General features: G+C 61.3%; 54 protein-coding genes, 1 tRNA gene and 1 riboswitch (1 of these 56 cut by a window edge). Of the genes, 25 read left to right on the forward strand and 30 right to left on the reverse strand.

All coding sequences use genetic code 11. The features are described 5' to 3' along the window. Nucleotides 1-404: 404 nt before the first annotated feature. The 4 genes from mgtE (at nt 405) to truA (ending at nt 5,651) form a co-directional block, all read left to right on the forward strand. On the forward strand, nt 405-1,769 hold the full coding sequence (mgtE, locus tag Q355_RS0110070) for a magnesium transporter (protein ID WP_027877687.1): 1,365 nt from the start codon (nt 405-407) through the stop codon (nt 1,767-1,769). Nucleotides 1,770-2,050: 281 nt separating this feature from the next. Continuing rightward, complete coding sequence (locus Q355_RS0110075) at nt 2,051-3,619, forward strand: ABC transporter permease (protein ID WP_027877688.1); 1,569 nt, start codon at nt 2,051-2,053, stop codon at nt 3,617-3,619. After that, entirely contained in the window at nt 3,616-4,707 is a 1,092-nt protein-coding gene (locus Q355_RS0110080) for an ABC transporter ATP-binding protein (protein ID WP_084496104.1), read from the forward strand. Before Q355_RS0110075 ends, Q355_RS0110080 begins: the two co-directional genes overlap by 4 nt. Nucleotides 4,708-4,892: 185 nt before the next feature. Beyond that, nucleotides 4,893-5,651 carry a tRNA pseudouridine(38-40) synthase TruA gene (gene truA / locus Q355_RS0110085; protein ID WP_027877690.1) on the forward strand — a complete coding sequence of 253 codons (759 nt, stop codon included), beginning with the start codon at nt 4,893-4,895 and terminating at the stop codon, nt 5,649-5,651. Here the strand turns inward: truA and Q355_RS0110090 are convergent. The 6 genes from Q355_RS0110090 to erpA all read right to left on the reverse strand — a co-directional run bounded on the left by Q355_RS0110090 (nt 5,639) and on the right by erpA (nt 14,147). Then, nucleotides 5,639-6,427: a hypothetical protein gene (locus tag Q355_RS0110090; protein ID WP_245597551.1), complete on the reverse strand. Its 789-nt coding sequence runs from the start codon at nt 6,425-6,427 to the stop codon at nt 5,639-5,641. The two genes, truA and Q355_RS0110090, sit on opposite strands and share 13 nt — an antisense overlap. Nucleotides 6,428-6,936: 509 nt before the next feature. Beyond that, nucleotides 6,937-8,154 (reverse strand): ABC transporter permease, encoded by a 1,218-nt coding sequence (locus tag Q355_RS0110100; RefSeq protein ID WP_027877692.1) that lies wholly within the window; start codon nt 8,152-8,154, stop codon nt 6,937-6,939. A gap of 8 nt (nt 8,155-8,162) precedes the next feature. Next, nucleotides 8,163-9,173 carry an ABC transporter permease gene (locus tag Q355_RS0110105; protein WP_027877693.1) on the reverse strand — a complete coding sequence of 337 codons (1,011 nt, stop codon included), beginning with the start codon at nt 9,171-9,173 and terminating at the stop codon, nt 8,163-8,165. A gap of 221 nt (nt 9,174-9,394) precedes the next feature. Next, entirely contained in the window at nt 9,395-11,242 is a 1,848-nt protein-coding gene (locus tag Q355_RS0110110) for a peptide ABC transporter substrate-binding protein (RefSeq protein WP_027877694.1), read from the reverse strand. 285 nt (nt 11,243-11,527) lie between these two features. After that, the gene (locus Q355_RS0110120; protein ID WP_027877695.1) at nt 11,528-13,402 is read right to left on the reverse strand and encodes a peptide ABC transporter substrate-binding protein; all 1,875 of its coding nucleotides are present in this window, start codon (nt 13,400-13,402) and stop codon (nt 11,528-11,530) included. A gap of 352 nt (nt 13,403-13,754) precedes the next feature. Further along, the gene (erpA, locus tag Q355_RS0110125; protein ID WP_036259237.1) at nt 13,755-14,147 is read right to left on the reverse strand and encodes an iron-sulfur cluster insertion protein ErpA; all 393 of its coding nucleotides are present in this window, start codon (nt 14,145-14,147) and stop codon (nt 13,755-13,757) included. Between the two features lie 158 nt (nt 14,148-14,305). Between erpA and Q355_RS0110130 the strand changes: the two genes are divergently transcribed. Next, complete coding sequence (locus Q355_RS0110130) at nt 14,306-15,448, forward strand: M24 family metallopeptidase (protein WP_027877697.1); 1,143 nt, start codon at nt 14,306-14,308, stop codon at nt 15,446-15,448. Nucleotides 15,449-15,633: 185 nt separating this feature from the next. After that, nucleotides 15,634-16,575 carry a ribose-phosphate diphosphokinase gene (locus Q355_RS0110135; RefSeq protein ID WP_027877698.1) on the forward strand — a complete coding sequence of 314 codons (942 nt, stop codon included), beginning with the start codon at nt 15,634-15,636 and terminating at the stop codon, nt 16,573-16,575. Nucleotides 16,576-16,651: 76 nt separating this feature from the next. Here Q355_RS0110135 and Q355_RS0110140 read toward each other — a convergent pair whose 3' ends face one another. From Q355_RS0110140 to polA, 4 genes are all read right to left on the reverse strand, one after another. Then, nucleotides 16,652-17,818 (reverse strand): LCP family protein, encoded by a 1,167-nt coding sequence (locus tag Q355_RS0110140; protein ID WP_027877699.1) that lies wholly within the window; start codon nt 17,816-17,818, stop codon nt 16,652-16,654. 72 nt (nt 17,819-17,890) lie between these two features. After that, nucleotides 17,891-18,760, reverse strand: coding sequence for a phosphohydrolase (locus tag Q355_RS0110145; RefSeq protein WP_027877700.1), 870 nt, complete (start codon nt 18,758-18,760; stop codon nt 17,891-17,893). A gap of 108 nt (nt 18,761-18,868) precedes the next feature. Further along, on the reverse strand, nt 18,869-19,672 hold the full coding sequence (locus Q355_RS0110150; protein WP_027877701.1) for an enoyl-CoA hydratase/isomerase family protein: 804 nt from the start codon (nt 19,670-19,672) through the stop codon (nt 18,869-18,871). A 226-nt stretch (nt 19,673-19,898) separates the two neighbouring features. Next, a complete protein-coding gene (gene polA / locus Q355_RS0110160; protein WP_027877702.1) occupies nt 19,899-22,409 on the reverse strand; it encodes a DNA polymerase I in 2,511 nt (836 codons plus the stop codon). Nucleotides 22,410-22,537: 128 nt separating this feature from the next. Between polA and Q355_RS0110170 the strand changes: the two genes are divergently transcribed. Further along, a complete protein-coding gene (locus tag Q355_RS0110170; RefSeq protein ID WP_027877703.1) occupies nt 22,538-22,795 on the forward strand; it encodes a hypothetical protein in 258 nt (85 codons plus the stop codon). Nucleotides 22,796-22,807: 12 nt separating this feature from the next. On the opposite strand, the gene aspS is transcribed toward Q355_RS0110170, so the two are convergent. The 7 genes from aspS to Q355_RS0110205 form a co-directional block, all read right to left on the reverse strand. Continuing rightward, a complete protein-coding gene (aspS, locus tag Q355_RS0110175) occupies nt 22,808-24,079 on the reverse strand; it encodes an aspartate--tRNA(Asn) ligase (protein WP_027877704.1) in 1,272 nt (423 codons plus the stop codon). Between the two features lie 127 nt (nt 24,080-24,206). Beyond that, nucleotides 24,207-24,632, reverse strand: a complete 426-nt coding sequence (locus Q355_RS0110180; protein WP_027877705.1) for an HRDC domain-containing protein — start codon at nt 24,630-24,632, stop codon at nt 24,207-24,209. 27 nt (nt 24,633-24,659) lie between these two features. Beyond that, nucleotides 24,660-25,736 carry a fatty acid desaturase family protein gene (locus Q355_RS0110185; protein WP_027877706.1) on the reverse strand — a complete coding sequence of 359 codons (1,077 nt, stop codon included), beginning with the start codon at nt 25,734-25,736 and terminating at the stop codon, nt 24,660-24,662. 129 nt (nt 25,737-25,865) lie between these two features. Further along, nucleotides 25,866-26,072, reverse strand: coding sequence for a cold-shock protein (locus Q355_RS0110190; protein WP_027877707.1), 207 nt, complete (start codon nt 26,070-26,072; stop codon nt 25,866-25,868). Between the two features lie 168 nt (nt 26,073-26,240). Beyond that, entirely contained in the window at nt 26,241-26,708 is a 468-nt protein-coding gene (locus Q355_RS0110195) for an 8-oxo-dGTP diphosphatase (protein WP_051529383.1), read from the reverse strand. Beyond that, nucleotides 26,708-27,064, reverse strand: coding sequence for a carboxymuconolactone decarboxylase family protein (locus tag Q355_RS0110200; RefSeq protein WP_027877709.1), 357 nt, complete (start codon nt 27,062-27,064; stop codon nt 26,708-26,710). Before Q355_RS0110200 ends, Q355_RS0110195 begins: the two co-directional genes overlap by 1 nt. Nucleotides 27,065-27,110: 46 nt before the next feature. Next, nucleotides 27,111-27,797 (reverse strand): HAD family hydrolase, encoded by a 687-nt coding sequence (locus Q355_RS0110205; protein WP_027877710.1) that lies wholly within the window; start codon nt 27,795-27,797, stop codon nt 27,111-27,113. 192 nt (nt 27,798-27,989) lie between these two features. Here Q355_RS0110205 and purB point away from each other — a divergent pair, with 192 nt between their 5' ends. From purB to purF, 7 genes are all read left to right on the forward strand, one after another. Further along, nucleotides 27,990-29,300: an adenylosuccinate lyase gene (gene purB, locus Q355_RS0110210; RefSeq protein ID WP_027877711.1), complete on the forward strand. Its 1,311-nt coding sequence runs from the start codon at nt 27,990-27,992 to the stop codon at nt 29,298-29,300. Nucleotides 29,301-29,338: 38 nt separating this feature from the next. Further along, nucleotides 29,339-30,064, forward strand: a complete 726-nt coding sequence (gene purC / locus Q355_RS0110215; protein ID WP_027877712.1) for a phosphoribosylaminoimidazolesuccinocarboxamide synthase — start codon at nt 29,339-29,341, stop codon at nt 30,062-30,064. Between the two features lie 96 nt (nt 30,065-30,160). Then, nucleotides 30,161-30,412 carry a phosphoribosylformylglycinamidine synthase subunit PurS gene (purS, locus tag Q355_RS0110220; protein ID WP_027877713.1) on the forward strand — a complete coding sequence of 84 codons (252 nt, stop codon included), beginning with the start codon at nt 30,161-30,163 and terminating at the stop codon, nt 30,410-30,412. Next, entirely contained in the window at nt 30,409-31,113 is a 705-nt protein-coding gene (gene purQ, locus Q355_RS0110225) for a phosphoribosylformylglycinamidine synthase subunit PurQ (protein WP_027877714.1), read from the forward strand. The genes purS and purQ overlap by 4 nt, the downstream gene beginning before the upstream one ends. Nucleotides 31,114-31,140: 27 nt before the next feature. Then, complete coding sequence (locus Q355_RS0110230) at nt 31,141-31,890, forward strand: HAD family hydrolase (RefSeq protein ID WP_027877715.1); 750 nt, start codon at nt 31,141-31,143, stop codon at nt 31,888-31,890. Then, nucleotides 31,890-34,091 (forward strand): phosphoribosylformylglycinamidine synthase subunit PurL, encoded by a 2,202-nt coding sequence (purL, locus tag Q355_RS0110235; RefSeq protein ID WP_027877716.1) that lies wholly within the window; start codon nt 31,890-31,892, stop codon nt 34,089-34,091. Before Q355_RS0110230 ends, purL begins: the two co-directional genes overlap by 1 nt. Next, entirely contained in the window at nt 34,091-35,488 is a 1,398-nt protein-coding gene (gene purF, locus Q355_RS0110240; protein WP_027877717.1) for an amidophosphoribosyltransferase, read from the forward strand. The genes purL and purF overlap by 1 nt, the downstream gene beginning before the upstream one ends. Before the next feature lie 446 nt (nt 35,489-35,934). Here purF and ribH read toward each other — a convergent pair whose 3' ends face one another. Next, nucleotides 35,935-36,429 (reverse strand): 6,7-dimethyl-8-ribityllumazine synthase, encoded by a 495-nt coding sequence (ribH, locus tag Q355_RS0110250; protein ID WP_027877718.1) that lies wholly within the window; start codon nt 36,427-36,429, stop codon nt 35,935-35,937. Between the two features lie 85 nt (nt 36,430-36,514). Next, nucleotides 36,515-36,636: riboswitch (FMN riboswitch) on the forward strand. Here ribH and ribD point away from each other — a divergent pair. From ribD to Q355_RS0110265, 3 genes are all read left to right on the forward strand, one after another. After that, nucleotides 36,621-37,811: a bifunctional diaminohydroxyphosphoribosylaminopyrimidine deaminase/5-amino-6-(5-phosphoribosylamino)uracil reductase RibD gene (gene ribD / locus Q355_RS0110255; RefSeq protein ID WP_051529384.1), complete on the forward strand. Its 1,191-nt coding sequence runs from the start codon at nt 36,621-36,623 to the stop codon at nt 37,809-37,811. (Overlaps the previous riboswitch by 16 nt.) 2 nt (nt 37,812-37,813) lie before the next feature. Further along, nucleotides 37,814-38,416: a riboflavin synthase gene (locus Q355_RS0110260; protein ID WP_027877720.1), complete on the forward strand. Its 603-nt coding sequence runs from the start codon at nt 37,814-37,816 to the stop codon at nt 38,414-38,416. After that, nucleotides 38,409-39,608, forward strand: a complete 1,200-nt coding sequence (locus tag Q355_RS0110265) for a bifunctional 3,4-dihydroxy-2-butanone-4-phosphate synthase/GTP cyclohydrolase II (protein WP_027877721.1) — start codon at nt 38,409-38,411, stop codon at nt 39,606-39,608. Before Q355_RS0110260 ends, Q355_RS0110265 begins: the two co-directional genes overlap by 8 nt. An 87-nt stretch (nt 39,609-39,695) precedes the next feature. Here the strand turns inward: Q355_RS0110265 and Q355_RS0110270 are convergent, their stop codons facing one another. From Q355_RS0110270 to Q355_RS0110290, 5 genes are all read right to left on the reverse strand, one after another. Continuing rightward, nucleotides 39,696-40,589 carry a ferritin-like domain-containing protein gene (locus tag Q355_RS0110270; RefSeq protein WP_027877722.1) on the reverse strand — a complete coding sequence of 298 codons (894 nt, stop codon included), beginning with the start codon at nt 40,587-40,589 and terminating at the stop codon, nt 39,696-39,698. A gap of 97 nt (nt 40,590-40,686) precedes the next feature. Beyond that, a complete protein-coding gene (locus Q355_RS0110275; RefSeq protein WP_027877723.1) occupies nt 40,687-41,196 on the reverse strand; it encodes a CHRD domain-containing protein in 510 nt (169 codons plus the stop codon). A 12-nt stretch (nt 41,197-41,208) separates the two neighbouring features. Further along, entirely contained in the window at nt 41,209-41,841 is a 633-nt protein-coding gene (locus Q355_RS0110280; protein ID WP_027877724.1) for a ferritin-like domain-containing protein, read from the reverse strand. Nucleotides 41,842-42,198: 357 nt separating this feature from the next. After that, a complete protein-coding gene (locus Q355_RS0110285) occupies nt 42,199-42,816 on the reverse strand; it encodes an anti-sigma factor (RefSeq protein WP_027877725.1) in 618 nt (205 codons plus the stop codon). Further along, nucleotides 42,806-43,360, reverse strand: coding sequence for a sigma-70 family RNA polymerase sigma factor (locus Q355_RS0110290; RefSeq protein WP_027877726.1), 555 nt, complete (start codon nt 43,358-43,360; stop codon nt 42,806-42,808). Before Q355_RS0110290 ends, Q355_RS0110285 begins: the two co-directional genes overlap by 11 nt. 87 nt (nt 43,361-43,447) lie before the next feature. Here Q355_RS0110290 and trpS point away from each other — a divergent pair, with 87 nt between their 5' ends. After that, on the forward strand, nt 43,448-44,488 hold the full coding sequence (trpS, locus tag Q355_RS0110295) for a tryptophan--tRNA ligase (protein ID WP_027877727.1): 1,041 nt from the start codon (nt 43,448-43,450) through the stop codon (nt 44,486-44,488). 8 nt (nt 44,489-44,496) lie between these two features. Continuing rightward, the gene (locus tag Q355_RS0110300; protein WP_027877728.1) at nt 44,497-45,171 is read left to right on the forward strand and encodes a chromosome segregation protein ScpA; all 675 of its coding nucleotides are present in this window, start codon (nt 44,497-44,499) and stop codon (nt 45,169-45,171) included. Nucleotides 45,172-45,309: 138 nt separating this feature from the next. Here Q355_RS0110300 and minE read toward each other — a convergent pair whose 3' ends face one another. Both minE and minD read right to left on the reverse strand, forming a co-directional pair. Then, nucleotides 45,310-45,534, reverse strand: a complete 225-nt coding sequence (minE, locus tag Q355_RS0110305) for a cell division topological specificity factor MinE (RefSeq protein ID WP_027877729.1) — start codon at nt 45,532-45,534, stop codon at nt 45,310-45,312. Beyond that, nucleotides 45,534-46,337, reverse strand: a complete 804-nt coding sequence (gene minD, locus Q355_RS0110310; RefSeq protein WP_027877730.1) for a septum site-determining protein MinD — start codon at nt 46,335-46,337, stop codon at nt 45,534-45,536. Before minD ends, minE begins: the two co-directional genes overlap by 1 nt. A 199-nt stretch (nt 46,338-46,536) precedes the next feature. Between minD and Q355_RS16905 the strand changes: the two genes are divergently transcribed. The 3 genes from Q355_RS16905 (at nt 46,537) to Q355_RS17140 (ending at nt 48,951) form a co-directional block, all read left to right on the forward strand. Further along, entirely contained in the window at nt 46,537-46,701 is a 165-nt protein-coding gene (locus Q355_RS16905) for a hypothetical protein (RefSeq protein WP_169735544.1), read from the forward strand. Between the two features lie 206 nt (nt 46,702-46,907). Further along, entirely contained in the window at nt 46,908-48,464 is a 1,557-nt protein-coding gene (locus tag Q355_RS0110320) for an acyl-CoA mutase large subunit family protein (RefSeq protein WP_027877731.1), read from the forward strand. Nucleotides 48,465-48,723: 259 nt separating this feature from the next. Then, nucleotides 48,724-48,951 (forward strand): hypothetical protein, encoded by a 228-nt coding sequence (locus Q355_RS17140; protein ID WP_245597552.1) that lies wholly within the window; start codon nt 48,724-48,726, stop codon nt 48,949-48,951. A gap of 111 nt (nt 48,952-49,062) precedes the next feature. Here the strand turns inward: Q355_RS17140 and nikC are convergent, their stop codons facing one another. The 3 genes from nikC to Q355_RS0110340 form a co-directional block, all read right to left on the reverse strand. After that, complete coding sequence (gene nikC / locus Q355_RS0110330; protein ID WP_027877733.1) at nt 49,063-49,914, reverse strand: nickel transporter permease; 852 nt, start codon at nt 49,912-49,914, stop codon at nt 49,063-49,065. 15 nt (nt 49,915-49,929) lie between these two features. Beyond that, nucleotides 49,930-50,937: an ABC transporter permease gene (locus Q355_RS0110335; RefSeq protein WP_027877734.1), complete on the reverse strand. Its 1,008-nt coding sequence runs from the start codon at nt 50,935-50,937 to the stop codon at nt 49,930-49,932. 184 nt (nt 50,938-51,121) lie between these two features. Further along, the gene (locus Q355_RS0110340) at nt 51,122-52,693 is read right to left on the reverse strand and encodes an ABC transporter substrate-binding protein (RefSeq protein WP_027877735.1); all 1,572 of its coding nucleotides are present in this window, start codon (nt 52,691-52,693) and stop codon (nt 51,122-51,124) included. 90 nt (nt 52,694-52,783) lie between these two features. Here Q355_RS0110340 and Q355_RS0110345 point away from each other — a divergent pair, with 90 nt between their 5' ends. Continuing rightward, entirely contained in the window at nt 52,784-53,830 is a 1,047-nt protein-coding gene (locus tag Q355_RS0110345; protein WP_036259244.1) for a chromate transporter, read from the forward strand. A gap of 99 nt (nt 53,831-53,929) precedes the next feature. On the opposite strand, the gene Q355_RS0110350 is transcribed toward Q355_RS0110345, so the two are convergent. Both Q355_RS0110350 and Q355_RS0110355 read right to left on the reverse strand, forming a co-directional pair. Beyond that, nucleotides 53,930-54,005: transfer RNA gene (locus Q355_RS0110350), tRNA-Ala, on the reverse strand. A 37-nt stretch (nt 54,006-54,042) separates the two neighbouring features. Beyond that, nucleotides 54,043-54,411 carry a hypothetical protein gene (locus Q355_RS0110355; RefSeq protein WP_027877737.1) on the reverse strand — a complete coding sequence of 123 codons (369 nt, stop codon included), beginning with the start codon at nt 54,409-54,411 and terminating at the stop codon, nt 54,043-54,045. Between the two features lie 115 nt (nt 54,412-54,526). On the opposite strand from Q355_RS0110355, the gene Q355_RS0110360 reads away from it, so the two are divergent. Next, entirely contained in the window at nt 54,527-55,486 is a 960-nt protein-coding gene (locus tag Q355_RS0110360) for a nitrilase-related carbon-nitrogen hydrolase (protein ID WP_027877738.1), read from the forward strand. A 44-nt stretch (nt 55,487-55,530) separates the two neighbouring features. Beyond that, nucleotides 55,531-55,930, forward strand: partial view of an RrF2 family transcriptional regulator gene (locus Q355_RS0110365; protein WP_027877739.1) — the 5' portion only. 101 nt of this gene lie beyond the right edge of the window; only the first 400 of its 501 coding nucleotides appear in the window; it begins with the start codon at nt 55,531-55,533; its stop codon lies off the right edge, out of view.

Consider the following 55,930-nt stretch of genomic DNA (forward strand, 5'->3'; position numbering starts at 1 on the left):
ATCGGTGCCCGCATGAAACGCTCGGGGATGCAGTGGAGTCGCCCTGGGGCTTCGCGCACAGCAGCCCACCGCGCCCAGCTATGTAGTTCCCATCCGCTGGTGGCCTTCGAGGCCCTGAGGTGGAGGGCTTTCCCTGTACGGAATTGCTGAGATGCACCCCAAAAGAAGTTTTTTCTTGCTTGCAAAGCCTGGAGGTGCTAGGCTACTCGAGGCGCTTTGCTAAGCAGGAAGCATTGGGGTTTTCTGCTGATCGCAAAAGCTCAGGAGGCACCGTGGAAGATCACAGTTCTAGTCGAAGATTTTGCCCGGTGTGCTCCCACACCGAGTAATCCTCGACAAACCGTGTACCCTGCGGAGCTTCCTTCCAAGATTCGGCTCAGGCCGAAAACCGAAGGAGGCCGCATATGTACGACAGCGAAACCTTGGTTGGGCTGGAAGCCCTCAAAAACGCTCTTCGCGAGAGTGACGCCTTCAAGGTTAAGGCTGCGCTGGAAGAGCTATACCCCGCACAGATCCTGGAACATTGGGCAGAGTTCGCCCCCGAGCACCGCCGGGCCATCCTGACCCTGCTCTCCCCCGCCGAGGCCGCGGAGGTCTTTAGCCACCTCGAGGAGGCCGAACAGGCCGAACTTCTGGAAGCCCTGCCGCCCTGGCGGGTCAAGGAACTGCTGGAGGAGCTTTCGCTCGACGACCTGGCCGATGCCATCAACGCCGTCGAGGAAGAAAACAGCCCCGAAGCTGCTGAAGCCTTGTTACAGCAGCTAGACCCCGAGACCCGGGCCGAGGTAGAAGAGCTGGCCGAGTACGAAGAGGACGAGGCCGGGGGCATCATGACCTCGGAGTACATCGCGGTACGGGACAATATGCGGGTCGAGGAGGTGTTCCGCTTCCTCAGGCGCGAGGCCCCGGACGCAGAGCAAATTTACGTGATTTACGTGGTAGATGCCGAGCAGCATCTAAAAGGGGTGCTTACCCTGCGTGACCTGATCGTGGCCGATCCCAAAACCCGCGTTTCGGAGATCATGAACCCCGATGTGATTTACGTGCGCGACGACACCGACCAGGAGGAAGTGGCCCGGCTGATGGCCGACTACAACTTTACGGTGCTGCCAGTAGTGAACGAGGACAAAAAACTGGTCGGGATCGTAACCATCGACGACGTAGTAGACGTAATCGAAGAGGAAGCCACCGAAGACATCTACCGCCTGGGTGCGGTGGAGTCGCCCGAGCTGGTGTACAGCAAATCGAGTGTGTGGGAGCTGTGGAGCGCCCGGGTACGCTGGCTGATTATCCTGATCGTGACCGGCAGCATTACCAGCAGCATTTTGCAGGGCTTCGAGTCGGTGCTCGAGGCCGTCACTGCCTTGGCCTTTTATGTGCCAGTGCTGGTAGGCACCGGGGGCAATACCGGAAACCAGTCCAGCACCCTGATTGTGCGAGCCCTGGCCACCCGCGACGTGTCTTTGGGCGACTGGCTGCGCATCATACGTAAGGAGCTGGGCGTTGGTGTGCTGCTGGGTATAACCCTGGCTGGCCTGCTAACCATCAAGGTACTGATTGACGGACAGGTTCAACTGCTGTGGGTGGTGGGCATTTCGCTAGCCCTGGTGGTGCTGCTGGCCAACGTGGTGGGCGCCATGTTGCCCCTGCTGCTACGACGGCTTAAGCTCGACCCCGCCCTTATTTCCAACCCCCTGATTGCCACCGTTACCGACGTAACCGGGCTGGTGGTATACCTGAGCGTGGCCCGCTGGCTGCTGGAGCTGTAACGGCCAGACTTCTCCCACAATTGAGCTGCCCACCTGGCCATTGTGCCAAGCGCCTGATTGGCCTTACGGGCAGGCCGCGTGCGGAAAACCATAAATCCCGACAAAGATACTTGATTTATTGGTTGCCGCTTGCTAGCGTTGAGGGCGCGGTTGCCGGTTGGCAAGGCACGCTCCTGAGGTGCCTGGCAAAGCTGGCTACCCCAAGGCTGCCCTGCTGATGCACCCGGGCAATTTTCAACTGTTCTGCTTTTTTTGACACGCCTTTTCTGAACCTGACTGCGATGTTTTCTAGTCTGACCCGACCCATCCCCAAACCCCTGCTGGCAGTGGCCTGGCTGGTGGGTTCGGCGGTGGTGTTGCCGATGCTGTACCTGGTGCTGCGGGCCGCCGAAGCCGAGCCCCACCAGCTCGCCGAGATTGTGTTGCGGGAGCGCAATCTACAGTTGCTTGGCAACACACTGGCGCTACTGGTGGGGGTGATTGCCCTTACGACGGCGCTGGCCCTCCCGCTGGCCTGGATTACCAGCCGCACCGACCTGCGGGGCAAGCGCTTTTGGACAGTTTTGCTGGTGCTGCCGCTGGCAGTGCCTGGATATGTGGGGGTGTTTGGGTTCTTTGGGGCCGCCGGGGCCAGCGGCTGGCTGGAAAGCTTGCTGGGCTTTCCCTGGCCCCGGCCCACGGGCTACCTGGGGGCCTTAGGGGTGCTGACCCTTTTTACCTACCCGTACCTGTTTTTGAACCTGCGGGCCGCACTCTTGGGGCTGGATGTGGGCCTCGAGGAGTCCGCCCGCAGCCTGGGCTACAGGGGCCTCGAGGTCTTCTGGCGGGTGGTGTTGCCCCAGCTCCGGCCCGCCCTGTATGCCGGCTGGCTCCTCATCGGGCTGCACGTGCTGGGCGACTTTGGGGTAGTCAGCCTGGTGCGCTTCGAAACCTTCAGCTATGCCATCTATCTGCAATACTCGGCCTCCTTCGACCGGATATATGCCGCCTGGCTCTCGCTGATGCTGATTGGGCTAACCGGAAGCCTGCTCTGGCTCGAGGCCCGCCTGCTCAAGAACCTCTCCCTGAGCCGGGTAGGGCTTGGTAGCGCAAGGCGACCCCAACCGGCCAGGCTGGGGGCCTGGCGGTTGCCCGCAATAGCCCTGATGGGGGTGCCCATTGTGGGGGCTCTGGTGGTACCGCTCACCTCCATTGTGTACTGGCTGGCACAGTACCCCGGCACCTATGTGAATGGCTTGGGTGGCATCCTGGAAGCCTTGCGAAACTCGGTTCAGGCCGCTGCCCCCGCAGCCATGCTGGCCACCTGTTTGGCCCTGCCCCTGGCCTACCTGGGGGTGCGCTACCCCAGCAGGCTCGCGAGGCTTCTCGAGCGCACCGCCTACATCGGCTACGCCACACCCCCGCTGGCCTTTGCCCTGGCCCTCATTTTCTTCAGTCTGCGCGGGATGCCCTTCCTTTACCAGACCCTGGCCCTGCTAATTCTGGCCTATGCGCTGCACTTCCTGGCCGAGGCCATCGGCCCCATCCGCAGCGCGCTCTACCAGGCCCCACCCCGGCTCGAGGAGGCCGCCCGCAGCCTGGGCTATAAACCCCTGCAGGCCTTCCTGAAAGCCACCTTCCCCCTGCTCAGGCGGGGCATGCTAGCCAGCATGGCCCTGGTGTTTTTGTCGGCGGTAAAGGAACTTCCCCTCACCTTCTTGCTGGCTCCGGTGGGGTATTCTACGCTTTCGACACGCATCTGGGGCTACACCTCGGAAGCCATGTTTGCCGAAGCGGCCCCCTATGCCCTCCTGATCGTGCTATTCTCGGCTGGATTGGTGGGCTTACTACTCTCCCAGGAACGACGATGAAAACTCAAAGCGCCGAACGCCCTTCCACCGAGGCCCTGGCCCGCGCCCCTATCCTGCAAGTGCAGGGCCTGACCAAGCGCTTCCACCCCGATTTCCCTCCTGTGGTACAGGCGGTGAGTTTTGCGGTGGATCAAGGCGAGGTGTTTGCCCTCCTGGGGCCCTCGGGCTGCGGGAAAACCACCACCCTGCGTCTGATTGCCGGCTTTGAGCAACCCGACAGCGGTCAGATCTGGTTGGACGGCCGGGAAATCACCCGCCACCCCCCAGAACAGCGCGGCATCGGCTTTGTTTTCCAGGACTATGCGCTGTTTCCCCATCTGAGTGTGTTCGAGAACGTGGCCTTCGGTCTGCGCCACCTGCGGGGAAAAGAGCGGCAGGCGCGTGTGATGGAGGTGCTGGGCCTGGTTGGTCTGACTGTTTTCAAAGACCGCAAGCCCGGCGAGCTTTCGGGGGGGCAGCAGCAGCGGGTAGCCCTGGCCCGCGCCATTGCCCCCGGCCCCAAGCTGGTGCTGCTCGATGAGCCCTTTAGTAGCCTGGACGCCGCCCTGCGCCAGTCCACCCGCGACGAGGTGCGGACGCTGCTAAAGCAGTCGGGCATAGGGGCTATTCTGGTCACCCACGACCAGGAAGAGGCCCTCTCCTTTGCCGACCGGCTGGCCGTGATGCGGAGTGGGCAGCTCGAGCAAGTGGGCACCCCGGAGGAGGTTTATCATCGCCCCCGTACCCCCTTCGTGGCCCAGTTTCTGGGCCGCACCAACCTGATCCCCGGCGAAGCCCGGGGCCTCGAGGCCGAAACGCCCCTGGGACGCATAATGCTCTTTGAGGAGGCCCACGGCGCGGTGCTGCTCTCCTTGCGCCCCGAAGGTCTGGGCCTGGCCGTCCCCTTAGGACACCTGGGCATAGACGGAAAGCAGCTCGAGGGTACTGTGCTCGCCCGCGAGTTTAAAGGCCACGACATGACCTACCGCATCCAGCTTGGCAACCGCGAGCTAATTGTGCAGGAAAGCCCGGAAAGCCCCTTTTACCCAGGCGACAAGGTGCGGGTACTGGTGCGGGCCAAAGCGGTGGTGGTGGGGCGGGGCAGGTAACCCCCAGCCAAAGCATGCTGTCTGTTCTGGGGGACGATCCCTTTCAGGACTCGCTGGCGCTCGTGCACCCGTGGGACGATCCTTTTCAGGACTCGCTGGCGCTACAGGCAATTGTTTTCCCCCAGGCAACCACAGGTAAAATGTCAATCGCCTTGGAAGACCTCGAGCCAGCCCAAAACAAAAATCTGAGGCGCATTCTGCTCACCCTCGAGTACGACGGCACCAATTTTGCAGGCCTGCAAACCCAGGCCCAGGGCGAGCGCACGGTGCAGCAGGAGCTCGAGGCCGCCCTCAGCAAAATTCCTGGCGCAAGACCCAAAATCTGGCCCTGTGGCCGCACCGACGCGGGGGTGCATGCCATAGCCATGCCAGTACATTACGATACCGAAGACAGCATCCCCACCGAAAAAATCCCCTATGCCCTGAATAGTCTGCTGCCTCCGGATATTCGGGCCATCGCTGCCGAGGAGGTCGCACCGGACTTTCACGCCCGCAAAAGCTGCCACTGGCGTGAGTACCGCTACCGCATCCTGCAACGCCGGATGCCCCCTGCCCTGGATCGCCACCGGGTGTGGTGGATTCCACAGTCGCTCAACCTGATCCCCATGCGCCATGCGCTGGAGCACCTGGTGGGCACACACGATTTTCGGGCTTTTGCCGTAAAGGAGGAGCGCAGCACCATCCGGCAAATCTACCGTACCCACCTGGAAGTGTGGCCTGCCGAGGGTGGGCGGGAAATTTGGCTCGAGTTCGTGGGGTCTGGCTTTCTGCGCGGCCAGGTACGCAGCATGGTGGGCACCCTGGTAGAGGTCGGTCTGGGCAAGCGCAACTCCGGTTCCATTCTGGCTCTGCTCGAGGGCGGCACCCGCAAGGATGCAGGCGCTACCGCTCCCGCCCATGGCCTCTACTTTGTGCGCGCGGGCTACCAGCCCTACCGCCAGTAGAGCTGCACGTACACCCGTACCGCCTCCACCGGGGCCCTGGAGAGGTCTACACCCAAGCGCAACCCATCGTTCCAGCTATAGGCCGCCCCAATCAGCAGTTTACGCGGCTCTTGCAGCCAGGCCTGAAACCGATCCTCGGGCAGAAAAGGGCTGTTCTCACCCAGGTAGTCCCAATCCGGGTTCCACCACAAGAGCGCTTCGAAACGGCCTTTATCCAGGGCCTCCACCCAGGCTTGGGTCTCACTATCGCAGGGACACTGCAACATAAAAGCCAGGGCCTGCCCCAGCGGGAGGGGCAAGGAAGCTGTACTCCAAAAGCCCCGATCCCGCTGCCAAAAGAGCCCCACCTCTCGACCCTGTAACCCCATCCGGGGAATAAGGCTCAGGGAGGACTCTGGTTCCCCCAGGCCACTTGGCATCTGCACAATTTCTACGAACGTGCCTAGTTGGAAAATTCCAGCGCTGGCCCCCACAAAACCCTGACCCCCCACAAGCCCGGCATGGGGCAGGTAGGCCATTTCCAGGCTAAGCCACGGAATTTCGCTGGGGCCATACCGGGCAAACACCCCCCAGCGTCCGTCCCGTCCCATCAGGGTATCGTCCCAGGGGCCGCTGTAATCATGGCGCTTCCCCAGGCTCAGAACAAAATCCCCCAAATCGGTTTCGGCGACAGCCTCTAGGAGACCAAACTGCACCGCCGAATCGTACCAAAGGCCCAGGTCGGCTCGAGCCCTTACCCCTTCCCAGCGGGTTTGGGCCTGCAGCCTTCCACCCAAAGCCAACCCCCACTCCAGCGATGCAGACGGGCCTGGAGCCCCGTTGTACCCCAAAGAAAACTGCACTATCCCTGAGGGTTGCAGACATAGCACCTTTTCCTCTGGAACTACACAGTCCCATGAAACCCGAAACGTAGAGTCGTTCTGGGCAAAAACAAGCTGCGAAATAGCCAAAAAACTTGCCAGCAACGCAATCCGCATTCCTCTACAATACAGCCTCCTCGACCCAAACTCAGGCCGAAATCCACACACCCATCGGATCGGGTTGGTACAAGACCGCCAGCCCCACAACGCACCGCGGTTCTTGCAAATACTCGGAACTAATTACCCAGTACCGCAAAACGCCGCACTGGGTATTCGTAGGAACCATCATAAGAAATGTCTTTGCTTCGTCCTTTTTGCTGGGGCCCCCACCTGAAGCTGTGCCAGGAGCTGCCCTTGCATCTGGCCGGCTTTGACCTGCCCTAAACAGAAAGCTTCAGGTGGGGTTCATATCAGAACTGGCCGGTTTACAACCTGCTGCGCGGGTCGAGCGCATCCCGCAGGCCGTCGCCCAGGTAGTTGAAGGCCAGCACCGTCAGGAAAATCATGAAGCCCGGGGCCAGGGCCAGCCAGGGCGCGGTAAAGATGTACTCCTGGGCCTTGGTGAGCATGTTGCCCCAGGTGGCCACCGGCGGCTGGATGCCAAAGCCCAAAAACGAGAGGGCGGCCTCGGTCAGAATGGCCCCACCAATGGCCAGGGTGGCGTTCACAATCAGGGGTGCCAGGGTATTGGGCACCAGGTGGCGGAACATGATGCGGGCATCCCCAGCTCCCAGGGCCTGGGCTGCGGTGGTGAAATCCTGTTCGCGCAAGCTCAGCACCGCTCCACGAATCAACCGACCCGTTCCGATCCAGCCAAACAGCACGATGATGGTGATGATAATGAAAACCGAAGCCGACTCCCCAAACACGCTCTGGGCCCACTGCCCCACCGCTCCCTGGGTGTCTCGCAGTAGCGCCGAGAGCACCAGCAGCAGGGGCAGCTCAGGGATGGTCAGCATAAAGTCCATAAAGCGCGAGATAACCACGTCCAGGTCAATCTTGCCTTGACCAAAAAGACCCCATCCCGCAATGAATAAAATCAGGCCCCACACCAGCGCCAAGCCCAGCAACGAAAGCACGTTGTTAAGGGTGAGGGTACCCGAGAAGAGCGCCTGTATATTGGCACCGGACAGCTCCCAGGCTAGGTCGGCGGCCAGGAAAAGCAGCCCGTACAGCAGCACCCACGACACCACACGCCACAGCGCAAAAGGCCAGGGTTTCCAGCCGCCCGCCACTTTTGCGAAAGGGCCCACATAAAAACGAAGGGGCCGGCCCGAGAAGTAGCCGGCGAGAACCCCCAGGGTAGTTCCCAGCAAAGCCGCAGCAAAGGCGGCCACAAAGCCTACCAGCAGCGATATGCGTGCGCCGTAGATGATGCGCGATAGCACATCCCGGCCTAGCTCGTCGGTGCCCAGCCAGTGCTCCCGGGTCGGGCCCAGGAAGTAGTAGTCAGCTAGGTTCTCGCCCGTAGGCTGGGCGGTGGGGCTGTAGGGGGCAATCCAGGGGGCGAAAATAGCCATCAAGATCAAAGTAATCACCACCCCCAGCGAAACCATTGCCGCCTTGTGCTTGCGGAACCGGCGCCAGGCCAGCGCCCAGGTAGACTGGGGTTTTTGTTTAGAAGCAGTTGCAACAGCAGCCATAAAGCCCCCTAACTATAGCGGATGCGGGGATCCACCACCGCATACATCAAGTCGGCCAACAGGTTGAAGGTAGCCGTGAGCAAGGCCAGAAAAGCCAGTGCCGCCATCGCTACGTTGTAGTCTTTTTCGACCAGGGAGTCGAAAATGGCCCGCCCCATGCCGGGGTAGGAGAAGATGGTCTCGGTAATCACCGCTCCACCAAACACCCCGGGAATCGCCAGACCCACCAGCGTGACGATGGGGATCAGCGCGTTGCGCAAGGCGTGTTTGTAGAGCACGATGCGCTCGCTCAGACCTTTGGCCCTGGCGGTGCGCACATAGTCCTGGTTCAGAACCTCGAGCAAACTGGCCCGCATGTAGCGTGTCCAGGAGGCCATCTGGATGGTCGAGAGGGCCAGCACCGGCAACACCAGCTTAAAAGCCCAGTCCCCAATGAACTGGAAGAAGGTGATCTCGCCGCTGAGCACCTGCGACCACTGGAAGTCGGAAATGCTCTGCACAGGGAACTTGGGGAACCAGGGTACCCGCTCGGGCAACCACACCGCGAACACGAACAAGAGCAAGATTCCCAGGAAGAAAATAGGCATGGAAAAGCCCACGAACGAGAAGAAGGTGATCACGTAGTCGGCCCGGCTATACTGGCGCACCGCCGAAAAGATGCCCACCGGAATGGCCACCAGCAAGGCCAGGGTCAGGGCTGCACCCGACAGGATGAGCGTGCGGGGCAGGCGCTGGCCAAAGATAATTTGTCCGGCTGGCGAAGCATAGGTACGGGACTGGCCAAAGTCGCCCTGGATAGCCCGCCCAAGCCACTTGAAATAGCGCACATACACGGGCTGATCCAGACCGTAGGCCCGGCGCAGCTGCTCCAGCTGCTCGGCAGTAATCCGGGGGTTTTGCTGGCGTAGTTCGTCCAGCGGGTCTCCAGGTTGCAGGGCCAACAAAGTAAAAATCACAACGGAGGCTGCAAACAGCAAGGGAATCATTTGCAGCAGTCGGCGAACCGTGTAAGCAAACACGCCCTACATAATACCTTGTCGACAAGCCTTTTGTATGCGTACCCCGGTATTCAAAAACCTACCCAACCCCTCAAGAGTCAAGCGAGATAGGCATTTTTCTGTTTACAGAAAGCATTTATTACACCCTTTGGTTTACCCATCCACCAATTGGTGGATGCTTATCGCCATTGGCAAAAAAAGCCTCCCTGACGGGAGGCATTCAGAGAGCACAACAAACGGCGTTACTTGATGGGTTGGCCGTACTTGGCCTGGTCGTAAACCTTTTGTGCGCCCCTGGATTGCCAGCCAATTAACCACGGTTCAATGGTGGGGTAAGCCGAGTTGGCAAAGGTAGAAGAAACGTAGTTCAACAAACCCACCCGGAAAACCCGCGCATCAGACTGGAAGTACAGGGGGATCATGGCAACTTCGTCAGCCCAGATCTCCTGCATGCGGGCAAAGAGCTGCTTGCGGCGGTTGACATCAAACTCGAGCACCGCCTGGTTGCGCAGACGGTCATACTCCTCGTTGCACCAGCCCCCAAAGTTGAGCCCGCGGAAGCCGTTTTCCCGGGTGGGCACGTACACCACCTTGCCCTCCTCATCCCGGCAGGCCGAGCGCACCCCATCGTCGGCCTGGCCCATGCTAAAAGCAAAGTGCAGGAAGCCCGTCCAGGTACCCTCCTGGGCCCTGGCCCGGTACTGCGCCCCGAGCACCACCGCGCTGGGGGCATTGTTGATGCGAACCGCAATCCCCACCTGACGGTAGTTCTCGGCCACAAACTGCTGGATGCGCTCACGCACCTGGTTGCCCGCGGTGGTGGCCCACTCAATCTCAAAGCGCACGGTACGCCCATCTACGGTGCGTTGCAAAATGCCGTCCGGGCCAGGCCGCCAACCCAGTTCGGCCAGCAGTTGACGGGCCCGCTCGGGGTTGTAAGGGTACTTGGTGACATTTGGGTTAAACATGGGGTTCTTGGGAGAAACCCATGTGTGAGCCACCGTATAGAGCCCGTCAAAGAAGGCCTTGGTGATGCCCTCACGGTTCATGGCATAAATCAGGGCCTGGCGGGTCTTGACGTTATCAAGCATCAGATCGCGCACTCGCTGCACATTGGCAAACTGGTTAATCTCCAGGTGCTCGAAGAATGGGGTTTCTACTGCCCATATCTCGAAGCGTCCTGGCGCACGGCTGGTGAGTTGCTTGCTACGCCCCTGGTCGAAGGTTATGGAGACGCTCGAGGCTGCGTCAATCCCACCCCCCAGAATGGCTACCAAGAGCGAGTTGGTGTTCTGGATGATGCGGTAGACCACCCGCTGCACGTATTTTTCTTCGCCCCCCGGGGGTTTGATCCAGAAGCGGGGGTTGCGCTGCATCTCGATGGTGCTGCCCGGTACCCAGCGGGTCAGGGTAAAGGGGCCCGAATATACCATCCGTCCGCTGTTCAGGAACTGAGGGGTAGAAAACTGGGTAAAGAAGTTGCGGAAAATTTCAGCCTGTCGCGCGGTATCGTTGGTCTGGGCAGCCGCAGCTTTGGCCTTGTCCCACTCCGCGCGCATGATGTGGTTGGGGGCGTAGTACACCTGGTTGATGTCCAGGTCGTAGAAGTAGGCTGGTTCCAGGCTTACCGTGAAGTTGCGGGCATCCCGTACCCGCAGGGTAGCCCGGTCGAAAAAGTCGATGGCGGTCGAGGGCACCCCTTTGGTTTTGCCCATCTCGAAGAACAGGGCCACGTCCTCGGTGCTGATGGGCCGCCCGTCCGACCAGACCGCATCGGGCCGGATGGTGTAATCGAGCTCGAGGCGACGCACCCCCGGGCGCACCGTGGTAAAGCGCAGGCGGTTGTTCTGGGTTGTGGGCACCTCTGTCACCACCACCGGAATTACATTGAGGTCGCGGGTGGTCTGCACGATGGGGGCAAACAAAAAGTTTTCGATCTCAAACTTGATGGACTGGTTGGAGATGGCATTGACCACGTCCCCTGCCAGGGCCCGTGGCTCCTGGGCCGCCCCAATAATCAGGCTGTTGTCCTGGGGGCCAGCCAGGGCCAATCCACCCAGTAGCATCCAGGCCATGAGCATTCGTTTCATAAGACCTCCTCTTGTAGCCAGTGATTGGCTGGGCTTGATTGTATTGCCTGTCATGTGATTTGTGTACCTACCTTGAAGGCTCGAGGCAGTTCAAAAAATGATAAGAGATGTCTTTGATTTGTTCTTTTGCTGGGGCCCCCACCTGAAGCTGCGCCAGGAACCGCCCTTGCATCCGGTTGGTTTTGACCTGCCCTAAACAGAAAGCTTCAGGTGGGGTTCATATGACCTGGCCCGCACAACAAAAAAGCCAGGGGTTTCCCCCTGGCTTTGCCATTGACAGATGTCTTACTTGATGGCGATGCCACCGGCCTGTGCCTGATCGTGGCGCTTAACTGCCCCACGGCTGGCCCAACCGATTTCCCAGGAGTTCCATCCGGGGTAGCCGTTGCCACCCGAGTAGGTCGAGGCCACATAGTTGACCAGACCCGTGCGGGTTACCAGGAAGTTGGAGCGGAAGCGCAGGGGCAGGGCGGGCAGTTCTTCGGCCCAGATCTCCTGAGCGCGGGCAAAGAGCTGCTTGCGGCGGGCTTCGTCGAACTCGAGCACACCCTGGCTGGTCAGGCGGTCGAACTCGTCGTTGCGCCAGTTGCCAATGTTCTGCCCAGCGTAGTTGTTTTCCTTGCTAGGCACTAGGATTGAACCCGTATTGAGGTTCTTGTATTGGAACAGGTTGCCGTCTTCGGCCAGGCTGCTCACCCAGGCAAACATGAAGAACAGCCACTTGCCGTCCTCACCCCGCTGGATGAAGTCGTCGGCGAAAACCACCGCGCTGGGGGCGTTGGCGGTTTTGACCGCAATCCCAACCTGACGCCACTGCTCGATGAAGAGCTGCTGGGTACGTTCGCGGATGGCGTTGCCAGCGGTGGTCACCCACTCCAGCTCAAAGCGTACCGTACGGCCATCCACCGTCCGCTGCAGGATACCGTCGGGGCCGGGACGCCAGCCCACCTGGGCCAGCAACTCGCGGGCACGGGCCGGGTTGTACTCGTACTTCTTCACGTTGGGGTTGAAGAGGGGGTTGGAGGGCGCCACCCAGGTGTGGGAAACCGGCTCCGCACCATCGAAGAAGGCCTGCACCCAGGCCTCGCGGTTGATGGCGTGCAACAGGGCCTGGCGGGTGCGCTTGTCGTCGAGGGTCAGGTCACGCACGCGTTGCACGTTGGTGAACTTGTTGATGTCAATGTGCTCCCAGATGGCGCCCGGAATGGCCCAGATCTCGAAGCGGCCAGCGGCACGGCTGGTGAGCTGCTTGCTGCGGGCCTGGTCGGCAGAGATACCCACGGTCGAGGTCGCGTCGATGCCGCCACCCAGAATGGCCACCAAGAGCGAGTTGGTGTTCTGAATGATGCGGTAGACCACCCGCTGCACGTACTTATCGGCGCCACCCTGTGGCACGATGGCGTTGAAGTTGGGGTTGCGCACCAGCTCGATGGAGCTGTTGGAAACCCAACGTTGCACCTTAAAGGGGCCGCTGTAGACCATGCGCCCGGCATTGATGGCCTGGTTGGAAGCAAACTGCTGGAAGAAGTTGCGGTACAGCTCGTTCAGCCGCTGGGCATCGCGATCGGGGTTGAGGGGGGCGGCAGCCGCTTTGACCTTCTCCCACTCGGGGCCCATCTTGTGTACCGGTGCGTAGCCAATGGGCGAGCCGTAGGTGTCGTAGTAGTAGGCCGGCTCGAAGATGACGGTCATGTTCTGCTTGTCGCGGACACGCAGGTTGACCCGCTCCCAGTAGTCGGGGTTGTTGAGGGCCATCCCCTTGGCCTTACCGACTTCGAAGTAGAAAGCAAAGTCGTCGGTGTCCAGGGGGTCGCCATCCGACCAGCGCAGGTTGGGCTTCAGGGTGATGTCAATCTCCAGGCGACGCTTGCCACCACCAATGTCGGTCACCCGCAAACGGCGGTTGGCCAGGGTGGGCACCTCGGTAGCCAGCACCGCTTCGTTTTCGGCCTTCAGGTTCTGCACAATCAGGGGCGCAAAGAGGTAGTTCTCGATCTCAACCTTGATGGACTGGTTGGAGATCACGTTGAGGAAGTCACCCCCAAGCACCCGCGGTTCCTGAGAAGTCCCGATAATCAGGCTGTTGTCAGCGGGGCCCGCCAGCGCCGCACCGGCCACTAAAGTTAGACCTAGTGCAACAATCTTGCTATAACGATTCATCTAGCCTCCTTTGGGATTCTATGTTTCCATAGAATCGTTTAACTATGGCATTTTGCCGTCCCTATTATAGCCATCTAAGCAAGTCCGTCAAATAAAGCCCAAATGAGCTGGGGGCTTGCTGGGCTTGAGCACTTGTTTAGTCCGGCGCGTGGTTTTGGCTGTTTAGAACCAGCTTTATCCACCAATTGATGGATAAAAGCTCCATCGTGCCATTGATATGGCTCAGCTTTACCCCACGGTGCGTGGGATCGCGGTACCACCACACGCAGGCGGCAGGGTAAACACAAGCCCAGCGCCCACCCGGTTGCCAGTTTGGCTCCAGCCAAGGGGGGCCGCAAAAGCAGTCGGGGCTTCAGGTGCTGCAGCAACTGCCGCTGCCTTCGCCTTCGGGAGCTTTGGCTCCATCGGTGCGGAAGGAGTGTCCGCAGCCGCACGAGGAGGTGGCGTTGGGGTTATTCACACTGAAGCCCCCACCCATGAGGTTTTCGACCCAGTCCACCTCGGCACCCGCAAGCAGCGGTAAGGACATGCGATCTACTACCAGGCGTACCCCATGCATTTCCACAACGGTGTCGCCCTCGAGCTCTCGTTCATCCACGGCCATGCCATATTGGTAGCCACTACAGCCACCCGACTTGATAAAAACCCGAATGGCCGCCTCGGGTTTGTTGTACCGAGTAAGAATCTCCTTAGCACGCTCGGCTGCCAGGGGTGTAATGGAAATCGCTGTCTGCTCCTGAACCACACAGACCTCCTGACTCAAGATTAGCACGGTGGCAAAGCCAGAACGTAAGCAGGTGCACCCCAGCCGTGCTCCGCTTCGAGGTTCCCGCCACGCACAGCCACATTGAGTCCCGCCCTGTGTTCACAAGGCACACGCCTGGTTCCCCGTAGTATGTACACATGAACATTGCCAAAGCCCAACAAGCCCTGCAAGAAGCCCGCATTCCCGGCTGGTTGCTCTACAGTTTCCAGGGTAGCAACCCGCTGGCCCTGGAAGCCCTGGGGCTCGGGGGGCGGATGCTCAGCCGCCGCTTTGCCTATCTAATTCCGGCGCATGGTGAACCGGTTTTTATTATCCACGCCATCGAGAAAACCAGTTTCCCCGACCTGCCGGGCCGGTGGGTGGTGTTCTCGAGCTGGCCCGAGTTCGTTCAGGCCCTGCAAACGCATGTGGCCCCACTGGGTCGCATCGCCATGGAGTATTACCCAGGTGGAGGCATCCCCTATCTTTCGCGTATCGATGCCGGAACCCTGGAGCTGCTTCGGGGTATGGGGCTCGAGGTGGTCTCCTCGGCAGAGATTCTGTTGCAGTTTCAGACCTGGACACCCGCCGACCTGGCCGCCCATAAGCGCGCAGCCGCGGGCATCGCCGAGGCCTTGAAGCACGCTTTGGGCTTTGTGCGAGCCCGGCTCGATGACCCGCCCAGCGAGCTCCTGGTGCAAAGAGAAATCAGCAAGGTCTTTGAAGCCAGGGGCCTGGTCTTCGACCACCCACCCATGGTGGCCTATGGCCCAAGCGCCGCCAATCCCCACCACACCGTAGGGGAAAGCCGACTGGAGCGAGGTCAGGTGATGTTGATTGACCTGTGGTGCAAGGAGCCCCACGGCCCCTACGCCGATGTAACCTGGATGGCGGGCTGGGCGGTTTCGCAGGAAATCCATAAAGCCTGGGCAGTGGTGCGCAATGCCCGCAATGCGGCCCTCGAGTTTTGTAAACAGGCCTATGCCGCCGGCCGACACCCCAAAGGTTTTGAGCTCGACCGTGCAGCCCGGCAGGTCATCGAGCAGGCTGGCATGGGGGGCTATGTCCTGCACCGCACCGGCCACCACCTGGGCTTTAGCGCCACCCACGGTAACGGAACCCACCTGGACGACCTCGAGAGCCACGATACCCGTCCACTAATTCCTGGCCTGGCCTTTACCATCGAGCCAGGGGTCTACCCCGGGCCTTTTGGCATCCGCAGTGAGATTAACGTTTACCTGCACCCGTCGGGACCCGAGGTTACCACCGGTATACAGCAGGAAATAGAGCCGCTTGAGTGAATACCCGCGGGTATAAGAAATTTTTTTGACTGGTTCTTTTTGCTGGGGCTCCCGCTCGAAGCTGCGCCATTCGCTTAGGCTCTCTACATCAAGGGAACAATCCGGCAAGACTTCATATGAGACAGGGCCCAGCCCGCGCGGGCATCTACCCTGTAGCTCCAATCGTTGTATGCTTTCAGGCGGTTATGGAACGACCCCTGATGGTATTTAGCGGACAGTCCAACCTACCCCTGGCCCAGGAAATAGCCGACAACCTGGGGGTTCCGCTTGGCAAGAGCGTTACCGAGCGCTTTGCCAACGACTGTCTTTTCGTCCGGTACGAACAGAGCCTACGCGAGGGCGATATCTTTATTATTCAGTCGCTCACGCCTCCCGTGCAGGATCACCTGGTAGAGCTCTTGATGATGATTGACGCTGCCAAAAGCAGCAGCGCGGCTCGAGTCACTGCGGTAATTCCCTACTATGCCTATGCCCGCAGCGACAAAAAAGACGCCCCCCGCATCTCCATCGCAGCCCGGCTGGTGGCCGACCTGATTCAGACCGCCGGGGCCGACCGGGTGCTGACCATGACGCTGCACTCGGCCCAGGTGCACGGCTTTTTTAAAGTTCCCGTAGACCACCTTTCCGCCGAGCCGGTAATCGCCAACTACTTTGCCACCCGGGTAGAAAAACTCGAGAACGCCGTGGTGGTAGCGCCCGATGCAGGCGATATCAAGCGGGCCAGCTCGCTGGCCCGCCGCCTGGCCCTGCCCATCGCCTTCATCGATAAACAGCGGCTCTCCGATACCGAGGTCACCTCGAGGGGGTTAGTCGGCGACGTGCGCGGCAAAACAGCCCTGGTTATAGACGACGAGGTCTCCACCGCCGGAACCCTGGTGCAAGCCGCCGACTCCCTTATGCAAAATGGGGCACAGGCGGTATATGCAGCTTTCACCCATGGCGTGTACGTAGGCCCCGCCATTGACCGCATCGAAAAAGCCCCCATCGCGGAGGTGGCGGCCACCAATACCTGTACCTACAAAGCCAGACCCAGCAGCAAAATCAAGCAGCTTAGCGTGGGGCCCCTCTTCGCCGAGGCCATCTGGCGGATTCACCGCGGGGAATCGGTCTCGAGCCTCTTTACCTGATGGCCTGCCTGGCCTGGAACATAAACCTCAGCAGAAGAACGCATCAAGGGTGTGTCCGGCGTCCTGGGAAAACCTGCTACTGGCTCTGCCCGTTGGGGGCAAAGTCGGCGCCGATACGCACCGTAAGGTCGGTGTACAGGGCCGCCTCACCCGATATGCGCCAGGGCAGTCCGAGGGCTATGCCTAGCGCTTCGGCCAGTTCCGAGGCCCCGTTGGCAAGCACCTCGCTGCGCGGAGGCACGCTCTGTACCTCGCGCAGGAGCACCCGCAACCCCAGCTCCCGCAACCTGCCCCGCATCTCGATGGCAGCTGCTTCCTGGGGCGCAGCGTAAAGCACCACCGCCTCTCGGCCCCGCAAGTCTTCCAAGGTTGCTTTGGCTGTGGCCGAAGTGTCGGAAAAATAGCGCTCAACCAGCATTTTTAATTGGGCCCGGTCTACTTCCCAGCCCTGGCCAAACTGACCTGGCATCAGCAGGGAAACCAGCTGGGGTTGTTGCATGGCAAAGCCCATCAGGCTGGCGATTTGCTCGCGGGTCAGGTCGGTACGGATGTTTTGCTCCACGCTGGCAATGGCCTGTGGTATGTGCAACAGTCCGCCAGGTGAAAGGATTTGCTGCTTGAGGGCATGGAAGAAGTTCTGCTGGCGCTGAATACGGCCAATATCGCCTAAAGCATCGTGGCGAAAGCGCAGATATCCTTCGGCCTGCGCGCCACTCAGGTGCTGGCAGCCGGGCTCGAGGTCGATGTCCAGCTTGGCAGCGGTATCCTTGTACTTCATGGGTTTTTCCACACAAACGGTAACGCCGCCCAAGGCATCTACCCCGTTGCGAATGGCCTCAACGCTCACAGCCAGGTAGGCGTCAATCTCGACTCCGGTCAGGTCGCTGACCACCTGCTTGGCCAGCTCGGGGCCACCAAACTTGTTGGCGTGGTTGATGATGTACCAGCCGTAGCCGGGAATCCGCACGTACACATCCCTGGGAATCGAGAGCACCACAATGCGCTTGGTGTTGGGGTCAAAGCGCACCAGCAGATTTACATCCGACAGGCCGCGAAAGTTCTCGGCTGCCCGCTGATGGTAGTACTTGTACTCAGGCGCTACCCCCAGCAACAAGACGGTGAGGGGACGTTCCAGGTTGCGCGGCAGGGTACCGTAGCGCAGCAGGGGTTGGAGCAAAGGGTAGGCCCACCAGGCTGCGCCTATCAAGAGGGCCAGGATTAGCAAAGGTACGATACGCCGCATATCCTTGCCAGTTTAGCCTACCAAGGGTGAGAAAAGCCCGGCTTGCGACCCCAGAAATTCTGGATCGTGCGATCAGTCCAGGGTAAAGCGGGGCTCCGTCTCGTGCAGGCGCACCCGCCGGATAATGCGCTGGTCGTGTTCGGTGTCGTGGGTGCTGGCAATCACCGTCACGTAGTCGCGGATTGGGCTTCGCAGCACCTTTTTGGTCAGCACTTCTTCGACCTGGAAAATACCTGCGGAGTTGTTCATGACCACCCGAATCTCCACCGGAACCTGTTCACCTTTGAGAATCTGCACCTCGTCCACCGCCAGCGCGCTGATGGAGTGGATGTCCACCGAGCCCAGCGCGAAGGCCTTACGACCCCGGCCTTTGGTGATGTCGGTTCCGTCGGCCACGGCGGTAATACCCGCCTCGATGGTCAGGGGCTCGGGCTCGAGGTCGTGGCAGTTAATCGAGTGCAGCATAAAAGCCCTGAGCTCGATGCGCTGTTCGGGGTCGCGGTAGAGCTTTTCTAAAATCCTGTCCAGGATGGGAATAGCCAGCACTACACTAAACGACTCGTGGCGCACGCGGTGCACCTGGTTACCAATATCGTGCAGCATGGTAGAAAGCAACACGGTAAGAAAGGTGTCGTCCAGGTCGCCCACCCCGCTTTCCATCACATCGGGCTTAACCCCGTGGTCGGTGAGTAGTTGGAGGATGGTCACGCTGGCCGCGCCGGTCAGGAGCGCATGCACCCGCCCGTGATCGTTGTAGCCCAGCTTGCGCACGGTGATGTAGTTGGCCATGTCCCAGTGGCCCCGGGCCTCGGAGTCGGTGGTGAGCATCTCGTAGGCGGCCAGGGCCTTGGGGTAGCGCTGCAAGCCCTCGCGAATAGCCAGATCGGCCTCGACGTATAGCTTGGCCTTGGGCTGGGTGACCTGAACCGTGCGCTCGTTCATAACCGAACTGCCATCGCTCATACCCTGATGGTAGAGCCTGGAGACTTAGTGCGGCGTGATAAAAGCCACAGGAAACATGCTGGTAGCGAGGGTAGCGGAGCGCGCCCCTCATTCACCCCTGAAGTGCGCCGGTCGCTTTTCCAGGAAGGCTTTGGTTCCCTCGCGCATGTCCTGGGTGGCACAGGCCAGACCAAACAGGTCGGCTTCGATCTCGAGGGCCTCCTGCAAGTCCAGGCCCTCACCCCGCCCCACAGCTTCCTTGGCCAGGGCCAGGGCCACCGGGCCATTTTTCAGGATGGCTGCGGCCAGCTCTTTGGCTGCCATTAGGGCATCCTCACCCACCCGGTTGACCAGGCCCAGACTCAGGGCTTCTTCAGCGCCAACGTGGCGGCCAGTAAAAATCAGATCGAAAGCCCTGCCCCGGCCCACCAGGCGCGGCAAGCGCTGGGTTCCCCCAAAGCCAGGGATGATACCCAACCCCACCTCGGGGAGGCCCAGTCTGGCTTTGTGGCTGGCTACCCGCAGGTCGCAGGCCAGGGCCAGCTCGAGCCCGCCCCCCAGGGCATAACCGTTGATGGCGGCGATGCTGGGCACCGGCAGGGCCGCAATCTCGTTGAAGACCGACTGGCCCATAATGGCAAACTCCCGCGCAGCAAACACATCTTGCAGATTGGCTATTTGACCGATGTCGGCCCCTGCCACAAAGGCCTTGCCTTCGCCGGTGAAGATGGCCACCTTTACCTCAGGATCCTGGGTAATGACCTCGCACACGCTGGCAAGTTCAATGAGCAGGTCCTGGTTGAGGGCGTTGAGGGCCTGGGGGCGGCTAATGGTAACAATCCCCATGCTGTCTTCGACCCGGTAGGTCAGGTATTCAAATTCGGGCATATCTAGTTCAAAGGTTTCTGCCATGCTATACCTCCTGCAGGCCCTGCGGGTTTCCCAGCCACATGGTGGGCCGGCCTGCGGTCGCTATCGCAGCGACGGATGGGAACTGCGCCGAGGGCCACGACTGCATGCGCCAAGCATAACAGAAGCGCAGCAGCCTGGGGCACATGCTGTTATTTTCCCGCTTATCGCGCTTTTCACAGGACGCAGCAGTAAAGCTAGTAAGAGGCTCAAGGACTATGAAAACGCTCTATTTTGCCTCGAGCCAGTTCTCACCTATGCCGGTGCCAACCTCGAGGGGTACCTCCAAAGCCCAGGCTTTCTGCATCACCTCGCGCACCACCCCGGCCACTTGCTCGGCTTTATCAGCTGGGGCCTCGACCAAAAGCTCATCGTGCACCTGCAAGACCAGATGGGCCTCCAGGCCTTCCAGCTCGGGCTGAAGCTTGACCATGGCCAGCTTCATCAGGTCGGCTGCGGTGCCCTGCACCGGCATGTTGAAGGCCATGCGCTCGGCAGCTTCCCGCACGCTGCGGATGCGCGAGTCCAGGTCGGCCACAAAACGTCGGCGACCGAACATGGTCTCGACGTAGCCCTTCTGCCGCGCATCGGCCAGTACCTGCTCAATCCAGGCCCGAACCCTGGGGTAGGAGGCAAAGTAGCGCTCAATAAAGCGCTCGGCCTCGGCATAGGGGATAGCGAGCTCGTTAGATAAGCGGTGCGCCGACATCCCGTACAGCACCCCAAAGTTGATGGTTTTGGCCGCCCGGCGCTGCTCGCTGGCCACCTGGTCTAAATCCAGACCAAACATCCAGGCCGCGGTCTGGGTGTGGATGTCCTTGCCTTCTCGGAACACCTTGATCAGGTTCTCGTCACCCGAGAGGTGGGCCAGCACCCGCAGCTCAATCTGGGAGTAGTCAGCCACCACCAGTTTCATGCCTGGCGCGGCCCGGAAAGCCTTGCGGATGCGGCGGCCAATCTCGGTGCGAATGGGGATGTTTTGCAGGTTGGGGTCCACCGAAGAAAGCCGCCCGGTGGCGGTGCCGGTCTGGTTGAAGCGGGTGTGCAGGCGTCCGGTTTTAGGGTGAAGCAGCTTGGGCAGGGGGTCCAGATAGGTGTTTTTGAGCTTGGTGAGCTCGCGGTAGGCCAGGATGCGCTCGATAATCTCGTGCTGGCCCTGAAGTTCCTCGAGCGCACTGGCGGCGGTGGAGCGTTTGCCGGTCTGGGTCTTGCGGCCTGGGCTGAGTTTAAGCTCGTCGTACAGAACGACCTCGAGCTGATCCCTCGAGTTCACATTAAAAGGATGCCCGGCCAGGCGGTGGATCTCTGCCTCCAGGTAGGAAATTTCCTTCCCCAGCTCCTCCGAAAGCTGCAGGAGGTACTCGGTATCGAGGGAGATGCCCCTGGCCTCCATGCGGGCCAGCACCGCCGAGAGGGGCTGCTCGAGCTGCTGGTAGAGCCACTCGATTTTGGGGTTTTCGCCGATGCGGCCTTGCAGGGTCTGCCAGAGGGTATAGGCGGCCTGGGCACGCTCAACCGGGTCGTTGCTCCAGTCCCCGGCCCCATAGCGCCGCACCGTGCTGCCGGCCTCGGCGTTGGAGGGATCGTACAGGTAGGCCAGCAGCAAAGGGTCGTCACCGGGGGGCACCCACACCCCTTCTTTGAGGGCCAGCACGCTCAAATCCTTGGCGGCAATGCTGCGAATCTGGGGGAATTTTTGCAGCTCGTGCAGGCTGGGCTGACCCCGGTACACCTTGCCCTCGGCAAAAGCGGCCAGGCCCAGCCAGTTGGCCCACATGGGCTGGGGCCGGTCGAGGGTGTAGCCTAAAAAAGCATCGGGTGGGGGCGGCCAGGCCGCCTCCTGGGCAGTTGGCAGTGCTGCCAGCAGGTTTAGCTCGCGCAAAATAGAGCCGAACTCGAGCCGCTCCAGCGCTTGGCGCAAGGCCATGCGGTCTGGCTCGCGCCGGTGGCAGTCACGAAAATCGAGCTCGATGGGTAAGTCGGTGTGAATCTCGGAGAGGGCACGGGAAAGCCTGATGTTATCCCGGCTTTGCTCGAGGCTGGCCCGCACCTTGGGCGACAGGGCCTCGAGGTTGGCATACAGGGCCTCCAGCGAGCCCCATTCCTGCAAAAGCCTGGCTGCGGTTTTCTCCCCAATGCCCTTAGCACCCGGCAGGTTGTCGGAAGAATCACCCACCAGCGAGCGATAATCCACCCACTGGGCCACCGTTACGCCGTACTTTTCTTGTACAGCCTGGGGGTTCATCAGCCGCCCATCAGGCAGCATTACCTGCACGGCCTCGGAAAGCAGCTGAAAGCTGTCGCGGTCGCCAGTCAGAATGCGTACCGGGTAGCCCTCGAGCTCGGCTTTTCTGGCCAGGGTTCCGATGACATCGTCGGCCTCGTAACCCGGCACTTCCAGCCGCCTGAGTCCCATCAGGTCTACCAGCTCCTTGATTTTTTCCAGCTGGGGGTAAAAGTCGTCGGGGGTTGCGGCCCGATTGGCCTTGTATTCCTCGAATGCGTCGTGCCGAAAGGTTCTGGTAGGCGGGTCGAAGACCACAATTACACAGTCGCCATCCTCCTTGAGCAGCTTGAGCAAGGTGCGCAAAAAGCCAAAAATGGCCTGGGTAGGCTCCCCCCTCGAGGTGGTGAGTTTTTCGAAGGCAAAGTAGCTGCGGTAGGCCAGGTGGTGTCCATCTACCAACCAGATGCGATCCGGCCTGGGCAGCTCGGAAGAAAACAGTGCGGGTTGCTCCACCCGAATATTCTACCCCCATTCGGTTTCCAACAGAAAGCCGTCCGGCTTTTCGCGCCAGAGCCGGGGTGCTGGTAGGATGATGGGGTTGTGACTTAAGGCCTCCAGGGCCAGCAATGGAAAGGAAGCATATGCAGAACGAAACCGAAAAGCTCGAGTGGTTCGAAATCCAGCTCCGCATCAAGACCATCGAGGTGATGCTGGGCCCTAAGTACCGCGAAGCCATGGCCCTTACCCTGGGCACCCTCTACAACGAGCAAAAGATTGCCGCCATGGCCAAGCGTCTGGGCGTGAGGCCCGAGGCCCTTCTAGATCGCCTGGAAAAGATGCGCCTCGAGCTCGGCATCGAACAAGAGGTTACCAAGGGCGTGCTGAAGCTAAAAAAGTGAGCCGAAAAACCCCTACGGGGTCAGGCGGTGGCGGTCTCTGGGGAAGGCCCGGGCGTAGCGAACGTTGGGGAGCCCAACGAGCTTCTGTGTGAGGCGTTCGGCCCCAATGGCAAAGCCGCCGTGGGGGGGCATGCCGTATTTGAAGACCTCGAGGTAGCCCGCAAAGCTGGCAGGGTCGTTGCCCTTCTTTTTGAGTTGCTCCACCAGCACCTCGTACTGGTGGATACGCTGCCCGCCCGAGGTAATCTCCAGACCCCTGAACAACAGGTCGAAGCCCCGGGTCGAACCGTCGCCCTCGGGGTAGGCATAAAAGGGCCGGGCCGCCTCGGGGTACTTGTAGATGAAGAGAAAGTCTACCCCCCACTTTTCCTTAGCCCAGGCCCCCAGCGCCCGCTCGGCTTCCTCGTTGAAGTCGGCCCCCACCGGCATCCCCAGTTCTTCACGCAAAATACGGCGGGCTTCGTGGTGCTCGAGGCGGGGCATCTCGGCCAGATTGGGCCATTCCACCTGCAAAAGCGCACACTCGCTGGCCGCACTGTACCGGGCCTCCTCCAGCATGGCGCGGATGAGTTCCTCCTCGAGGCTCATCACATCGTGCTCGGACTCGATAAAGCCCATCTCCACGTCCAGCGACAGGTATTCGTTGAGGTGGCGGCTGGTGGCGTGCTGCTCAGCCCGAAAAACCGGCGCCACCTCGTAGACCCGCTCGTAAACCCCCACCATAATCTGCTTGTAGAGCTGGGGCGACTGGGCCAGGTAAGCCCGGTGTTCAAAGTAGTCGATGCCGAAAAGGTTGCTGCCCCCCTCGGCCCCCGCCGAGACAATCTTGGGGGTAAAGATTTCGGTAAAACCCTGGCTATCCAGGTAGCTGCGAAAACCGCGTACCAGGGCCGCTTGAATTTTGAGGGGGGCCCGGGCTTTCTCTCCGCGCAGGCTTACGTAGCGGTATTCCAGCAGCGTTTCAGGGTTAACTCGCCACTCTTCCTTGGGGATTTCAATGGGGCTTGGTTCGCTGGCTTTAGCGTAAAAATCGATCTCCTGGGCAATTACTTCGTAGCCCCCGGGTGCCTTGGGGTTCGCCACCACCTCGCCCACCACCCGCATGGAGGACTCGGCCAGCGGCAGCTCGAACCGCTTATCCACCACCACCTGAACGATACCGCTCCGGTCACGCAAAAGGGCAAATTGAATCCCCCCCAGATCGCGCTTCCAGTGCAGGAAGCCTTGCAGGGTAACGGTCTGGCCGAGGTGCTTTGCAATCTGACTGGCTAGGGTTCTGGACATGCGCTCTCCTATCTGGCTGTGGCGGAAACAGGCTCAACAAAAAACCCCCGATACAACGAGGTATCGGGGGTCGAAGTCTCACCCCCACTACAAATTGTTGTCCGCCCGTAACATCCTGAGCTGCATCTTACGAACCCGAGCGCGCTTGGTCAAGGTATTGGAGAATTTCAGGGCCATACTTGGCAGCTTTGGTTTTACCAAAACCCCTGACCTGGGCGAGCTGCTCGAGGGTTTTGGGTTTGAGCTCGAGCATCGCCTGTAGCTCGGCGTTGGTGGCTACCACATACGGGGGCACGCCCTCTTCTTTGGCTTTCTGGCTGCGCCAGGTGCGGAGGGCTTCAAAGGCCGGATCGCTTTGGCTGGCGGCTGGCTTTGCGGGCCCAGGCCGGGTGGGCGGCTGGCCTTCGTAAAACACCAGCACGCTCCAGAAAGGCGTGTTGCCCGGAACCAGGCTGCTGGATACCTGGATGGGCATCACCTGAGCCAAAAAGGCATTGAGGCGCTCGAGGTCCTTGGGGTTATCGAGTCTTAGAACAAAGGTCTGGCACTGCATAGCCCTAACCCGCCATTCATCTGTACGCTACCCACGAAGCCCCTTTTTGCCCAGCTTTCGCCGGGCTGGCCTGGAGCTGAACTTGCTGTCGTTCAATCCAAAACCCAGCGTTCCAAACACCTGGCCGGTGGTGGGCTCAATCAGGTTGCGGTGGTCGCGGTAAAGGCGCGGGGTTTTCCACAGGTAAAACAAGGCTTTCCAGTGGGGCAGCTCGTTGTAGCGCTCTGGCCACAGCTCCTTTATTTTTTGCGCTACCAGGTGGGCATATTTGGGAGACAGCGCGGGAAACACATGGTGCTCGATGTGGTAACCAAAGCCCAGGGTGAGCCACTCGAGCCACCTGGGGCTGCGTACGGTCAGACTGTTCAGCAGGGGATCGTTGGTCTCGGTAATGGGATTCAGGAGGTGGTTGGTGGCAATAAAACTCATGGCGATAAAGTTGGCAAAAAGCCAGGGCAGCACAAACACGAACAGAAAGTTGAAGGGCCCCACCCACAAGAGCATCATCAACCAGACCAAGAGCGGCAACACCGCCTGGAATATCACAACAAGGCGCTCTTTGGGCTTGAAAGCAGGCAAAAAACGCCGAAGCATCATGTGGGCATGCAAGGTAAACCAGAAAGTAAAGGAAAAAAACAGGAAGAAACTCCGCAAGGCAGGCACCTGTCTAAACATCCACTTGACCAAGGGCTTCTGTATTGCTGTTTCCAGGGCCCCCATGGCATCGGGGTCGTCGTGCGGATGCTGGGTGTTGCTGTGGTGTTCTACGTTGTGCCACTTGCGCCAAAGGCGGGCCCCTACCATAAGCGGCATAAAGGCCAGCGTTCCAGCCAGCGAGCGCAAAATTGGGTTCTTGGTAACCGCGCCGTGCAAGATTTCGTGCGCCAGAAAGCCCAGTCCTATAAATGCGTACCCAATCCCCAGCGACAACAGCAGCTTGAGGAGCACAAAAGGCGTGGCCAGGATACCCCAGGCACACAGGCCAAATAGGGCCAGAAACACCAGCAAATAGACCATACGGGCCGGAACCGGCTCAAAGAAGTGGCGAGGCAACCGGGCCTTCAGGGCTTTGGTGTACTCACGCAAGTGCTGCTCTTCAGTCATAAGGGGCTCCTACTGGACAGGGATTGCTCGAGGTCAGTATACGACAAACTTTATGTGAAGTTGCTTCGTTTTTTGTGCGAAGCAACAAAAAAAGCTCCCCGCAAAGGGGAGCTTGGACGGGTGAAACGGTTAGGCGAGCTTCACGTTTTTGGCCTGGGGGCCCTTACCATTTTTACCGGGTTCGATCTCGAACTCTACGCGATCGCCCTCGTTAAGGCTTTTGAAGCCCTGACCCTGGATTGCGGTGAAGTGAACGAACACATCGGGGCCACCTTCTTGAGCGATGAAACCATAACCTTTTTCCGCGTTGAACCACTTAACAGTACCTTTGTTCATTTACTACTCCTAGATGTCCTACTGAAACCTGCTGGTTTTAGGGGGACACTGAAGGTTAGCACGGGCCACACTAAAAAGTCAACATACGCCGCCTCGTCCAAACCCAAAAACACGGTTTTACCGCGTGTGAAGGGTGCGATCACAACCCCATGCGGCTTTCGGCTTGGTTTACTCGAGCTCCTCCACCCGCCCCACCGTCTGGTTGTCCTCGTGGTAGGTAAAGCGCAGCATGGGGCGAATGCCCAGCAAGACCTGGGGCAGCCAGTAGGGTACGTCGGCCCACATCTGATCTAGCGGCAGTGCGTCGAGGTCAAACCACTGCGGCCGGATTTCGCCGGACTCTTGCGGCTCGCCCTCCCAGAACTCCAGGCGAAACACGTGCACGGTGCGGTTCCAGTCTGGGTTTGCCGGAAACAAAAACTCCAGTCGGGCGGCATACCAGAGGTTCTGCGGCCTGGCCGACAGGCGGCACTCCTCCCAGAGTTCGCGTACAGCCGCCATGGCCAGGGTCTCGCCGGCCTCGAGCTTGCCACCAAAACCCACATACCTGCCCGCCCCAAAACCCGTCTTTTTGAGCCCCAGCAAGATGCGGTGCTGGGGCCGATCCAGCGGCAAAACCAGCACATTGCAGAGCATTATTCCCCCGTAGTCTGGCGCTTGCGCAGCAGAGCATGAAAGGTTTTCATGGCCCCCAGTGCGTTGGGAAAGCCCACAAACAGCGCCGACTGGATAATGGTCTCGCGCACTTCCTGCTCGGTCGCGCCGTTGCGCAGAGCCCCCTCGAGGTGCGTGGCAATCTCCTTGGGCGCACCCAGGGCAATCAGGCTGGTAATGGCCAGCAGCTCACGGGTCTTCAGATCCAGACCCGGGCGGGCCAGCACCTCTTCGTAGGCAAAATCGCGGATGTAGGCGTACAGGTCGGGGTCTACCTCGCGGAGGTTTTGTTTGATGGCCTCAAAGTTATCACCCCAGATGGCTTTGCGAATGCTCATGTGGGTCAGTCTGTTCGCTGGCTACATGCACGTCAAGGGCTGAGGGTTACAACTCCTCTACCCGGCCCGTTGCATACGTGACCACCCTGGTCAGGTCGTGCAGCGCATTGGGATTCTCTTTATAAGGGTCAAACAAGATGGGCCGAACCCCGGCAGCCAAAGCCCCCTTGATGTCGTCCTCGGAGTCGCCCACGTGCAGGGCCTGCGGGGGCTCAACCTGCAAGGCACGCAGCACCACCTGGAAGAGGCGGGGGTCGGGCTTGGCCACGCCCTCCAAGGCCGAAACCCCGATGTAGTCAAAGAACCCCGCCAGGCCAGTGGCCTGTAAGACCCCTGGCAGGGTCCAGTCCCAGTTGGATACCACCCCCAGCCTGAAACCCAGGCCTTTCAGTTCGGCCAGCACCTCCTTAGCCCCCGGCGTAATCGGCCAGACCTGCGGACTCTGCCAGTGTTCTTTCAGGTAGTCTGCGACCTCATCGGCGTAGGCCCCCAGTCCAATGCCGTCCATGATCTCCCAGTGAAAAGCCCGCCAAAAAGAAAGCGCCGTGGCCTCGTCGGTAGCGCGCATGTGATGGTCTGAGTAGTGTGCATAAGCGTCCTTCATGGCCTGGGGAAGGCGCTTCAAGTCGGCCTGCTGGGCCAGGCCCTTGGCTTCCAAAATGGGCCATAGCCAGTACTTGGGATGCCCCAGAATAAGGGTATCGCCGACATCAAACAACACCGCACGAATCATGCCCCCAATACTACCCCGACAGAATGAAAACATCGGTAAGCGACCTGGTGTTCGGTTGCCCCCACCCCCCAGGCATGATAGGCTCTTGGCGTTGTTCACCAGATTGTCCTGCGAGGCAATGAAGAACAACAAGTGATCCCTGGTGAGAAAACCTCAAGAAAAAGTCACTTCTGTGGTGAAGGGGGTACAGCGATGATCGAGCGCTACCAGACCCCCGAGATGCGGGTCATCTGGAGCGAGGCGCGCAAGTACCAGGTATGGGCCGAGGTGGAGATGCTGGCCCTGGAAGCCTGGGAGAAACTGGGGAAGGTGCCGGGCGGGACTGCCCAGCGTTTGCGCCAAGCCTTGCAGCAAAAACCCATCGATGAGGCCTTTGCCCGCCGGGTAGACCAGATCGAAGCCGAAACCCGCCACGATATCGTAGCCTTTACCCGGGCCCTCACCGAGTGGACGGGCGATAGCGACGCAGCCCGCTGGCTGCACCTGGGCCTGACCAGCACCGACGTGGTAGACACCGCGCAAAACCTGTTGCTGGTCGAAGCCCTGGGCCTGATTGAGCAAGAGCTGGATAAGGCTCTGGTCGCCCTGAAAAACCTGGCCGTGCGGCACAAGCATCTGCCGGCGGTAGGGCGCACCCACGGGGTACACGCCGAACCGACCAGTTTTGGCCTGCGCTTTTTGGCTTTTTATGCCGCCCTGCTGCGCGATGTAGGCCGCTTAAAGAAGGCCCGCGAAGGCATCCGGGTGGTTATGCTTTCGGGCTCGGTAGGAAATTATGCCCATGTCGAACCCGCGGTAGAAGCCTGGGTTGCCCAAAGGCTGGGTTTTTCGATCGAGCCAGCTTCGACCCAGGTGGTACCGCGCGACCGCCACGCCGAGCTGATGAGCGCGTTGGCGATTCTGGGGGCCAACCTCGAGCGCATCGCGGTGGAGCTGCGCCATCTGCAGCGCACCGAGGTGCTGGAAACCCAGGAGCCTTTCGGCTACAAACAAACGGGCTCCTCCTCCATGCCCCACAAAAAAAACCCGGTGGCCCTGGAGAACCTCTCGGGGCTGGCCCGGCTGTTGCGCAGCAACCTGCAGGCCGAGCTGGAAAATGTGGCCCTCTGGCACGAGCGCGACATCTCGCACAGCTCGGTGGAGCGGGTGATCCTGCCCGACTCCACCACCCTGGCCCACTACATGCTGCGCCGCTTAGGGCGGGTGCTGGAAGGGCTGGTGGTGTTTGAGGACAACATCCGGCGCAACCTCGAGCTGACCCGCGGCCTGGTCTACTCCCAGCGGGTGCTGGGCCTCTTGATTGAGGCCGGTATGGAACGCACCACAGCCTATGAGGTGGTGCAGCGCAATGCCCTCAAAAGCTGGGCCGAGGGGCTGGGCCTCAGGGAACTGCTCGAGGCCGACCCGGCCTGCCCCCTGAAGGGCGAAGCACTGGCCCGGGCTTTCGACCCCAGTTACTTTTTGCGCCATGTGGATACCATCTACGCCCGCTTTGGGCTGTAGAGGGGTACTATTAAGCTACCTGGCTTTCAGAGGTTCGTATGGAAAAACTTTACGAGGGCAAAGCCAAAATCATCTATCCCGGCCCCGAGGCTGGCCTGGTGCGGGTCTACTTCAAGGACGACGCCACCGCCTTCAACGGGCAAAAGCGGGCCCAGATTGCCGGTAAGGGGGTGGTTAACAACCAGGTTTCGGCTGCGCTTTTTCGCTATCTGGAAGACCAGGGCATCCCCACCCACTTTGTAAAGCTGCTATCCGAGCGGGAAATGCTGGTGAAAAAAGTGCACATTGTGCCCCTCGAGGTCATCGTGCGTAACCGCACCGCCGGAACCTTCTCCCGGCGCTACGGGGTGGAGGAAGGCCGGGTGCTGCCAAAGCCCCTGCTGGAGTTCTCCTACAAAAACGATGCCCTGGGCGACCCCCTCATCTACCCCGAGGCGGCCCTGGCCCTGGGGCTTCTTAGCGAGGACGAGCTGGAACGCATCCGCGAACTGGCCCTCTGGATCAACACTTTGCTCAAGGACTACTTTGCCCAGCGCAACCTCGAGCTCGTAGACTTTAAGCTCGAGTTTGGCCGCCTAGAGGATGGCCGCTTGGTGCTGGCCGACGAGATCTCGCCCGACACCATGCGCCTGTGGGAGATGGGAACCGGCGAAAAAATGGACAAAGACCGCTTCCGCCGCGACCTAGGCGGGGTGGAGGAAGCCTACCAGGAAGTGCTGCGGCGGGTGCTCGCAGGGGTTTATACCAAGTCTGATTATGAATGACCTAAAAGGTTGGAAGAGAGTCCCTCGGACGCGCCAAGTGGCGCGGCAGGTGAGTGGCGCTATGTGCGCCACTCACGCGCAGGATGGGTATTAGCTATGAAATACCATATAACCCTCTTAATTGAGCTCAAAGACGGCATCCTCGACCCGCAGGGACGCGCGGTGGAAGGTGTTTTGCAGGGTCTGGAGTACCCGGTCGAAAACGTGCGGGTAGGGCGGGTGCTGGAGATGGAGCTCGAGGCCCAAAGCGAGTCGGACGCCAGGGCCGCTGCGCACAACATCGGTAAAGCCCTATCCAACCCGGTGATGGAAGTGTTCGTGGTCGAGGCGGTGAAGGAGCTGGTATGAAGGTTGCGGTGGTTCAGTTCCCCGGTTCCAACTGTGACCAGGATGCGCTCTGGGCCCTGCAGATGGTGGGGCTAAAAGCTGAGCTGGTCTGGCACACCGCGCGGAACCTCGAGGGCTTTCAGGCCGTGCTCTTGCCCGGTGGCTTCTCCTACGGCGACTACCTGCGGGCCGGGGCTTTAGCCAAGTTTTCGCCCGTGATGCAGGAGGTGCGGCGGCTGGCCGAGCGGGGCCACCCGGTGGTGGGTATCTGCAATGGCTTTCAGGTGCTCACCGAAGCCGGGCTGTTGCCAGGGGCGCTTCTGGCCAACACCAACCTGCACTTCACCTGTAAAGAGGTGTTTCTGCGGGTCGAGCGCACCGACCTGCCCTTCACCAGCAGCTATAAACCAGGGCAGGTGGTGCGAATCCCCATCGCCCACGGCGAGGGCCGCTACTACGCCGACCCCCAAACGCTGGAAGCCCTCGAGCAAAACCGCCAGGTGGTCTTCCGCTATGCGCCAGACCCCAGCACGCCTGGCACGGCAGGGGAGGCTTTCAACCCCAACGGTTCGCTCAATCACATTGCGGGTATCGTCAATACAGCAGGCAATGTGCTGGGCATGATGCCCCACCCCGAACGCGCCGTAGAGGAAACGCTGGGCTCCGCCGACGGACTGCCCTTCTTTATCAGCCTGAAACAAGCCCTCGAGGTAGTGGCCTGAGTCGAACCAAAAACAGGAGGTAACGGCATGACCATCAAAGCAATCACTTTCGACTTCTGGGGCACCCTTTTCATCGAAGGCCCGGAGTACGCCGGGCAGGTCAAAAACCTGCGCAACGAGATCCTGCTGGACGCAGCCTCCGAAGCCGGGATTCCTGCCGAACCCGCCGCAGTCATGGAGGCCTGGCGGCAGGCCGCTTTGGACTTCGATGCGGCCTGGAACGCCGGTCAGGTCATGACCCCCTTCGAACGGGTCACGCGCATTTTTGCCTACCTGGGCCTGCCTTACGACGAGGGGCAGGTCGCCCTCACCACCCAGCGCATCGTCGAGGCGGCCCTGCAGGGCAACCTGATCCCGCTGCCAGGGGTGCTCGAGGCCCTGCCCCGGCTGGCCCAGCACTACACCCTGGGCATCGTGTCGGATACCGGCGTTTCCACCGGGCACATCCTGCGCGAGCAGCTCAAACGCCACAAGCTGCACGACCTGTTCAGCGGTTTTTCCTTCTCCGACGAGACCGGCGTGGTCAAGCCCAAGCCCGAGGCCTTCCTGGCCGCGCTGGACGAGATGGGGGCCAAGCCTCAGGAAGCCCTGCACGTGGGCGATATACCCCGCACCGACATCGCCGGAGCCTTCCAAACCGGCTACCCCTACGCGGTGCTCTACACCGGGCACACCCACCGCAACGGGCAGCCCGAGCCCACCGCCCGCATCAGCAACCACCAGGAGCTTATCCCGCTGCTCAAGGATGTAATCGGGCATCCACCGAGGGCCCTGTAATGCAAGAAACCCTTTCTTCCCTCCTCCAGGAAACCGGCATCCCATTGGCGGAGTATGAAGAAATTGTGCGCCTATTGGGGCGCGAGCCCAACCGGCTCGAGCTCTACTTATTCAAGGTGATGTGGAGCGAGCACTGCTCCTACAAAAACTCCCGCCCCCTGCTGCGCCTGTTGCCCAAAGAGGGCCCCTCGGTGCTACAGGGCCCCGGCGAAAACGCGGGGGTGGTGGAGATTGGCGAAGGCTGGGCCGTAGCCTTCAAAATCGAGAGCCACAACCATCCCTCGGCAGTAGAACCCGTCCAGGGCGCGGCCACCGGGGTGGGGGGCATCATCCGCGACATCGTGGCCATGGGGGCCCGGCCCATCGCCCTATTGAACTCGCTGCGCTTTGGCCAGCCCGACCACCCCCGCACGCGCCACCTGCTGCGGGGGGTGGTGGAGGGCATCGCCCACTACGGCAACGCCATTGGCGTGCCCACGGTGGGGGGCGAGGTCTACTTTCACCCGGACTACCAGGAGAACCCCCTGGTCAACGCTATGTGTGTGGGGCTTTTGCGGGTGGAGGAGCTCAAGAAAAGCCGCGCCTCGCTTGCGCGCCCGATCTACTATGTGGGCTCCAAGACAGGGCGTGACGGCATCGGGGGGGCGGCTTTTGCCTCGGAGGAACTATCGGAGGAAAACGAGTCCAAACGGCCCAGCGTGCAGGTAGGCGACCCCTTCATGGGCAAGCTGACCATGGAACTGACTCTCGAGGCCATCCGGCAGGATCTGGTGGAGGGCGTGCAGGACATGGGCGCGGCAGGGCTCACCTCCTCCCTTTCTGAGCTGGCCCACAAGTCGGGGCTGGGCCTCGAGCTCGACCTCGACCGGGTCCCCCAGCGCGAGGCGGGTATGAACCCCCTGGAGCTCATGCTCTCGGAATCCCAGGAGCGCATGGTGCTGGTGCCCAGGCCCGGCAAGGAAAAAGACCTGGAAGCCCTGGCCGCGCATTACGGCCTGGACGCCGTCCCGGTGGCCCGCACCATCGCCCAGCCGGTGTTCCGGGTGCTCCAGCAGGGCCAGGTGGTGGCCGAGGTGCCCACCGGCGCCCTGGCCGACTGCCCCACCTACACCCGCGAGGGCCGTGAAGACCCCGCCATCGCCCGGCTCAGGGAAGTGGACCTGGGCACATTGCCGGTGCCCTCTAAGCTGCAAGAAATCCTCCCGCAGCTCTTGGCCTCGCCCAACCTGTGCAGCCGGGCCCCCATCTACGAGCGCTACGACCACCAGGTGGGCACCAACACCGTGCTGGTTCCCGGCAAGGGCGATGCCGCCATCCTGCGCATCAAGGGCACCCGGCGGGGCCTGGCGGTCAAGGTGGACGCCAACCCCCGCTACGCCAAGCTCTCACCCCGCCTGGGGGCCCAGCACGCCCTGGCCGAAGCCGCCCGCAACGTGAGCGTGGTGGGCGGGCGGCCGCTGGCCTACACCGACGGCCTCAACTGCGGCAACCCCGAGACCCCTAAGGGCTACTTCGAGCTTTCCGAGACCATCCAGGGCCTGGCGGAGGCCTCGAGGGCCCTGGGCCTTCCGGTGGTCTCGGGCAATGTTTCGCTCTACAACGAAGGCCCCAACTACCGCATTCCACCCACCCCGATGGTGGGGGTGGTGGGGTTACTGGAGAACCTCGAGCGCCGCGCCGAGCTGGGGTTTAGAAAAGCGGGCGAGTTTATTGTTCTCATCGGCAATCAGGAGGGCCACCTGGGGGCTTCCGAGTACCTGTGGGTGGTGCACGGCCAGGAGGCCGGGAACCCCCCACCCCTCGACCTTACCCTGGAGGCCAGCGCACAGGCCGCCATCCGCGAGCTCATCGAGCGGGGCTGGGTCCGTACTGCCCACGACCTGGCCGAAGGTGGGCTGGCGGTAGCGCTGGCCGAGATGTGCCTTCCGTATGGTCTGGGGGCCACCATCGAAATTCGCAGCCAGGCCCGGCCCGATGCCCTGCTCTTTGGCGAAGCCCCCAGCCGTATCCTTTTCACCATCGCGCCAGCCCAGCTTCAGATGGCCGTGTGGGTGCTGGAAAACCACGGCCTGCCCTACCACATTCTGGGCCAGGTCGGCGGCACCAAGCTCACCATCCTGATGCCCAAAGAGCGCCTGGAGTGGAGTGTGGCCGCCTTGCAAAGGGCCTGGGCAGCCCCGCTCAGGGAGGTGCTGCCGTGATGGACAAACCCCGGGAAGAGTGCGGTGTTTTGGGCCTGTGGTCGCCTGAGCCCCTGCCGGTGGCCGACCTGCTGCAACTGGGGCTTTTTGCCCTGCAGCACCGGGGCCAGGAGGCCGCGGGGATCTGTGTTTCCAACGGGAAAGACCTGGTCATTGAGAAAGACCTGGGGCTGGTCACGCAGGTCTTCGACGAAGCCCGGATGGAGCGACTGCGGATTGAGGGGGCCAACCTGGGAATTGGGCATACCCGCTACTCCACCACCGGCTCCAACCTGCGCTTCAACGCCCAGCCCCTCAATGTGCGCAGCTCCAAAGGCATTCTGGCCATCGCCCACAACGGCAATTTTGTTAATGCCATAGAGATTCGCCAGGCGCTTTTAGAGCACGGTGCGGTCTTCCAGACCACCAACGACACCGAGGTGATGATTAACCTGATTGCCCGTTACGCCAAGCTCAACCTGGTGGAGGCCACGGCCCGGGCCATGCGGGAGCTCACCGGGGGCTTTAGCGTGGTGCTGATGGATCGGCACACCGTGCTGGCCCTGCGCGATGGCAACGGAGTGAGGCCTTTGGTCATCGGGCGGCTGTCCAACGGCGGCTGGGTCTTTGCCTCGGAACCCCCCGCCCTGGCCCTGATGGGGGCCAGCTTTGTGCGCGACGTGCGGCCCGGCGAGCTGGTCTGGGTGGAGTCGGGAGAACTTCACTCCATGCAGGTGCTCGAGTCCAACCCCACCCCCTGCGCTTTCGAGTGGATCTACTTCGCCCGGGCCGACGCCACCCTGGACGGCATCGCCACCCATCCCGCCCGCATCCGCATGGGTGAGGTGCTGGCCCAGGAAGCACCGGCCCTGGCCGACCTGGTGGTGCCGGTGCCGGACTCGGGTATCGGAGCCGCCATCGGCTACAGCCGGGCTTCCGGGCTTCCCTTCGACTTTGGTTTGCACAAGAACCCCTACGCCGGCCGCACCTTCATCCAGCCCACCCAGGCCATGCGCGACCTCAAGGTACGGCTCAAGCTGGCCGCCACCCCCGTGGTGGCGGGCAAACGGGTGGTGCTGGTGGACGACTCCATCGTGCGCGGCACCACCTCGGGCCGCATCGTTCAGCTCTTGCGCGAGGCCGGGGCCACCGAGGTGCACGTGCGCATCTCCTCACCGCCCATCAAGTTCCCCTGCTACTACGGCATCGACACCGCCGCCCGCAAGGAGCTGGTGGCCTCTACCCACTCGGTAGAGCAGATCCGCCAGCTTATCGGGGCCGACTCGCTGGCTTTTTTGAGTGAGCCAGGGGTACGCCGGGCCATTGGGGGGCCGGTCTGCCTGGCCTGCTTCAACGGTCAGTACCCGGCAGGGCAGCCCGAAGAAGACCTGCGCAAAGAGGCGCTCGAGCAGGCCTGATATGAACCCCGCCTGAATCGTTTGGTTAGGGAGAGGTTAGGGCGCCATCTTTTTTCAGGCTGATGCTGCCCGCGCTGCAGGCGGGGGCCCCAAAAAAGAACAAATCATACCGGATTCAAAAAGATAATCTTCAAATAAAAAGCGCTAAGAGGCTATCTTTTTGAATCCTAGAGCACACCCCTCGCTGCGCTCGGCGAAGAAAGCGTATCCCTTTGGTCGGGTTAGTTCGACACCGTTCGGTGACGAACTAACCGAATCTGGTATCATATGAACCCCACCTGATGCTTTCTGTTTAGGGCAGGTTAAAGCCCGCCAGATGCATGGGCAGCTCCTGGCACAGCTTCAGGTGGGGGCCCCAGCAAAAAGAACAAATCAAAGACATTTCTTATCAAAATGATGAACCGGCCCAACCCTGGCTTTACCACACTGCCCAGGCCTGGTTTTGTTCAGATGCGCGGGGCCATTTTCTCTGAGGCGTGCTCCAGCACCCGCAGAAGCTGCACCATCTCCACCGCGCTGTACAGCGCTTCAGCCCCCTTGTTGCCCGCCTTGCCCCCCGCCCTGGCCTCGGCCTGTTCGGAGGTGTCGGTGGTAAGCACCCCAAAAGCCACCGGCTTCTCGCTTTCCAGCATGGCCTGCATCAGGCCGCTGGCCGCCTGCGCACTGACGTATTCAAAATGGGGGGTTTCGCCCCGGATTACCGCCCCCAGGGCCACCACCCCGTCCACCTCGGGATGGCGGGCCAGCCGCTTGGCGGCTAAGGGTAGCTCGAACGAGCCGGGCACCCAGACCACCAGGGCTTCCTCGGCGGGGCCACCCAGGCGGGCGTAGGCCTCGAGGGCGCCCTCGAGAAGCGCCTTGGTCACCCGCTCATTGAATCTACTCACCGCAAAAGCTAGACGAACATCCTGTGCCGAAAGGGTGGCTTGCAAATGCTTCATAGCGCCATACTAGGGCATCGCCGTGCGGCAGACAATGTGGCCTGTGGCCAAAAAAACCACCGGCGTCTTGCCTAAACTTGCACTTGCCCTCCTTCGGGGCAGGGTGCAAATCCCGACCGGCGGTAAAAGCCCGCGAAGCCCTTTTTGGGGCCCGATCCGGTGAAACTCCGGGGCCGACGGTAAAAGTCCGGATGGAAGAAGGAGGTGATGGTCGAACACTTTCGACCGTCCATGTGTATACATCTGTAAGCCGAAGTTTAGACGAGCGCTTTATCCAGCGCACCCTCCAGCTCGCAGAAAGGGGCCGCGGCCACACCCACCCGAACCCCCTGGTTGGCGCAGTACTGGTAAAAGATGGCCAGATCGTAGGAGAAGGCCATCACCCCTGCGCGGGTGCGCCCCACGCCGAAATCTTTGCTTTGCGACAAGCTGGCACCGCTGCTTTTGGGGCCACCCTTTACACCAGCCTCGAGCCCTGCAACCATCACGGGCGCACCCCGCCCTGCTCGCTGGCCTTGCTGGAAGCCGGGGTAGCCCGGGTAGTGGTTGCGGCCCGCGACCCCAACCCCAAAGCCCAGGGCGGCCTGGAGCGGCTCAGGGCGGCGGGCGTTCAGGTGGAAGCAGGGCTCTTAGAACAGGCCGCGCTGGCCCAGAACGAGGTGTTTTTCCACGGCCTAAAGCAGCAGCGGCCCTTTGTGCTCTGGAAGACCGCGCTGAGCCTGGACGGGCAGGCAGCCACCCAGAGCGGCCATGCGTACTGGATCTCAAATGCACTCGCCCGGCAGGTGGCCCAGGGCTACCGCCAGTGGCTGCCGGCGGTGATGGTGGGCGTGGGCACGGTACTGGCCGACGATCCGATGCTCACCGTGCGCGAACCGGATTTCAGGGCTTTTCCCTGGATGCTCGAGCCGCCCGCACTACGTGACCCCTTGAAGGTGGTGCTCGACAGCCAGGCCCGCACCCCCCCTACCGCCCGGCTCTTCGCCCCAGGACCCCGAGGCGAGGCTGCAAAAGTCGTTGTCCTGGTGGGCCCCCAGGCCCCCAAGGCACGCCTGCAAGCCCTGGAAGAGCGGGGCGCTACGGTGGTCGAGCTGCCTACAGAAGAGGGCCGGGTCAGCCTCGAGGCCGCCCTGAGCTGGCTGTGGGCCCAGGGCCTGGACGGCGTCCTGCTGGAAGGCGGCCCTACCCTGGCCGGGGCTTTCTTGAAGCGGGGATGGATCGACAAAGTAGCGCTCTTCCTGGCACCAAAGCTGGTGGGCCAAGGGCGCAGCGCACTGGCCGGTTTCGCGGTGGAGCGCATGGAACAAGCGCGGGACCTCGAGGTCAGCCGGCTGGAGGTGCTGCAAGGGGACATCTGGCTGGAGGGCTATCCCAAGGAGTAGACATGTTTACTGGAATCGTGGAGGAAGTGGGCACCATTCGCGAATCAAGCCAACGGGGCGAGCTACAGCGTATTGTGATTGAGGCCACAAAGGCGCTTCAAGGAACGCAGTTGGGCGATTCCATTGCGGTCTCGGGGGTCTGCCTGACCGTGGTGGAACTACAGCCGGAGGGCTTTTCGGTAGAGCTGGCCCAGGAAACCCTACGCCGCACCGCCCCCCGCTGGGAGGTGGGGCAGCGGGTCAACCTCGAGCGGGCCCTGGCCCTGGGTGGGCGGCTGGGCGGGCACCTGGTCACCGGCCACGTGGACGGGCAGGCCCGGGTGCTCCGGGTGCAGCGGGTGATGGGGGCCTGGGACGTCTGGTTCGAGGCCCCACCCACGCTGGCCCATTACATCGCTCCCAAGGGCTCGGTGGCCCTGGATGGTGTCTCGCTCACGGTGGCCGGGGTCGAGGAAAACCGCTTCTGGGTGACGCTGATCCCCCACACCCTGGAGCAGACCACCCTGCACACACTTGCAGAGGGCGACCGGGTGAACCTCGAGGTCGACCTGCTGGCCCGCTACCTTGAACGCCTGGTAATCCTGCGGGGAGGCAGCCATGCTTAGCCCAGTACCCGAACTGATCGAAGAGTTGCGCGTGGGTCGGCCAATTATCCTGGTCGACGACGAAGACCGGGAGAACGAGGGCGACCTGGTGATGGCCGCCGAGCACATGAGCACCGAGTGGATGGCCTTCATCATCCGTCACACCGGCGGGGTGGTCTGCCTGGCGATGAGCGAGGAATGGGCCGACCGGCTGGATCTGCCCCCCATGGTCAAGGACAACACCGCGCCCCGCAGCACTGCTTTCACCGTCTCCATCGAAGCCCGTGAAGGGGTGACCACCGGCATCTCGGCCGCCGACCGGGCCACCACAGTGCGCCTGGCGGCCCGCCCAGAGGCCACCGCTGCCGACTTCGTGCGCCCTGGTCACATCTTCCCCTTGCGGGCTCAGAAAGGTGGTGTGCTGCGCCGGGCCGGCCATACCGAGGCCAGCGTGGACCTCTGCCGCCTGGCCGGGCTCAACCCGGTGGCCGCCATCAGCGAGCTGATGCACGATGACGGCTCCATGATGCGCCTGCCGGCCATCCTGGCCTTCGCCCAGCAGCACGGCCTGAAGGTGGGCACCATCGCCGAGCTGATCCGCTACCGCCTCGAGCTAGGCGACGGCTACGTGCGCCGCGAGGCCGAGGCCAGCCTGCCCACCCGCTTTGGCACCTTCCGCGTGGTGGGGTACCGGGATACCCTCGCCCAAGGGGAACATGCCGCGCTGGTGATGGGCGACCTGACCGGGGATACGCCGGTGCTGGTGCGGGTGCACTCGGAATGCCTGACCGGCGACAGCCTGCACAGCCTGCGCTGCGACTGCGGTTTTCAGCGCGACCTGGCTTTGCAGCAGATCGCCCAGGAAGGGCGCGGCGTGCTGGTCTACCTGCGCCAGGAAGGGCGCGGTATCGGCCTCATCAACAAGCTAAAGGCCTACGCCCTGCAAGACCAGGGGCTGGACACCGTGGAGGCCAACCTGGCCCTGGGCTTTCCCCCCGATCTGCGCGACTATGGGGTGGGGGCCCAGATTCTGCGCGACCTGGGCATCCGCCGGATGCGCCTGCTCACCAACAACCCCCGCAAGGTGCGGGCTTTGGAGGGTTTTGGCCTCGAGATCGTCGAACGGTTGCCGCTCAAGGGTGGTGACAACCCACACAACCAGCGCTACCTGCTCACCAAGCGGGAGCGGCTGGGGCACTGGCTTGAAGACTAGAAAAAGACCGGGCGAGGGTTTCGCCCGGTCTGCTGGCCTGGAGCCCTTTTGCTGGGGCTTTTCACCCGCTCGAGGGTGCAATAAAGCTCAGGTGGTCTTGATCGGGCCGTTGAGCCCCATCGGGAAGAAGCCACCCATGCTTACGTTGGCGCTGCCGTTGAGGTAGACGATTTTGAGCACCTCGCTGGTGGTGCGCCCAAAGGCCACCGCGTTGGCATCGGCGACCACCAGGTTGGCCTTGCCCATCTTGGTAATGCCCTCATCCTTACCGCCGCCCACGCTGGCGCGCAGGTTGCTGATGGCGTCTACCACCTGCTCCACGGTGAGGCTTGGGGTAACCATCATGTTCTTGCGATCGTACAGCAGCAGCCGGATGACCCCAGCGTGGTAGGCCTCCACCGCCAGAATTCCCGCGGCTGGATCCAGGACGTTGTTCTTGTCGGTGATGAGCCTGGCTGCGCCCTTGTAGGCGGTGACGCCCACATCCTCAAAAATAAAAGCCCCGTGAATGAAGAAGAGCTCGTTTGCGAAGGGGTTGAAATTGGTGATGGCCCCGCCGCTGGCGGCACTCCCGGCAGCCCGGAAGGCCTGGTCGAGGTCAATAACCGGACGATTGACCGCAGCCGACCCCAGGGCCTGGCGAAGGAATTTCACATGGGCCAGCTCGTCCTCGGCAATTTCCTGGGCATATTGGAGCACGTCCGGGCTCAGGCCGGGAATCGGGCTGGTTCCATCGAAGCCTGAAGGCAGGCGGATTTCGGCACTGCCGCCGATGGTCTTGATCTCGTTGATGCGCCCCACCGCGGCCAGGTAAAAGGCGGCCTCGAGGTACTCCAGATTGAGGGCAAAGTTGAGGATGGCCACATCCTGGTTGGGGCCCTGGCTCATACCAGGGGTGGTGGCACAAGCACCCATCACACCCCCCAAGACCAAACCAGTACCCATCACACCGGTCTGCTTCAGCATCTCCCTGCGGTTCATATCTACCTCCAGAAATGTCCTTGATTGGTGCTTTGCCTTGGGGCGCCCACCTGAAGCGCGCCAAGAGTCGGTTTTGATCTGCACTAAACAGAAAGCTTCAGGTGGGGTTTATTTGAATCTGCCCACGTAGCTCGCCCGCCCGGAAAGCTGCGGTATGAATGTCGAAGTAAAGCTCTCCCCGGTACAGGCGGTTCAGGTCGTCCAGGCTTAGCTCGAGCCGATCCATAAAGGTAGCGCTTCGACCATCGGGTGCGCTCATCACCTTGAGCGCCTGCAGCAAGGGGCCGTTTTGTCCCTTGGCCCCTCGGTGCAGGTGAACGGCGCTGGTCAGGCGGGCGTTCAGGGCGGGGTCGTCCACCGGATCGCGGGTGTAGTCGCGGAAAGGACCCGCCAGGTTGGCCACCGCGCCCTGGATGCTCAGGCTGGAACCCATGAGCTCGAGGCGCACCACCGCCAGGGCCGACGTGTTGACCGGGTTCGGCACCACCTCAGCCCCATTCAGGAGCACGGCCCGCACAAAGCCGCCCATCCCCTGGGCCTGTACACCCCCCAGGCCCAGCACGGCCAGGCTGGCCCCCATGCCACCTAGAAACAAGCGACGCCGCATCTCAAATCACCTTTACTTGCGGACAAAACCTTGCACAGCCTGGGTAGCCTGCTGAGGGGTGATGGCGACGGCAAAGGCCCGACCCACCGGGGTCTGGGTGCCTTCTACCCGCCCACCCAGGCTCAGCACCGAGTCGCGCAGGATGGCCAGGTGGGCTTCCTCGTTCATGGCGATGCTGGCCGCTGCCGAGAGCACGGCTTTGTTTTGAATCAGGGGGATGGCCCCCAGATAGGCCCCGGTAAAGGCGGTCTCGAGGGCCACCAGGGTCTCCAGCACCTTGAGCCGGTTGGCGGTGTTGAACTGCAGGTCGCCGTAGGCAAACTGTGGGCGGGCCACCGGCATGGCATTGAAGGGCCCCCGGATGGTATCGGTCAGGGCCTTGACGTGCGCTTCCTCGTGCTTCAGGGCCTCGGACAGGTAGTCCCGAATCTCACCCGGAAAGTTCACCGTCAGGGCCCGGGTGTAGGCGTCGGTAGCCAGGTACTCGGCGGTCAGGGCCAGGTTGAGCACGTCCAGATCGCTCACGCCCTGCGACTGGGCCAAGGCCTGTCCTACCAGGCTGTGAGCCAGGGCCGTGGAGAGACCGGCGGCGGTCAAGACCTTAACGAACTTCCTGCGGGCCAGGTTTTGGGGTTGCTTTTCCATTTTGCACCTCCAACCTGCTGTTCGCAGCCGGAGGGGTGTTTGGATTAACAGGCCAAACCAGCGGCTTTGTACCCCATGCCAGATTCGGTTCTTTCGTTACCGGATGGTGGCGAACGAACCCGACCAAAGTTATCCGCGTAGCGGAGGACAATACCGCCCCTGGGAAGGGATGCGCTCTCTTCGCCGAGGGCAGCAAGGGGTGTGCTCTAGTTCGACAAGCTCAGCAACCGCAGGATTCAAAAAGATAGCCCCTTGGGATTTTTTTGTTTGAGGACCATCCTTTTGAATCCGGCAAGAATCGGCATTTCGGCAACCTTCCTCATAAGGTCGCCCAGGGAAATCGAATATCAGCAGCCCCTACTGGGGTAGACCCAGCAGGGTGGTGGGCTGACGGCTTCCACCCGGGGGCTCGAGCGAGACCGCCAGGGCTTCTGCTTCCAGGGGAAGGCGCAGGCTCTTAAGCGGGGTACGGAAGGTGGGCAGGGGGGTGGGGCTTCCCTGAACCAGTCCCCAGGCCTGGAAAACCTGACCCCGGGGGGGCCAGCGGTCGAGCAGGACCAGGGCCAGCTTATCCCCGCGCTGGATGACCCGTCCGACCACCTCGCCTTTAGGGCTGGCCAGGGCGACCACCCGGGTCTGGGGGTCACGCAGCGAAAGCAACCAGAAAGCACTCCACCCCCCGCTGTAGCCCAGCCCCAGCAGCAGCAACAGCGCCGCAGCCCGGCTCAGCCAGGCAGGAAGGACAAGGCGCCGGGAAGGCCGCAGGCGGGCCATGACCTTTTGCTCCAGACCTGGGGGTACTGGGTCTGGGGGAACCAGACCGGCCAGGTCGGCGGCGGTCTCCTGCAGGGCCTTGGCCTCGGCCCAGAGCTCGGGATAACCCTTGAGGGCGGCCTCGAGCCGCTCCCGCTCCTCGGGCTCTAAAGCCCCCAGGGCATACAAGGGCAGGAGTTCGCGCACTTCCTCAGGCTTCACGTAGCTCCTCCTTTAGGCGGGAAAGCGCTCGGCGAGCCCGGGTCTTAAGGGTGCCGAGGGGAATGTCGAGCTTGCGGGCGGCCTCCTGGTGGGCATAGCCCTGGAAAAATAGCACCTCGATGACCTCCCGCTCCTCGGGCTCCAGGCGAGCCAGCGCCTGACGAAGCCGGATGCGGTCCAGATGATGCTCCTCGTCGAGTCCGGGGCCGGGAAGGTCGAAGGCCTCGGGCTCATCCTCCGTGGGTTCCAGGGCTTGCGGGCGGGCCTCCAGACGGCGCAGCTGATCGACCGTGGTGTGATGGGCAATCGCCAGCAACCAGGCCCGGGCCGAGGCCCTCTTGGGGTCAAACTCCCGGGCATTCCTCCAGATTTTGCTAAAAACTTCCTGCACCACGTCCTCTCGACTGGCCGAGTCAAGGCCCATGCGCCGGGCCAGGCCCAGAAAAGCCCCCGCATAGCGCCGGAAAATCTGCTGCAAGGCGGCTTCCTCTCCTTTGGCCGCCAAAGCCAGCAACGCTTCATCGGAGAAGGCCTCGAGGCTCATGCTCGGCCTATACTACCATTCGTATTTTGCTAAAGTTTTGGTTTTCAGCCTGTGCACAAGCCCACCTGGCCTGCTATTCTATCCCATGTGAAGCGTGTTTTTTCCGGCTTTCAACCCACCGGCGACCTGCACATTGGCAACTACCTGGGCGCGATGGTCAACTACATCGCCCTGGGTGAGAAGCTGGGGCAGGACGCCATCTACTGCATTGTGGACTACCACGCCCCCACCAACCCGGCGGCCTACGACAAAGACTTGCTGGCCCAACGCACCTTCGATGCGGCGCTGGTCAACATGGCTGCAGGGCTCGACCCCAGCACGGTTATTCTTTTCGTGCAGTCACACGTGCCCGAACACACCGAGCTGGCCTGGGTTTTCAGCACCCAGACCCCCTACGGCGACCTGACCCGCATGACCCAGTTCAAGGACAAGGCGGCCAAGCTCCAATCGGTTCCGGCGGGCCTGCTGATGTACCCGGTACTGATGGCCGCCGACATCCTGCTGTACAAAGCCGATACCGTGCCGGTGGGCGACGACCAGATCCAGCACCTGGAGCTCACCCGCGAGATTGCCCGCCGCTGGAACCTGGAGTACGGCGAAACCTTCCCCGAACCCCAGGGCTACCTGAACCCCCATGCCCCCCGCGTGCCCGGCATCGACGGCAAGGCCAAGATGTCCAAAAGCGTGGGCAACACCATAGGCCTGCTAGAGGACGAGGAAAGCATCTGGGCCAAGATCCGCACCATGCCCGACGATCCAGCCCGCATCCGGCTCTCCGACCCCGGCGACCCCGAGCGGAGCGTGGTCTTTAAGTTCTTGCAGTATTTCGCCCCGCCCGAGCTGGTGCAGGTACTCCGAGAAGAGTACCGTCGGCGGGGCATCGGGACGCTGGTAGTCAAGCAGCTCTTAATGCAAGAGATGATGAAAACCTTGAGGCCCATCCGCGAGCGCGCCCAGGAGCTGCGAGCCAACCCCGACCAGGTGCTGGGGGCCCTCGAGGACGGGGCGGCCAAAGCCCGCCGCATCGCCCAGGCCACCATGGAAGAGGTACGGGACAAGTTTGGGCTGCTCAGGCCCCGCGGGCGTACATCTGCAGTGCAGGTGCAGCCCAAAGTGGCTTCCCAATAGGCCAGACCGTGATCACCCTGAGCTTTGGCAACTTTAGCGGAACCCCCCGCGAGCTTTCCGAGCAGGTGCGCAAAGGCCGGATCGCGGCCCAAGACCTGCCAGTACTGGCCCTCACCGAGCAAGCCCTGGCCCAGGTAGAAGCCCTGGGGCTCACCGAGCGGAGCGAGCTACTGCCCCTGCTGGCCGAGCTGGTGCTCTTCAAGCTGCGGGCTTTTGCCAAGCGGCCCCAGGTAATTCTGGCCGAGGACGAAACGCTGGAAGAAGAGAGCAGCCCAGCATTCCTGGAGACCCTGGTGGCCCTGGAAGAGGCTATCGCCTTCCTCGATCAGCGTTCCCGCGAGCGAGCGCGCGTGCTGCCGGTACCCCCTTCTCCCCTGCCCAAAGACCGACGCCTGCGCCCCATGCCCTTGCACATGCTGGTGCGGGCGGTAGAGCCCTTTGCTAGACGGGCCGAGCTTCACCTCGAGCCCGAGACCTTTGGCCTGCGCGAAGCCTGGGAGCGCATCAAGGGCTTTTTGTGGGGTGTGGGCCGGGCCCTGTTTAGCCGGATGCCTTTTCGTAGCTGGAGCGAACAAACGGTAGCTTTTGCCTCCCTCTTGGAAGCCAAGAAGCAGGGTGAGGTGGAGTTGTGGCAACAAGATAATTTTGGGGCGCTCGAGGTCGAGCTAATAACCAACCGCTAGCGCACTTCAATCACCAATTCTCAGGTGGGGTGGGCGTATAATCCCCGCCTACCGCCAGAGAATGTCCCGCCGGAGAGGGCAATACGGCATCAAGCTACATGTTTGCCAGAAACGCATCAAGGGCTGTGGCCCAATCCATCACTTGGGAATGGGTACATCGGCCTGGAGCTTCATCTTGTCGTCGATGGTCTCGACGTGAATTTCCAGGCTCTCCTCGTCGGGAAAGTAGCGCTTCAACACCGCCAGCAGGTCTTGCTTAAGCTGCTCCACCATGCCCGGACTCAGGTGGGCCCGGTCGTAGGCCAGCACCAGCTTGAGGCGCTCCTTCAGGGTGTCCTTGCTTTTGCGCTGCCAGGGCCACATCATCTACCCCCAAACAGCCGCCGCAAGGTTCCTAAAAAGCCCGGTGCATCGCCCAGGGGGGCAAAAGGCACGTCCTCACCCCGCACCCGCTGAGCGATCTCCACGAAAGCCTTGCCCGCACCCGTACCGTTCTTGAGCACCAGCGGCTCGCCCTGGTTGGAGGAGATCAGGACGCTCTCGTCCTCGGGCACAATACCGATGGGCTTGATGCCCAGAATTTCCACCACGTCTTCCACCGAGAGCATGTCGCCGCGCTGCACCATCTTGGGGCGCAGGCGGTTGATCACCAGGTAGTTCTCCCGGATTTCGCGGGCTTCCAGCATCCCGATGATGCGGTCGGCGTCGCGCACGCTCGAGACCTCCGGGTTCACCACCACCAAGGCCCCCTCGGCCGGGGTGGCGGCGGTCTGGAAGCCTTTCTCGATGCCAGCGGGCGAGTCGATGAGCACCCGGTCGAAGCCTTCTTCTTCCAACAGGGCCTTCACGATATGGCGGAACTTTTCGGGGTCGAGGGCTTCCTTGTCCCGGGTCTGCGAGGCAGCCAGCAGGGCCAGCCCCTCGATGCGCTTGTCGCGGATGAGGGCCTGCCGCAGTTTACACTTGCCCTCAATCACATCGATCAGGTCGTAAACCACCCGACCCTCGAGGCCCATCACCACATCCAGGTTGCGCAGGCCCACGTCCACATCCACCACGGCCACTTTCTCGCCCAACCTGGCCAATGCTGCACCCACGTTGGCCGTGGTGGTGGTCTTTCCCACACCACCTTTTCCAGATGTCACCACAATCGCACGGGCATTCACACCTAATCCTCCAGAGTATAAGGCCAGACTGTTTCAGCCTGCTAAACGCTGATACCAGTATACGAGCAAGATAGACGATTGTCAGGCTTTTGTAAAACCAAGCAAGGGCCACTCTCTCGTGCGCCTGGATATAAAACCCTACCAGGGTTCATGTCGGACGGATACTGATTGAGTTCTAGCAATGCATTACAATCAAGGTATGTACGAGCCCCAAAACCAAGAAGCAAAACATGGGGATGTCAAACCCGACTGGAAGGATTTTATAGCCCTGGTGATAGCGGCTTACTCCATCCTGCTCCCTCCCCTGCTGCTGATTTTCGGAGCCGCTCTGCTGGTACTGCTTTTGCTGTATGTGGTCTTCTGAGCAAAGTTGGTGAACACACTTGATCCAGTCACCAGAGTTTCCACTCCGGCAAACAGGTTTTGCGCACCTGAGGCTTCTGGGCCCTGCATCAGCCCTGCTGCTTTTGCAACGGATGGCCAGAGCCGCTGTGCTAAGGCACCAGCAAACATTGCAAGTTCTTGAAAAGTGAGCCCCTTTAGGGCGCTTACAGGCAAAAAGGAGGGTTAATGCCAGCCACTGTTGAAAATCTGTTTGAATCCCTGCCCGAAGGTTACCAGGAACGGTTGGGCCGACCTGGGCAGTACCCCTTCACACGGGGGGTCTACCCCCGGATGTACAGCGACCGCCCCTGGACCATGCGGCAGTACGCCGGGTTTAGCAGCGCCGAGGAGTCCAACGCCCGCTACCGCTACCTGCTTTCGCAAGGCCAGACCGGGCTCTCGGTGGCCTTCGACCTGCCCACCCAGCTTGGAATGGATCCCGACCACCCCCTGAGCGTAGGCGAGGTAGGCAAGGTAGGGGTCTCGATTGCCTGCATCGAGGATATGCGAACCTTGCTGGACGGTATTCCGCTGGACAAAGTCACTACCAGCATGACCATCAACGCGCCTGCCAATATGCTGCTGGCGCTGTACCTGCTGGTAGCCGAGGAGCAGGGCGTAAGCTGGGACAAGGTGGGTGGCACCATCCAAAACGATATCTTGAAAGAGTACATTGCCCGCGGTACGTACATTTTTCCTCCTGGCCCCTCGATGCGGCTCATAACCGACGTTTTTGCCTTCTGCAGTGAAAAAGTGCCCCGCTGGAACACCATCAGCATCTCGGGGTATCACATCCGCGAAGCGGGCGCGACCGCCGCACAGGAGATCGCCTTTACCCTTGCCAACGGCAAGGCCTATGTGCGGGCAGCCATCGAGGCGGGACTGGACGTAGATGCGTTTGCCCCCAGGTTGTCGTTCTTCTTTGCCTCGCACAACGACATTCTGGAGGAGGCCGCCAAGTTTCGTGCCGCCCGGCGCATGTGGGCCCGCATTATGCGCCACGAGTTCAAGGCCAAAGACCCCAAAAGCTGGATGCTGCGCTTCCACACCCAGACCGGTGGCTCTACCCTGGCCGCCCAGGAACCCCTGAACAACGTGGTGCGCACGGCCTACCAGGCCCTGGCCGCGGTACTGGGTGGAACCCAAAGCCTGCACACCAACGCCTACGACGAAGCCCTGGGCCTGCCCACCGAAAAAAGCGCCTTGCTGGCCTTGCGTACCCAGCAAATACTGGCCTACGAGTCGGGCATCACCAAGGCCATCGATCCACTGGGGGGCAGCTTCTACGTGGAGCACCTGACCGACCAGCTCGAGGCCCAGGCCCAGGAGTATCTCGATCAGATCGCCAAGCTAGGGGGCGCGGTCGCGGCAGTAGAGGCGGGCTTTTTCCAGCGAGAAATTGAGGAGTCGGCCTGGGAGTTCCAGCGCCAGGTCGAGAGCGGCCAGCGCATTATTGTGGGCGTCAACCGCTTCAACAACCCCGACTCCCCCCTCAACGAACACACCCCGGTGCAAAAAATCAGCGACGAGCTCGCCAACCACCGCAAGGCCCAGATTCAGGCCTTCCGGGCCAAACGGGACGGGCAGGCCACAGGCAATGCGCTGGAAGCCCTGCGTCAAGCCGCCAGAGGCCAGCAGAATCTGATGCCTTACATTCTGGATGCGTTCCGCCGCCACGCCACCCTGGGCGAGGTTTGCGGTGTGTTGCGCGAGGAGTGGGGCGAGTACCAGCCGTCTTACTAAACCCGCCTTTAGCCAGCCTTCACATCCAGCACTCAGCCAATCGGGCCTAATAGTAAAGGCGATGGTTAGGCTAATACCTTGGTTGATTTTAGGGGTTATTGTAGCCCTGTCGGGGGTTAGCAGCCTATGGCTGCGTGCTCAGTCCAGCGATACCCCAAACTCTTACCGCACCTACACGGCCACCGGAGAGGTCGTAAGTGTGAAGACCTTAGGAGCCAGGGGTTGTGCGGTTAGGATCAGGCTACACCAGTGGGTATCTTTGAGCGACGGCTTCGCCCTGGCCGAGATGCCGCAACGGGGGCAGCTTTATAGCGTGGGGGCCAACCTCGAGCAGTGCATGGCTCTGGAGGTTGCGCTGGCCTCGCTAGCCAACAGTGACGACCTGAAGAGCCCCCATCACATTTACTACCAGGCAGCACAACTGCCCTCCGGCGAGTGGCGCATGACCAAAAACCCTTCGGCTACCGTAGGCTGCGGGGGTTTGTAGCAAGAAATTATCTGGTTCGTGCCTTTCTGAACTTCCCACAAGCATCGGTAGGAGAAGCTCTCATACCCAAGCAACTTTGACCATAGTGGAACGCCTCGAGTGGAGTTTGCATCAGTCCCTACCCCTGGGGTCTAGCACATCCCGCAAGGCATCGCCCAACAGGTTAAAGGCCAGGACAGTGAGCAAAATGCCCATGGCAGGCGCAGTAGGGGCCCAGATGGCCTCAGCAATGTAGCTGCGGGTTTCGGAGACCATAGCGCCCCATTCCGGGGTGGGCGGCTGGGCTCCAAAGCCGATGAAGGAAAGCCCTGCCGCGGTCAGGATAGCCCCACCCACATCGAAGCTAGCCTGCACAAAAATGGGCGTGAGCGTGTTGGGCAGCAGATGCCGGAACATCAAGCGCCCCTGGGAGGCCCCCATGGCCCGTGCCGCCTCCACAAACTCGCGCTCACGCAAAGCCAGCACATTGGCCCGCACCAAGCGGGCATAGATGGGCCAGCTAACCAGCGCCACCGCCATAATGGTGTTGTTGAGGTTGGGCCCCAGCGCTGCTGCGATGGCCATGGCCAGAATCAGCGAGGGAAAGGCAAAAAAGATATCGGTCACGCGCATCAGCAGGTTGTCCCAGGCCCCACCCAGGGTACCGGCCAGCAAACCCACCCCGACTCCGATCAGCACGGCCAAAATCACCACACCAAACCCTACCCGCAAGGAGATACCAGCGCCGTGGGCCACCCGGGCCCAGACGTCGCGGCCCAACTGGTCGGTGCCGAGCCAGTGTTCCGCAGATGGGGGCTGAAGGCGCTGAGCAATGTTCTGGTTGATGGGGTCGGGGGCTATTATGGGCGCTAGCAAGGCAACCAGCACTAGCATTATCAGCAAAAAAAGCCCAATTAGCCCCCCTGGGTTGCGCAAAAAGCGACGCAGCGGGCGAGGTGGACGACCAGCAGATATTGCAGTCATAGATGCTCCGTCGGGTCAGGCATAGCGGATGCGGGGGTCGAGAAAGGCGTATAGCAGATCTACGATAAGGTTGATAAGGGAATACACCAGCCCCACCAGCAGCGTGACCCCCATCACGGCGGGAAAGTCCAGGCTGGTGGCCGACTGGGTCACGTAGCGTCCGATGCCCGGCCAGCTAAAGATGGTCTCGGTCAGCACCGCACCGGAGAGCAGGCCCCCCAGCAGCCCACCCAGCAAGGTGAGCACCGGCAGCGAAGCATTTTTGAGGGCATGGCGAAAAACCACCGCCCTACCGGGAACACCCTTGGCCCGGGCGGTGCGGATATAGTCTTGCGAAAGCACCTCGAGCATGGTCGCACGGGTCATGCGGGCCAGAATGGCCGCCGAAAATAGCCCCAGCACAAAGGCCGGCAGCACCAGATGCCGCAAGGAGTCGCCAAGAGCGGCCCAGTCTTTGGCCAGAAGGGCATCCAGGCCCATCAGGCCGGTAACCCTGGGTGGGGGAAAGGTAAAACCATCCAGCCGCCCCTGCACCGGCAACAAATCGAGCTGCCGGGCCAGTACGTATTGGAGCAGCACCGCCAAGAAAAACACCGGGGTAGCCCCCCCGATGAGGGCCAGTATGCGCACCGTGACGTCGGTCGCTTTGTTCTGCCGTAAAGCGGCCAGAATACCAGCCGGCACCCCCAAAAAGAGCGTCACCAGAAAGGCCGCTACCGAGAGCTCGAGGGTCGCAGGAAAAAACTCCTTCAAATCCTCTGCTACAGCCCGCTGGGTGCGCAGCGAGTTGCCCAAATCGCCGGACAGCAAGCGGCCCATGTAAATCAGGTACTGCTGCCAGATGGGTTTGTCCAAACCGTAGCGCTCACGGAATTCCCGGATTTGTTCTTCACGGGCGTTATCACCCAAAGCGGCAATCGCGGGGTCAATCGGCACCACGTTGGCGATAAAGAAGGTGGCAAACGTGACCCCCCAGGCCACAAAAATCACAAAGAAAAGGCGGCGGAAAAAGTAAGAAAGCATGGTCAGAGCATAAGCTACACGGAAAGACTATCCAGTCAAAGAGTTTTCTCGGCTGGGCCCATCCTGGAAGCGCATTAGCCGCAGGACGTGTCGGGCTCAAAAAGGCAACAACCGTAGAAGGACTTAGGGTTTAGGGCCCAGGGCGCCCTCCGGCACAACCCTGAGCCCTAAACCCTGGGCACCACTACGGAAGCTTGCTGATATTCTCGAAGCGCACCTGGCCCTGGGCGTTGCGCACGTAGCCCTCGACTTTGACCGAGAGGCCTAGCGGAACCGCAGGCTGGTAAAGCACCGCATAGGGGCCGTTTTTGAGCACGTAATCGGTCAGGAGGCGGTAGAGAGCAACCCGCTTGGCAGGCTCGGTCTCCAGGGCAGCCTGGTTGGCCAGCCGGATGGCCGTGGGGTCGTTCCAGACGTTGCGCCAGGCCAGACTGCGGGCCTCGAAGTTGGCCCAGGGGGTGGCGTTGCCGTCGGGGTCGGGGAAGTCGGGGCTCCAGCCCACCAGCACCATCTGGTGGTTCTGCGCCCGGTAGGTGCGCAAGACCTCGGCGTTGGCGATGGCTTTGACGTTGGCCTTGAGCCCACTCTTGGCAAAGTCGGACTGAATCTTGGCGGCGATGTCCGCGCAGGGGATGCCCCCACCGCAGATACCCGTGCTTACCAGAAGCTCGAACTCGAGGCCGTTCGGATACCCTGCCTGGGCTAGCAGACGCCGGGCCCTGGCCGGGTCGAAGGTGTAGGGGGTGCGGGGATCGTAGCCCAGCAGGCCTTTAGGAATGAAGGTTTGAATCTTGGTGCCGTTGCCCTGCACCAACCCGCTCACCAGCTCATCCTGGTTGATGCTGTAGCGCACCGCGTCGCGCACCAGCTTGTTGGCGAAGGGGCTGCCTTCCTTGACGTTCATGCCCAGATAGTTCAGGCGCAGGCTGTCAGCTTTGATGGTTCGGAAGCGGGGATTGTTGGCAAGAGCCCGTAAAGCCTCAGGGGTGAGCCCCTCGGCGATGTCAATTTCGCCCGACTCGAGGGCCGTGCGCAACACTGCTGGCTCCTTGATTTCACGCAAGATAACCCGCTGAAGCTTGGGCTTGATACGGGCATTGGGGTTGGCCTCCAACAGCACTTGCGAACCCCGATCCCAGCGCACCAGCCGGAAGGGGCCCGAGCCAGCGGAGTTGTTGGTGAGCCATTCCTTACCAAAGTCGTTGCCCTTAGCGTTTTTCTGCACCGTGTCGGAGTCCACGATGCCACCAATGTTGAAGGTCAGGATCGAGAGGAAGGAGCCCGGTGAGGCAGTTTTGGGAATACTCACCACCACCGTATAGTTGTCCACGGCTTTGGTCGCCCCCGGCTTGAGCTGAGCAATTTCGGTAAACAGAAATGAACCCGGCCCCTTGATGGCCAGAGCCCGTTCAAAGGTGTAGACCACATCCTTGGCCGTCACCTCGTTGCCGCTGGAAAACTTGCTACCCCGGCGCAGACGGAAGGTGATGTCCCAGGTATCCCGACCGCGATCCACTTTCCAGCTTTCGGCCAATCCCGGCTTGAGCGTGGAGAGGTCGGCCCCCTCGTACTTGACCAGGGTTTCGTAGAGGTTGTCAGTCACCAGACCCCCAGAGAACTCGTACGAGACCTGCGGATCCATGGTGATCAGATCGGACCAGTCCCCACCATAAATCAGGGTCTGGGTACGATCCTGGGCCAGGGTATTGCCCAGGCTGAAGGCCAGGATAATTGCCCATGCTTTAAAAAACTTCATGAAGCCTCCTTTCGCTATGACGCAAACAATACCGATAAACACACTGTAGGTCAAGACGTAAAAATGACACGAGGCAATACACTGGGTCTGATGCCTTGGGAAATCATGAAAACCTTTGCCTGGCTGGGTTTGACCGCTTTTGGCGGCCCGGCGGCCCATTTTGCCCTTTTTCAAAGGCTACTGGTAGGGGAAGGCAAATGGGTAAGCAAAGAGCAGTACCTCAGGATGCTGGCCGCCGTCAACCTGATTCCTGGCCCCAACTCCACCGAAACGGCCATGTTGCTGGGCCATGCCAAGGGTGGGCAGTGGGGTTTGCTGTTGGCTGGTTTTGGTTTTATTGTCCCAGCAGCCCTGGTGACGCTAGCCTTGGTAGCACTGTACCAGGAGATCGCCTCACTTCCGCTCATACAGGGTGCTTTCCTGGGACTCAAGCTGGCAGTGGTAGCCCTGATTGCCCAAGCCCTTTGGGATCTGCTGCCTCACCCCCAAAAACAGCCCCAAACCTGGATGCTGGCCCTGGCCGGGCTGGTGATGGCGGGGCTGGGTGTAGTGGAGTGGGCAGTGGTGTTACTGGTCGGCGTGTTGGTGGCGCTGGGCAGAAGCGGGAGAACCCTTAGTGTGGAACCCATCAGCCTGTTTTGGTTTTTCTTGCTGGTGGGCTCGAGCTTGTTCGGCTCGGGCTACGTGTTGATTGGGCTGATGCAGGAAATGGTCACACGAGGCTGGCTGAGTCCAGGCGAACTCCTAAATGCTCTGGCCCTGGGTCAGATCACCCCTGGCCCCTTGCTCACCACAGCAACTGCGGTGGGTTACCTGGCGGCAGGGTTCCCTGGGGCAGCGCTCTCAACCGTTGGCATTTTTCTACCCTCGTTTATATTTACCTTTCTGGTGGTGGGCGTCTTGCGCCGCCTGGAAGGGCATCCCCTGGCCGAAGCCTTTTTGAAGGGGGCCTCTGGGGCGGCCCTGGGTCTAGTTGCCTGGGCGCTGTGGCAATTGGGACGTGAAACCTTGGTGGGTTGGGTAGAGTTGCTGGTCGCGCTGCTGGCTCTGATACTTTTGTTGCGCAAATTCCCCCCGCTACCCCTCTTGGGGCTATTTGCTCTGGGGGGTGCCCTTTGGAGCATCGGGATGGGTTGACACCCCTCTGTTTCTTACGAGGCATATGCTTTGAGGGATAAAGACGAATCCTAATTTAAAAAAGAACCGAGGGCGGGTTCCGTCGGTTCTTTATGAGCTTGGTGGAGCCGAGGGGATTCGAACCCCCGACCTCTTGAGTGCGATTCAAGCGCGCTCCCAACTGCGCCACGGCCCCAAGCGTTGTTTAGTGTAGCCGGGCGCGCCCTCGCTGTCTAGCCTTCCTTAATCCGCACCTCAATCCGACCCCGCCGGTCGCGCACTTCCAGTTTGGCCTTGGCCCGACCTTTGCGGTACTCCGACTTGTAGCTACCCCCACCAGCCTGATACTTGACCCTTGTCCAGCCCCTGGACACCAGGTCGCGGTGATGGTGGGCGTACACCTGAGCCACCTGGCTGCTACGGTAGACCACCACAATCCCCTGAGGTTCGGGGAACCGCTCTACCACCACAATGCCCGGTACCAGGGCAATCCGTATGTCCGCGCTGATGGTGAGGGTAGGTGGGGGCGGGGCCTCGATCGTAACCCGAACCTGGGCAAAAGCTACTGAGCTTAGAGTTAGCGCAATAAGCAAAGCCTTCATACCATCTACCTTACCTGCAGATGGTTGCCAGATATGTGAGAGATGTTAACGCAGCCTTCACCTTCCTGTCGCCAGTCTGAGGCATCACAAAAGCAGCTGTAGTAAGGTGTGGTGGATGCGGGTGCATCTGGTGGCTGTGCAAACTGAGGTACAGGCCCTGCACTATACCAGTGCCGAGGGCTTCAGGCAGCATGTGCTCGAGCGAACCCTGTCCGCTACCCAAGGGCTGCCCGAGCAAGAGCCCCGCCTGGTTGCCTTTCCCGAAGCCTTCGCCCTACCGCTGTTGTTCTGGCTCGATACCCCTCCAGCCGTGCGGGAGGCCAAAACCAGCCTGCAGGCCGCGCTGCAACTGATTCGGGAAAACTGGCGGGCCGCCCTTGGGCTAGGCGTCTTGAGTCCTGCGGTGTTCTACCATCTGCGGGCCCCCAAGGTCTGGCCGGTGTACGAGCAGGCTTTTCGGGAAGCCGCCCAGGCCGTAGGGGCCTATGTGGTGGCTGGCAGCATTTTCAGCCCCTTTATGGACTGGGAACCCACCCAAGGACTGCACCCCCAGGGCAAGCGCGCCTATAACTTTTCGCTGGTCATTTCGCCGCAGGGCACCATCCTGGGACGTGTTCCCAAGGTTAACCTGACCCCGCACGAGCAGGGGGCTTTTTTATCGCGGGGGCAGCCCGGCAGGCAAACCCTGAAAACCCGGCTGGGCACCATTGCCAACCTGATCTGTCTGGACGCTTTTCACGATAGCCTGATCGAGCAGGCCGATGCTGCCGGAGCCTGGCTGGTGGTGCAGCCCTCAGCCAATGCGGCCCGCTGGGAGGGGCCCTGGAGTGGTGATCCAGGTCAAATAGAGGGGGAGGTCTGGCTGCGCGAGGGGCTGGCCAAAAAGCTACAAAACCGCGAAAATCTTCGCTATGGCCTGAACCCCATGCTGAATGGACACCTCTACGACCTTTATTTTGAGGGCAAAAGCGGCATCTACCAGGCTGGCGGGCCGCTGGCCCTGGCCGATAGCCCCGTGGGCGATGCCTTTGTGCGCGTGGCGGTAGAACTACCCGATAGCGGAACCTCTTTCTAATACCCACCCATCCTGGGCACTGGGCTTTGGGCTAAATTGAGGCCATGCGCCTCTCCAAAACTGATATCTACGCCTTTAAAGTCCTGGGCTACCTGGGCACCCAGCCCCTCGAGCGCTTCGTGGGCAGCGAAGAGCTGGGCCAGGCCACAGGCGTGCCCCATACCTACCTCATGCGGATTCTGGCCGCACTGGTGGGGCACCATCTGGTGGTTTCCAAAAAGGGGCAGGGTGGGGGGTATGCCCTGCCCCGTCCGCCCCAGGAAATCAACCTACGCGACGTGATCCGGGCCGTGGATGGCCCCATCGCTCCCCTGGCCTGCGTGAGCCTCAACTGGCCCAAAGCCTGCCTGGAGGAAAAGCGCTGTCATGCCCGCAGCACCGTCTGGCTCAAGGTGCGCGACGCCGTTTTGCAAAGCCTGGGCCAGGTCAGCGTGGCCGATCTGG

Source organism: Meiothermus cerbereus DSM 11376 (genome assembly GCF_000620065.1).
Taxonomy (GTDB): Bacteria; Deinococcota; Deinococci; order Deinococcales; family Thermaceae; genus Meiothermus; species Meiothermus cerbereus.

Coding starts and splice junctions, on each gene's coding strand:
- Q355_RS0110320 (WP_027877731.1), top strand. CDS start 46,908: ATGCCAGCCACTGTTGAAAATCTGTTTGAATCCCTGCCCGAAGGTTAC.
- ribD (WP_051529384.1), top strand. CDS start 36,621: ATGGAAGAAGGAGGTGATGGTCGAACACTTTCGACCGTCCATGTGTAT.
- Q355_RS0110355 (WP_027877737.1), bottom strand. CDS start 54,411: ATGAAGGCTTTGCTTATTGCGCTAACTCTAAGCTCAGTAGCTTTTGCC.
- Q355_RS0110135 (WP_027877698.1), top strand. CDS start 15,634: ATGGAACGACCCCTGATGGTATTTAGCGGACAGTCCAACCTACCCCTG.
- Q355_RS0110340 (WP_027877735.1), bottom strand. CDS start 52,693: ATGAAGTTTTTTAAAGCATGGGCAATTATCCTGGCCTTCAGCCTGGGC.
- Q355_RS0110150 (WP_027877701.1), bottom strand. CDS start 19,672: ATGGCAGAAACCTTTGAACTAGATATGCCCGAATTTGAATACCTGACC.
- purF (WP_027877717.1), top strand. CDS start 34,091: ATGGACAAACCCCGGGAAGAGTGCGGTGTTTTGGGCCTGTGGTCGCCT.
- Q355_RS0110265 (WP_027877721.1), top strand. CDS start 38,409: ATGCTTAGCCCAGTACCCGAACTGATCGAAGAGTTGCGCGTGGGTCGG.
- Q355_RS0110130 (WP_027877697.1), top strand. CDS start 14,306: ATGAACATTGCCAAAGCCCAACAAGCCCTGCAAGAAGCCCGCATTCCC.
- Q355_RS0110185 (WP_027877706.1), bottom strand. CDS start 25,736: ATGACTGAAGAGCAGCACTTGCGTGAGTACACCAAAGCCCTGAAGGCC.
- Q355_RS0110180 (WP_027877705.1), bottom strand. CDS start 24,632: ATGCAGTGCCAGACCTTTGTTCTAAGACTCGATAACCCCAAGGACCTC.
- nikC (WP_027877733.1), bottom strand. CDS start 49,914: ATGACTGCAATATCTGCTGGTCGTCCACCTCGCCCGCTGCGTCGCTTT.
- aspS (WP_027877704.1), bottom strand. CDS start 24,079: ATGTCCAGAACCCTAGCCAGTCAGATTGCAAAGCACCTCGGCCAGACC.
- Q355_RS16905 (WP_169735544.1), top strand. CDS start 46,537: ATGTACGAGCCCCAAAACCAAGAAGCAAAACATGGGGATGTCAAACCC.
- Q355_RS0110145 (WP_027877700.1), bottom strand. CDS start 18,760: ATGAACGAGCGCACGGTTCAGGTCACCCAGCCCAAGGCCAAGCTATAC.
- Q355_RS0110260 (WP_027877720.1), top strand. CDS start 37,814: ATGTTTACTGGAATCGTGGAGGAAGTGGGCACCATTCGCGAATCAAGC.
- Q355_RS0110120 (WP_027877695.1), bottom strand. CDS start 13,402: ATGAATCGTTATAGCAAGATTGTTGCACTAGGTCTAACTTTAGTGGCC.
- purL (WP_027877716.1), top strand. CDS start 31,890: ATGCAAGAAACCCTTTCTTCCCTCCTCCAGGAAACCGGCATCCCATTG.
- Q355_RS0110335 (WP_027877734.1), bottom strand. CDS start 50,937: ATGCTTTCTTACTTTTTCCGCCGCCTTTTCTTTGTGATTTTTGTGGCC.
- Q355_RS0110270 (WP_027877722.1), bottom strand. CDS start 40,589: ATGAACCGCAGGGAGATGCTGAAGCAGACCGGTGTGATGGGTACTGGT.
- Q355_RS0110360 (WP_027877738.1), top strand. CDS start 54,527: ATGCGGGTGCATCTGGTGGCTGTGCAAACTGAGGTACAGGCCCTGCAC.
- purB (WP_027877711.1), top strand. CDS start 27,990: ATGATCGAGCGCTACCAGACCCCCGAGATGCGGGTCATCTGGAGCGAG.
- Q355_RS0110170 (WP_027877703.1), top strand. CDS start 22,538: ATGCAGAACGAAACCGAAAAGCTCGAGTGGTTCGAAATCCAGCTCCGC.
- Q355_RS0110195 (WP_051529383.1), bottom strand. CDS start 26,708: ATGCTCTGCAATGTGCTGGTTTTGCCGCTGGATCGGCCCCAGCACCGC.
- purC (WP_027877712.1), top strand. CDS start 29,339: ATGGAAAAACTTTACGAGGGCAAAGCCAAAATCATCTATCCCGGCCCC.
- mgtE (WP_027877687.1), top strand. CDS start 405: ATGTACGACAGCGAAACCTTGGTTGGGCTGGAAGCCCTCAAAAACGCT.
- Q355_RS0110200 (WP_027877709.1), bottom strand. CDS start 27,064: ATGAGCATTCGCAAAGCCATCTGGGGTGATAACTTTGAGGCCATCAAA.
- minE (WP_027877729.1), bottom strand. CDS start 45,534: ATGTGGCCCTGGCAGCGCAAAAGCAAGGACACCCTGAAGGAGCGCCTC.
- Q355_RS0110080 (WP_084496104.1), top strand. CDS start 3,616: ATGAAAACTCAAAGCGCCGAACGCCCTTCCACCGAGGCCCTGGCCCGC.
- Q355_RS0110280 (WP_027877724.1), bottom strand. CDS start 41,841: ATGGAAAAGCAACCCCAAAACCTGGCCCGCAGGAAGTTCGTTAAGGTC.
- Q355_RS0110100 (WP_027877692.1), bottom strand. CDS start 8,154: ATGGCTGCTGTTGCAACTGCTTCTAAACAAAAACCCCAGTCTACCTGG.
- Q355_RS0110290 (WP_027877726.1), bottom strand. CDS start 43,360: ATGAGCCTCGAGGCCTTCTCCGATGAAGCGTTGCTGGCTTTGGCGGCC.
- ribH (WP_027877718.1), bottom strand. CDS start 36,429: ATGAAGCATTTGCAAGCCACCCTTTCGGCACAGGATGTTCGTCTAGCT.
- Q355_RS0110190 (WP_027877707.1), bottom strand. CDS start 26,072: ATGAACAAAGGTACTGTTAAGTGGTTCAACGCGGAAAAAGGTTATGGT.
- Q355_RS0110205 (WP_027877710.1), bottom strand. CDS start 27,797: ATGATTCGTGCGGTGTTGTTTGATGTCGGCGATACCCTTATTCTGGGG.
- Q355_RS0110275 (WP_027877723.1), bottom strand. CDS start 41,196: ATGCGGCGTCGCTTGTTTCTAGGTGGCATGGGGGCCAGCCTGGCCGTG.
- Q355_RS0110140 (WP_027877699.1), bottom strand. CDS start 17,818: ATGCGGCGTATCGTACCTTTGCTAATCCTGGCCCTCTTGATAGGCGCA.
- purQ (WP_027877714.1), top strand. CDS start 30,409: ATGAAGGTTGCGGTGGTTCAGTTCCCCGGTTCCAACTGTGACCAGGAT.
- Q355_RS0110230 (WP_027877715.1), top strand. CDS start 31,141: ATGACCATCAAAGCAATCACTTTCGACTTCTGGGGCACCCTTTTCATC.
- Q355_RS0110345 (WP_036259244.1), top strand. CDS start 52,784: ATGCCTTGGGAAATCATGAAAACCTTTGCCTGGCTGGGTTTGACCGCT.
- Q355_RS0110110 (WP_027877694.1), bottom strand. CDS start 11,242: ATGAAACGAATGCTCATGGCCTGGATGCTACTGGGTGGATTGGCCCTG.
- purS (WP_027877713.1), top strand. CDS start 30,161: ATGAAATACCATATAACCCTCTTAATTGAGCTCAAAGACGGCATCCTC.
- Q355_RS0110075 (WP_027877688.1), top strand. CDS start 2,051: ATGTTTTCTAGTCTGACCCGACCCATCCCCAAACCCCTGCTGGCAGTG.